This is a genomic window from Pseudomonas sp. XP2, assembly GCF_053557975.1.
Window position 1 is genome coordinate 40,126 of sequence record NZ_JBNRIK010000025.1, and the last position, 47,265, is coordinate 87,390.

Here is a 47,265-nt window from a genome sequence, read left to right on the forward strand (position 1 = left end):
CCAGTGGACGAATACCAGCAAACCATCCGTGCCCTGTCTGACCGCATCGTGGCGGCACAGACCCCGATCCGGGTGCTGGACGCGGTGAAGTGGGACGACAACATTCGTCAGGGCTTCCTCAAGGGCAAGGGCAAGGAGCCGCCGGCCGTCGACCGTGCCTATTACCAGTCGCGCCCGCTGTCGTTCGACTCCGGCGCGGTCAAGGCCGAGTTCCAGGGCATCGAGCGCGACATCATCCGCCAGCTTGGCCAGTTCAACCCGGTCGGGCAGATCATGAAGCGCATGTGCCGCGAATACCGCATGGTGGTGCGTATGCTCGAAGCGCGCGGTACCGAGGACTTTGGCCTTATCTCCCAGGAGCTGTATGGTGCTGCCTCCGATGCCTTCCATGCCGGTGACCCGACCCTGGCCGACCTCGGCCTGATGCTGTCGGACTACCTGAACAACATCGATGGCCGTGGCGACCTGAAGGACGAACCGAAAAACCTCACCGCCAAGGAGGCCGTGGAGATCCTCCAGCACCGGCTGAACAAGGTGTTCGGCGAGGCCGAGGGAACCATCCGCGTGTTCGAGTCCGACGGTATCGTCGCCGATGCGGCGGCCGGGGCCGACTACATCAAGGTGCGCGCCGATGCCATGTTCAACGCGCGCGACGTGCGCGCCCTGGAGGTACACGAAGGGCTGGTGCATGTCGGCACCACGCTCAATGGCCTGAACCAGCCGATCTGCACCTTCCTGGCCAAGGGGCCGCCCTCGTCGACGGTTACCCAGGAAGGCCTGGCCATCCTCATGGAGGTGATTGCCTTTGCTTCCTACCCTAGCCGTCTGCGCAAGCTCACCAACCGCACCCGCGCCATCCACATGGTCGAGGAGGGCGCCGATTTCCTCCAGGTGTTCGATTTCTTCCGTGAGCAAGGCTTCGAGATCGCGCAGAGCTACAGCAATGCCAGCCGGGTGTTCCGCGGTTCGGTGCCCAATGGCCTGCCATTCACCAAGGATTTGTCCTACCTCAAGGGCTTCATCATGGTTTACAACTACATTCAGTTGGCCGTGAAAAAAGGCAAGCTCGAACAGATCCCGTTGCTGTTCTGTGGCAAGACCACCCTGGAAGACATGCGCACCCTGCGCCAACTGGTGGAGGAGGGCCTGGTCGAGCCGCCCAAGTATCTGCCCGAGCAGTTCCGCGACCTTAACGCGCTGTCGGCCTGGATGTGCTTCTCCAACTTCCTCAACCACCTGAGCCTGGACCGTATTGAAGCCGACTACGCGAACATTCTCTGACCGCTGCCGCCTGCTGGCGCTTGGCTTGCTGTTGTTGGGCCTGAGTGGCTGCAGCAGCTTGCTGTTCTACCCCGAGCGCGGTCAGGCGTTCACCCCCGAGCGCGCCAAACTCGCCTACCGCGATGTCACCCTTGTGACGTCGGACGGCCTGCGGTTGCACGGCTGGTGGTTGCCGGCCAAGGCCGGCGTCGAGGTCAAGGGTACGGTGCTGCATTTGCACGGTAACGGCGGCAACCTGCCCGGGCACCTGGGGGGCAGCTACTGGCTGCCGGAGCAGGGTTACCAGGTGCTGATGATCGATTACCGCGGGTACGGCTTGTCGCAGGGCACGCCGAGCCTGCCAGACGTGTACGAAGATATTGCCGCTGCCATGGCCTGGCTGGACCAGGCCCCCGAGGTAAAGGGCAAGCCACTGGTGCTGCTGGGGCAAAGCCTAGGTGGGGCCATGGCCATTCACTACCTGGCGGCCCATCCCGAGCAGCGTCAGCGGTTCAGTGCGCTGGTGTTTGATGGGGTGCCAGCCAGTTACCGTTCAGTCGGGCGTTTTGCCCTCAGCACCTCGTGGATGACCTGGCCGTTACAGGTGCCGCTGTCGTGGCTGGTGCCGGACGGCGACAGCGCAATCCGTTCGATCGAGCAGCTCAGCAGCCCGCCCAAGCTGTTCTTCCACAGCATTGACGATAACCTGGTGCCGATGGACAACGGCATCCGCCTGTACCAGCACGCGCCACCGCCGCGGGTGCTGCAATTGACCCGTGGTGGCCACGTACAGACCTTCGCCGACCCCACGTGGCGCCAGGTGATGCTGCGTTTTCTTGATGACCCCAGCCATTTCAACGGCCTGCGGCGCCTGGCCGAAGTGCCCAATTACCCTGACGAGAACAACAAGCAATGAGTGAAGAACGCAACGCCATCCCGCTGATCCTGACCGGCGTCGGCAGCATCATCGTGACGGTGGGGGCCTTGTGGTACTACGGTTACCTGCATTTTGCCAAACCGGAGGATGCCCTGTTGTTGCAGGACTTCACCATGCTCAAGACGATTCCGGGCGAGGACTACAAGGTTTCGCTGGACCCGGCACCGCAAGTGGCCCAGTGCGTCGATGGCGTGCTGGTATTGTTCGACACCGAGCAGAAAGGCCTGACCGGGGTGCTGGTGGACAACCGCAAGCGTGCGGTGCGCTGCATGGGCGAGGAAACCCCGAAGCAGGTGAAGTGAGTGTTCGGCGCAGCATTTTGGGCGCCTGCGAGATCGAGCGCCGCGCGGGCGGCGCTCGATCTCGCAGGCGCCAGAACGCCATCGGCGGACAAAGAAAAACCCCGCGTCGATCGCGGGGCTTTCTGTTCAGCTAGCCAGCCTTAACGCTGAACCTGGCTCATCGAGCGCGGTGCCACTGGCTGGTTGTCGTTGGAGATGGTCACCTCCACCCGACGGTTTTGCGCGCGGCCCGAATTGCTGCCGTTGTCCGCGACCGGGTACTCCTTGCCATAGCCCTGGGCGACGATGCGCGCCGGGTCTACGCCTGCACGTACCAGTGCCATGCGCACGCTGTTGGCACGGCGCTCGGACAGGCTCTGGTTGTAGTTGGCCGAGCCGACGCTGTCGGTGTAGCCCTCTACGATCACCTTGCGCTCCGGGTTTTCCTGGAGGAACTGGGCCAGCTTGGTGATGTTCGGGTAGGCGTTGCTCTTGAGTTCGGCTTTGTTGAAGTCGAACAGCACGTCGCCGAAGGTCACCAGCGTACCGCGGTCGGTCTGCTTGGCATTCAGGCTGTCCTGAAGCTTGGCGATCTGTGCGTCGCGGGCGTCCAGCTTGGCCTGGGCGCGCTGGGCCGAGGCGTTCTTCAACTCACCTTCGGCAGTACGCAGGGCAATGGTCTGCTTGGCCACTTCGACACGCTGGTTGGTCAGATAGGCCAGTTGGTCGACCTTCTTCTCGTCTTCACGGTCCATGTAAGCCTTGTCGGCTTTGTTCAGCCAATCCTGGGCATCTTTGGTCTCCAGTGCGGCGACTTTGCTTGCTTGCGGGTCGCTCTGCAGCGAGGAGAAGTTGGTACGGGCCGCTTCCAGATTGGCATTCGGGTCGTGCGAGCAGGCAGCAAGACCGACGCTGAGGGCCAGCAGGGCGGGAATCATGACGTGTTTGCGCATAGTGTTCATCCTTTGATCGAGTGCGAAGGCTAAGGTTGGCGGGGCAGGGCTCACTGAGCGCTGCGCAGGCCTTCCTCACGTACGTCCTGAACGCCCTGGCGGGCATCCTGCACGGCCTTCTGGGCCTTGGCCGCCTGGGCCTTGCGTTCGGCGAGGCGTGCGTCCCACTCGGCCTGTTGGGCCAGGCGCTTGGCCTCGTCGTACTTCTTGTCGTGCATGGCGATTTCGGCTTGCTTGAACTTGTCCTGGGCCGCTTTCATTTCCACGGCGGCGAACTCGGTGCCCCCCGCGCTGACGGCAGAGTTCACGGCGGACTGGGTAACGGCATACTGCTCGGTGGGCGGGTTGCCCGCACAGCCGGCCAGGACCAGGCTACTGCCCAGGGCCAGCGCGGCCAGCTTGAACCCGCGCACATGAGTAGATGACAGTTTGCTAGTGCGGGTCTTCATGGTGGTCAGCTCCATTGGATCACTCCTGATAACGACGATGTCCGTAGCAGTCCATCGCTCAATCCCTGACAAAACCGTGCGCTTCAGCTGAACGGTGCACGATGGCAGTGTGCAGGGTTTTAGCGTGATGGCTATTGGCTCCGACTCGAACGTTTTCAGAATGGTTCAGAAAAAAGTGCGCTAAACGAGGAATTATTTCTGACTGATTGGTCAGTGAGGGATGGTGTGAACTTTCGCGGGCTGGAGCGGTATTGCGGGCCTTGGCGAGGCCCGGAACGTTGGGGCAGGTGGTTATTTTTCGCTGTCGTCGCCGTGGGTGCTCAGGCTATGCAGGTGCTGTCGCGAGAGGGACAGAAAACGTGGCGTAGAGCCGATATCTTCGTACAGCGGGTCGCCTTCTTCATCGGTGGCAATGACCTGGCGACCCTGCACGTAGGGGAAGCTTGCTTCAAGCTCTTCAAGGGCGGCCGCCACCAGTTCGCCAAGCAGTTCTTCGGCGGTGCGCTTGGGGTACATGTCGATCAGCGCGGCCAGGCGCGCCTCGGACTCCAGGTCCAGATGCAACACATGGCCCGTGGGGCTGAGCGTACCGGCGGCATTTTGTTCCCAGTGCTGGGCGAGTTCACGGATTTTCATGATGACCTCTGTTGACGCCTTTACAGGCTGCATTGCATGGGAGTGCTGTGCTTTCACTTTAGTTTGCTTTGGCTGATCTCGGCTTGCCATTGCCGCTCGGCTGGGGGCACTCTTCGGTAGAGCTGTATACAGGAGTGCGCCAGTGCCGCGCCAAAGAGAGGGCCAATGACCGATATCGATGTGCGTTTGCGTGAAGATGTCCATGTGTTGGGTGAGCTGCTCGGCGAAACCATTCGCCAGCAGCATGGCGATGCGTTCTTGCAGAAAATCGAGGACATTCGCCACAGCGCCAAGGCCGACCGCCGTGGCCCTGGCGAGCAACTGACCTCTACCCTGGCCGACCTTGCCGAAGACGATCTGCTGCCGGTGGCCAGGGCTTTCAACCAGTTCCTCAACCTGGCCAATATGGCCGAACAGTACCAGTTGATCCGCCGCCGCGACGCCGATCAAGCCGAACCTTTCGAGGCGCGGGTGTTACCCGAGCTGCTGGCACGCCTTAAGCAGGCCGGCCACAGCAACGATGCCCTGGCCCGGCAACTGGCCAAGCTCGACATCCAACTGGTGCTCACCGCGCACCCCACCGAGGTGGCGCGCCGCACCTTGATCCAGAAGTACGACGCCATCGCCGGCCAGCTCGCTGCCCAGGACCACCGCGACCTGACCCCGGACGAACGCCAGCAGGTACGTGAACGCCTGCGCCGGCTGATCGCCGAGGCCTGGCACACCGAAGAAATCCGCCGCACCCGGCCTACCCCGGTAGACGAAGCCAAGTGGGGCTTCGCGGTAATCGAACATTCGCTGTGGCACGCTATCCCCAGCCACCTGCGCAAAGTCGACAAAGCCCTGCTGGAAGCCACCGGCCTGCGCCTGCCGCTGGAAGCCGCGCCGATCCGCTTTGCCTCGTGGATGGGCGGTGACCGTGATGGCAACCCCAATGTGACCGCCGCTGTCACCCGGGAAGTGCTGTTGCTGGCGCGCTGGATGGCTGCTGACCTGTTCCTGCGCGACATCGATGCACTGGCCGCCGAGTTGTCCATGCAGCAGGCCAGCGACGCCTTGCGCGAACGGGTAGGGGACAGTGCCGAACCCTACCGCGCCGTGCTCAAGCAATTGCGCGACCGCCTGCGGGCGACGCGTGCCTGGGCACATTCGGCGTTAACCGGCAGCCAACCGGCCAGCGCTGAAGTACTGGTGGATAACCGCGACCTGATTGCGCCGCTGGAACTCTGCTATCAGTCGCTGCACGCGTGTGGCATGGGCGTTATCGCCGAAGGCCCGTTGCTCGACTGCCTGCGCCGCGCCGTCACCTTCGGGCTTTTCCTCGGCCGCCTGGACGTACGCCAGGACGCTGCCCGCCACCGTGACGCGCTGACCGAAATCACCGACTACCTGGGCCTGGGCCGCTATGCCGACTGGGATGAAGACCGCCGCATCGAATTCCTTCAAGCCGAACTGAAAAACCGCCGGCCGCTGTTGCCCGCGCACTTCAGGCCGCAGGCAGATACCGCCGAGGTGCTGGCAACCTGCCGGGAGGTTGCCGCCGCGCCCGCTGCCTCGCTGGGCTCCTACGTGATTTCCATGGCTGGTGCCGCTTCGGATGTGCTGGCGGTGCAGCTGCTGCTCAAGGAAGCCGGCCTGACCCGCCCCATGCGTGTGGTACCGCTGTTCGAAACCTTGGCCGACCTGGACAATGCCGGCCCGGTAATGCAGCGCCTGCTCGGCCTGCCGGGTTACCGGGCCGGGCTGCGCGGCCCGCAGGAAGTGATGATCGGCTACTCCGACTCGGCCAAGGATGCCGGCACCACGGCGGCGGCCTGGGCGCAGTACCGGGCCCAGGAAAACCTGGTACGCATCTGCGCCGAACACCAGGTCGAACTGCTGCTGTTCCACGGCCGGGGCGGTACGGTAGGGCGCGGCGGTGGCCCGGCCCACGCGGCGATCCTGTCGCAGCCACCGGGTTCGGTGGCGGGGCGGTTCCGCACCACCGAGCAGGGCGAAATGATCCGCTTCAAGTTCGGTTTGCCGGGCATCGCCGAGCAAAACCTGAACCTGTACCTGGCCGCTGTGCTCGAAGCCACGCTGTTGCCACCACCGCCCCCGCAGCCGGCCTGGCGCGAGGTGATGGACCAGCTGGCTGCCGATGGCGTCAAGGCTTACCGCAGCGTAGTGCGCGACAACCCCGATTTCGTCGAGTATTTCCGCCAGTCGACGCCAGAACAGGAACTGGGGCGCCTGCCGCTGGGCAGCCGCCCGGCCAAGCGCCGCGCCGGGGGGATCGAGAGCCTGCGGGCCATCCCGTGGATATTTGGCTGGACCCAGACCCGGTTGATGCTGCCGGCCTGGCTGGGCTGGGAAACCGCGCTGAGCAACGCCTTGGCCCGTGGCCAGGGTGAGTTGCTGGCGCAGATGCGCGAGCAATGGCCGTTCTTCCGCACCCGCATCGACATGCTGGAAATGGTGCTGGCCAAGGCCGATGCGCAAATTGCCGAGGCCTACGACGAACGTCTGGTGCAACCGCACCTGCTTCCTTTAGGTGCGCACCTGCGCGACCTATTGTCGCAGTCTTGCCAGGTGGTGCTGGGCCTGACCGGGCAGCAGGTGCTACTGGCGCACAGCCCCGAGACGCTGGAATTCATCAGCCTGCGCAACACCTATCTGGACCCGCTGCACCGCCTGCAGGCCGAGTTGCTGGCCCGCTCGCGCGGCCGCGAAGCCGCTCTGGACAGCCCGTTGGAGCAGGCCTTGCTGGTGACCGTAGCGGGTATTGCTGCCGGGCTGCGCAATACCGGCTAAGAGGTTATCCAGGCCTGTCGGGGTTAATGGCATGAAGGCCATGCACGGATGAGGCGTGGCTGGTTGCGCCTGGCGCAACCACCTGCCCGGTCGGCCACAAGTGGCGCTTTCCTGCAACTTTGGGACGCTTGTATGGCTGCCGGGCGCTGTGTATCTTGAGCAGCCTTCTGACCGTTTTATGGTCATACCCGATTTTCCGGACTTGGCCCTGGTTGCCGAATCCATTGAATTTCATAAAAAAATTTGAGGAGCACGAGATGCGCGTAATTCTGCTGGGAGCTCCCGGGGCCGGTAAAGGTACTCAGGCAAAGTTCATCACCGAAAAGTTCGGTATTCCACAAATCTCCACCGGTGACATGCTGCGTGCCGCCGTCAAGGCAGGTACCCCACTGGGCCTGGAGCTGAAAAAAGTCATGGATGCCGGCCAGCTGGTCTCCGACGAGCTGATCATCAGCCTGGTCAAGGAGCGCATCGCCCAGCCTGATTGCGCCAATGGCTGCCTGTTCGACGGCTTCCCACGCACCATCCCGCAAGCAGAAGCCATGGTCGCGGCTGGTGTCGACATCGACGCCGTGGTCGAAATCGCCGTAGACGACGAAGAAATCGTCGGCCGCATGGCGGGCCGCCGCGTGCACCTGGCCTCGGGCCGCACCTACCACATTCAGTACAATCCGCCGAAAGTGGAAGGCAAGGACGACGTGACGGGCGAAGACCTGATCCAGCGCGACGACGACAAGGAAGAAACCGTTCGTCATCGCCTGTCGGTCTACCACACCCAGACCAAGCCGCTGGTAGAGTTCTACCAAAAGCTGTCGGCCGCCAATGCCGGCAAGCCGAAGTACAGCCACATCGAAGGTGTCGGTTCGGTCGACGCCATCACCGCCAAGGTCCTGGCAGCCCTGAGCTGATCAGCGCCTGACGCCCCCGACAACGGCCCGCTAGCGGGCCGTTGTCGTTCCAGGGCTGCAACCCACGGGGCCTGGCCCGCTCCTACAGGGATTGCGTCAAGGCCATGTTGTACAGGCCACCTGCAAAGGCCGCACAGCGCCCCCCTCGGGACACAACGCCGCCGCTGCTCTATACTGCCGCTCTTTTCATTCGCACCTGGATACCCGTTCGATGACCACCCTGCTGGCCCTGGATACCGCCACCGAAGCCTGTTCCGTCGCGCTGCTGCATGACGGCAAGGTAACCAGCCATTACGAGGTGATCCCACGTCAGCACGCGCAGAAGTTGCTGCCGATGATCAAGCAGTTGCTGGCCGAATCCGGCGTTGCGCTGAATGCACTGGATGCCATCGCCTTCGGCCGAGGCCCGGGTGCATTCACTGGCGTGCGCATTGCCATTGGTGTGGTCCAGGGCCTGGCCTTCGCGCTGGAGCGCCCGGTGCTGCCGGTGTCCAACCTGGCCGCGCTGGCCCAGGGGGCCTTGCGCGAGCAGGGCGTGCAGCAGGTGGCGGCTGCCATCGATGCGCGCATGGACGAAGTGTACTGGGGCTGCTACCAAGCCACGGCAGGCGAAATGCGCCTGGTCGGCCGCGAAGCGGTGTTGCCGCCCGAGCAGGTAGCGCTGCCGGCCGGCAGCAACGGCGAGTGGTTCGGTGCCGGTACCGGCTGGGGCTACGCCGAGCGCCTGGCGGTAAAGGTGGCGGCCAGTAACCCTGGCGCCTTGCCCAGTGCCCTCGACATTCTCAGCCTGGCCACCTTCGCCTGGGCCCGAGGTGAGGCAATTGCTGCCGAACAGGCGCAACCGGTTTATCTGCGCGATAATGTAGCCACGCCCAAGAAGCACTGAGTGCTGTTCGTCGGTTATCGCCGTTCACTCTAAAACCTTTTGCGCGATCTGTGGTCCAGTTATCACTCAAGCATTAGCGACGGATCTCTGATGCTGCTAAATTGCCATCATTGGTCCTGAGTGCTCATGCCATGCGTATCGACGGTTTCTCATCGCAGTCCTACCCGGTCAAGCGCACCCCGCGCAAGGCACCGGCGCGTGACGAGGCCATCGATGATGCCGAGCTGATAGAAGACAGCCAGCCCGCGCCCGTGGAAGCCACCGCCCGCCGACGCAGCGGTGGCCTGCCAGCCCGCCAGCAAGACATGATCTTCCCCCGCGCCCGTGACCGCCGCACCGCCACCGCATTGGCCAGCTACCTGAGCACCGCCGGTTTCACTGACTGGGACATGGAAGTACTGGGGCTCGACCTGTACATTTAGTGGATGAGTCCACCACCACTGCCTTATTTCCTCGGTTGCCCGTCCTGGAGCGAAAACGCCTGGCGTGAGTACCTGTATCCCGCCGACGCCAGCAGCAATGAAATGCTTGGCTTCTACAGCCAGGTGTTCAATGCCGTCGAGGGCAACACCACGTTCTACGCACGCCCCGCCCCCGGCACCATTGCCCGCTGGGCGCAGGTGATGCCCCAGCATTTCCGCTTCACCGCCAAGTTTCCTCGCGACATCAGCCATGAGGGTGACCTGCGTGATCAGCTTGAGCCTGCCTTCGACTTCACGCGGCTGATGGCCCCGCTGGGCCAGCGCGTATCACCGTACTGGCTGCAATTGCCGGCCCAGTTCGGCCCGGCGCGCTTGGGCGAGCTTTGCCACTTCCTCGACCAAATCGGGCTGCCGGTGGCCGTGGAGGTGCGCAACCAGGCCTTTTTCGCCAAGGGTGAAGAAGAACGCCTGCTCAACCGCCTGCTGCACGAACGCGGCGTGGAGCGTATTTGCCTGGACCCGCGTGCGTTGTTCAGCTGCACCTCGCGCGACCCTGCCGTGCTGCACGCGCAATCCAAGAAGCCCAAGGTACCACCGCGCCCGGCGGCCTTCAGCCAGCACCCACAGGTTCGCTTCATCGGCCATCCGCAGCTGGAGGCCAATCACACCTTCCTCAGCCCCTGGGTAGAGAAAGTCGCCGGCTGGATCGAAGAAGGGCGCAGCCCCTACATTTTCCTGCACACCTCGGACAATCGCCTGGCTGCGGCGTTGGCCCAGCATTTCCATCAACGCCTGATGGCACGCTTGCCAGGTCTTGCACCTTTGCCGGAATTGCCGCGCGCGCCCGAGGTCGAACAACTGGGCTTACTCTGACCTTTCCCTGACTGCCGGAGGTTGAACCATGGATGTGCAAACCCTGCGAGCCGAAGCCTTCAAGGCTTTACACGAGCGCGAAGGCGCGTTCGTCATCCCCAACCCGTGGGATGCCGGCTCCGCCAAGCTGCTTGCCAGCCTGGGTTTCGAGGCGCTGGCCACCACCAGTGCCGGCCTGGCCTTCAGCCTGGGCCGGCCAGACGCCGAAGGCGCCTTGAGCCTGGACGATACCCTGGACAATGCCGGCGAGATCGTCGATGCCACTGCCTTGCCGGTGGCCGCGGACCTTGAGAACGGCTTCGGCGACATGCCTGAAGATTGTGCCCAGACCATCTTGCGTGCTGCCGAAATCGGCCTGGTAGGTGGCTCCATCGAAGATGCCAGTGGCCGCAGTGATGCGCCCATCTATGACCTCGGGCTGGCCGTGGAGCGCGTGCGCGCCGCCGTGCAGGCTGCGCGTAGCCTGCCGTTCCCGTTCACCTTGTGCGCCCGGGCAGAAAACCTGCTGCACGGCCGCATGGACCTGGACGACACCATCCTGCGCCTGCAAGCCTATGCCGAGGCCGGCGCCGATGTGCTGTATGCGCCGGGGCTGCGCACCGTAGAGGAAGTGCGTGCGGTGGTGCAGGCGGTCGCACCGCGGCCGGTGAATGTGCTGATGGGCATGGCGGGGGTGCCGCTGAGCGTGAACCAGTTGCAGGACTTGGGCGTGCGCCGCATCAGCGTCGGCTCGTCGCTGGCCCGTGCTGCGCTGGGGGCGTTCCACCGTGCCGCGCTGGAAATTCGCAACGAGGGTACGTTCGGCTACGGTGAGCAGGCACTGCCGTTTGCCCAGCTCAACGACCTGTTCCGCCGCTGATGCGGGCAATGCTGGCGCTGCTGGCCAGCCTATTGGTGCTGGCCGGTCTGGCCTGGCACTTCGGCTGGCGCCTGCCTGCCGTGTGGAACCCTTGGGCGCCGCTGGACGTACGCCAGCCGCCCAACCTGCTGACGCCGTACAAGCTTTCACGCCTGCGCGATGACCCGGCCTTGTGCCGACAGGCACTGGAAACCAGCCAGCTGCGCTACCGGGCGCAAGCCGACAGCCCGGCTTCGGCCAACTGCCCGTTGCGCAACGTTTGGCGTATCGAGGGCGGCCAGGCACGGCTAAGCAGCAGTTTTCTGGCCAGTTGCCCGCTGGCGGTAGCCTATGCACTGTTCGAAAACCATGGTTTGCAGCCCGTGGCGCAGCGGGTGCTGGGCCAACCCGTTGCGCAGGTCGATCACTTGGGCAGCTTCGCCTGCCGCAATGTCTATCACCGCAAGCAGGGGCGCCTGAGTCAGCACGCGACCGCCAATGCGCTGGACATCAGCGGTTTTCGCATGCAGGACGGCCAGCGTATCGTCCTGGCGCGTGACTGGCAGGCGGGTGGGCAGAAGGCCGAATTTTTACGGCAGGTGCAGCAGGCGGCTTGCGAGAGCTTCAGCACAGTACTGGGGCCGGCCTACAATGCAGCACACCACAATCACTTTCATCTGGACATGGGCCGCTGGCAGGTGTGCCGCTAACCTCAGGCGTGCGCGCGCACGTTGTTCAGCACCACCGGGCGTGCCCAGTGGATGTCGAATTCCAGGTCATTCTGCTGCCTGGCCAAAGTGGCGTCGTCGAACGGCTCCGGGGCCGGGTCCAGCAGGTTGGTCTCGAACTCGGCAATGGGCAGGAACAACGACCGCGGGGCAGGGCCTGGGCCGGGCTCTGGAATCGGTTGGCCCTGGTTCATCACCACCGGGCGCATCCAGCTGTTGCTGGTGTCGAGCTGGCGCTGTTGTTCGATCAGCTCCATGGCACTGAACGGCTCAGGCGCAGGCGGCAGCAGGTTGGCTTCAAGCTCGGCCTTGGGCAGAAACAGCGGCTCGGGCGGTGCTACCTCGGTGTCGTGCACCGGGCAGGCGCGCTGGGCGTCGATCAGCGCCAGTGCTCGAGCGCCGCCGATGGGTTCGCCGCTGTCCTGGTCGTACTGCACGAACGATTGGCTGACGCTGTCTGCGGGCTCTTCCTGCTGCTCGGCCATGGCCCGGGCAAAGAAATCCTGCCACAGGTGGCTGACGCCCCCGAGTGCCTGGGTGTTGTGCTGACTGTAGTTGCCGACAGGCGACAAATAGGTCAAGCCGATAGGAAGAGTATCTGACATGGCAGTCGCGCGCGTTGTGCTCTGGCAGAATAGCGGGATATTGCCTGTATCGGCCGTGGCTGCTGATTCATTAAGGCTTGGTTTGATTTTTTAGGTGTGGACGATGGAAGAGCAAGGCACGGGTATCAGGGTCGAGGCGATGTCGGCTGAGTATGCGGAGCAGGCCAAGGTGTGGGCTGAACGCCTGAGCCTGCCGCTACAGGACGAGAGCGCCGGCTTCGCCGTGCAGGTGGGCGCCGAGGGTTTGCAGATCCAGCAGCTGGGGCCGCAGGCACCGGGGCCGGTGCGGGTGGACTTTGTCGAGGGCCAGGCCGCCCACCGGCGCCAGTTTGGGGGTGGCAACGGGCAGATGATCGCCAAGGCCGTGGGCATTGCCCAAGGCGTGCGGCCACAAGTGCTGGATGCCACGGCAGGCCTTGGCAAAGATGCGTTCGTGCTGGCCAGCCTGGGCTGCCAGATGACCCTGATCGAACGCCAGCCGCTGATTGCTGCGCTGCTGGAAGATGGCCTGGCGCGGGCGCGTTCGGACGACGAAGTGGGCCCGATTGTCGGGCGCATGCGCCTGCTGACCGGCAATGCCATCGAGCGCATGCACACCTGGGAAGGCGAGGCGCCGCAGGTGATTTACCTCGACCCGATGTTCCCGCACCGCGACAAGAGCGCACTGGTGAAAAAGGAAATGCGCGTGTTCCGGCCTTTGGTGGGCGACGACCTGGATGCCCCAGCGCTACTCGAAGCTGCCCTGGCGCTGGCCAGCCACCGGGTGGTGGTGAAGCGCCCGCGCAAGGCACCGATCATCGACGGGCCCAAGCCCAGCCATAGCCTGGAAGGCAAGTCGAGCCGGTATGACATTTACCCGAAGAAAGCCTTGAAGGCCTGATTTTCCCCCAACTGGCCGGCTAGCGCGGTCATTGTGAGAGCAACTGGCTTGCTTGAATATTGAAACGTTGCGCGATTACTGTGGGAGCGGGCTTGTCCCGCGAACACCGGCGAAGCCGGTGCCATGCACCGCGTGGCCCCATTCGCGGGCCAAGCCCGCTCTCACAATGACCACTGTTCTCTGCCTGGCAGCGCTCAGGGTTTGAACGCCCGCAAGAACACCCCCACCACTTCGCGCACATGCGCCTCGGCTTCGTCCCCCTCCAGCGGCGCCGCGCACCCCAGCAGCAAGCGGTAATCCGGCGCCCCCTTGACCAGGCAAAAGAAGTGCTCGGCCGCATGCAGCGGGTTGTCGATGCGCAACAACCCCCGCTCATCTGCACCCCGCAGCAGCGCTTCCATCGCTGCCAGCACGCGCTTGGGCCCGGCTTCGTAAAAGTATTCGCCAAAGCTTGGGTCCAGGCTGCCTTGGGCCATGATCAGGCGGCTGAGCTTCACCGCCTCATCGCTACTGATCAATGCCTGGAAACCACGGGCAATGGTCAGCAGTACCTCCTCCACCGGCGCCCCTTCGGGGTACTCGAACAACAGGTCGGGCAGCTGTAGCTGACAAGTGGCCATGACCGCCGAGCAGAACAGGGTCTGCTTGTCGGTGAAGTGGCTGTACACGGTGAGTTTTGAAACACCTGCCGCCGCAGCGACCGCATCCATGCTGGTGTTGGCATAACCAAGGCTGAGGAACAGCGACTTTGCCGCTTCGAGAATCGCCTCGCGCTTGGCCAGGTCCTTGGGCCGGCCCGGGCCGATGGGTGCGTCGTTGGACATTGTGGTCTGCATCTGGTTGATCAAGCTCCCATCTTACCGGCTGGAGAGGTAGACAGCAGTGATCGTCGCCATCGTTTAAGTGAATTTCTTATCGATGCTGGCTTCTCGGCAGCAGTTCCGTGACTTAATATACCCGTCAGTACACATATTCGAAGTGCCCACCGCGAAAGGATTCATCATGTTGCGCCATGCCTTGTCCATCGCCTTGCCCGCCGTTGCCGCGTTGTTACTGACGGCATGCGGTCAGGAAGCCACCCCGCCTGCCGCGCCGCGCCCGGCGCTGGTGGTGCAGCCGCAGCCGGCCGAAGCCGCTGCCGACAGTTACCCTGGTGAAGTGCGTGCGCGCTTCGAGCCGGAGCTGGCCTTCCGCATTGGCGGCAAGGTCAGCAAGCGCCTGGTGGAGGAGGGGCAGCGGGTCAAGGCCGACCAGCCGCTGGCCGAGCTGGACCCGCAGGACGTGCGTCTGCAGCTTGAAGCCAACCGTGCCCAGCTGGCGGGTGCCGAGGCGAACCTGGCGTTGGTGCGCGCCGAGCGTGATCGCTACCAGAAGCTGCTGGAGCGGCAGATGGTCAGCCACTCGCAGTTCGACAATGCTGAAAACCTCTACCGCGCCGGCCTTGCCCGGCTGAAGCAGGCCAAGGCCGAGTTCGATGTGGCGGGTAACCAGGCCGACTATGCCGTACTGCGTGCGCCCCAGGCCGGGGTGGTGGCCAAGCGTCAGGTTGAAGTAGGCCAGGTGGTTGCCGCCGGGCAAACCGTGTTCACCCTGGCCACGGATGGCGAGCGAGAAGTGCTCATCAGCCTGCCGGAGCAGCAGTTCGCCCGCTTTGCCGTGGGGCAACCGGTCAGTGTGGAGCTGTGGTCACATCCGCAAGCGCGCTTCGAGGGGCGTATCCGCGAGCTGTCACCGGCCGCCGACCCACGCTCGCGCACCTTCGCTGCGCGCATTGCCTTCACCTCGGCCGCCACGCCGGCGGAGCTGGGCCAGAGCGCCCGGGTGTTCATCGCGCATGAGGGCGTGATCCCGTTGGCGGTGCCACTGTCAGCGGTGACTGCGGAAAACGGCCAGGCCTATGTGTGGCGGGTCAACAAGGACAGCCGCCTGGAGCGGGCCGTGGTGCGCCTGGGGGCGTATGGCAGCGACAGTGTGCCCGTACTCGAAGGCCTTGCCCCAGAGGACTGGGTGGTCGCCGCCGGTGGCCATGTACTGCGTGAGGGCCAGGAAATCCGCCCTGTGGACCGCAGCAACCGTGTAGTGAACCTGACGGCCAAGGAGTAAGTCCCGATGGGTTTCAACCTTTCTGCCTGGGCGCTGCGCAACCGCCAGATCGTCCTGTTCCTGATGATCCTGCTGGCGGCCATTGGCGCCATGTCCTACACCAAGCTCGGCCAGAGCGAGGATCCGCCATTCACCTTCAAAGCCATGGTCATCCGTACCCTGTGGCCGGGCGCCAGCGCCGAGGAAGTGTCGCGGCAGGTTACCGAGCGCATCGAAAAGAAGCTGATGGAAACCGGCGAGTACGAGAGGATTGTCTCGTTCTCTCGCCCCGGTGAATCGCAGGTCACCTTCATGGCTCGCGACTCGCTGCATTCCAGGGACATACCTGAATTGTGGTACCAGATCCGCAAGAAGGTCGCGGACATTCGCCACACTCTGCCACCGGAGATCCAGGGCCCGTTCTTCAACGATGAGTTCGGCACCACCTTCGGCAATATCTATGCGCTGACCGGCAAGGGCTTCGATTACGCGGTGCTGAAGGACTACGCCGACCGTATCCAGATCCGGCTGCAGCGGGTCAAGGATGTGGGCAAGGTCGAGCTGGTGGGCCTGCAGGACGAAAAAATCTGGATCGAGCTGTCCAACCTCAAGCTGGCCACCCTTGGCGTACCCCTCGAGGCCGTGCAGCAGGCCCTGCAAGAGCAGAATGCGGTAAGCACCGCCGGCTTCTTCGAGACGCCCAGCGAGCGCCTGCAACTGCGGGTGAGCGGGCGCTTCGACAGTGTCGAGCAGATTCGCCAGTTCCCCATTCGCGTGGGTGACCGCACGTTCCGCATCGGCGATGTGGCCGAAGTGCACCGTGGCTTCAACGACCCACCCGCCCCGCGCATGCGCTTCATGGGCGAAGATGCCATTGGCCTCGCCGTGTCGATGAAGGACGGCGGCGACATCCTGGTCCTGGGCAAAGCCCTGGAAGACGAGTTCGAGCGGGTGGCGCGCACCCTGCCAGCCGGCATGGAGCTGCGCAAGGTCTCGGACCAGCCTGCGGCGGTCAAGGCCGGTGTGGGCGAGTTTGTCCAGGTGCTGGTCGAGGCGCTGGTCATCGTGCTGCTGGTGAGCTTCTTCTCGCTGGGCTTGCGCACCGGCCTGGTGGTGGCGTTGGCCATTCCGCTGGTGCTGGCCATGACCTTCGCTGCCATGCATTACTTCGGCATCGGCTTGCACAAGATTTCCCTTGGGGCCCTGGTGCTGGCGCTGGGCCTGCTGGTGGACGACGCGATCATTGCCGTGGAGATGATGGCGATCAAGATGGAGCAGGGTTATGACCGGCTCAAGGCGGCCAGCTATGCCTGGACTAGCACTGCGTTCCCGATGCTGACCGGTACCCTGATCACTGCGGCAGGCTTTTTACCTATCGCCACTGCGGCCTCCAGTACCGGCGAATACACCCGCTCGATCTTCCAGGTGGTGACCATCGCCCTGCTGACCTCATGGGTGGTGGCCGTGGTGTTCGTGCCCTATCTGGGCGAGCGCCTGCTGCCAGACCTGGCCAAGCTGCATGCTGCGCGCCATGGCAAGGACGGCCACGCACCCGACCCTTACGCCACGCCGTTCTACCAGCGCGTGCGGCGGGTGGTGGAGTGGTGCGTACGGCGACGCAAGACGGTGATCCTGCTGACCATCGCGGCCTTTGTCGGCAGCATCCTGCTGTTCCGCTTCGTGCCCCAGCAGTTCTTCCCGGCCTCCGGGCGCCCAGAGCTGATGGTTGACCTGAAGCTGGCCGAAGGTGCCTCGCTGGCCAATACTGCCGAGCGGGTCAAGCAATTGGAGGCACTGCTCAAGCAGCAGGACGGCATCGATAACTATGTGGCCTATGTGGGCACCGGTTCGCCACGCTTCTACCTGCCGCTGGACCAGCAACTGCCGGCAGCCAGCTTTGCCCAGTTCGTGGTCCTGGCCAAGTCGATGGAGGACCGCGAGCGCCTGCGCAGCTGGCTGATCAGCACTGTAGACCAGCAGTTCCCTGACCTGCGTGCCCGGGTCACGCGCCTGGAAAACGGCCCACCCGTGGGTTACCCGGTGCAGTTCCGGGTCACCGGCGAGCACATCGAGCAGGCCCGTGCGCTGGCCCGCCAAGTGGCCGACAAGGTGCGCGAGAACCCGCATGTGGTGAACGTGCACCTGGATTGGGAAGAGCCCAGCAAGGCCGTGTTCCTCCAAATCGACCAGGACCGCGCCCGCGCCCTGGGCGTGAGCACCGCGCACCTGGCCAGCTTCCTGCAAAGCTCGTTGACCGGTACCACAGTCAGCCAGTACCGCGAGGACAACGAGCTGATCGAGATCCTGCTGCGCGGCACCCAGCAAGAGCGCGGTGATCTGGGTAACCTCGGCAGCCTGGCACTGCCGACCGACAACGGCCAGAGCGTGGCGCTGTCGCAGGTAGCGACCCTGGAGTACGGTTTCGAGGAGGGCATCATCTGGCACCGCAACCGCCTGCCGACGGTGACCGTGCGCGCCGATATCTACGACAAGGAGCAACCGGCCACGCTGGTGAAACAGATCGAGCCGACCCTGCACGAGATACGCGCCAAGCTGCCGGATGGCTACCTGCTGGAAGTGGGCGGTACGGTTGAAGACTCCGAGCGTGGGCAGAAGTCGGTGAACGCTGGCATGCCGCTGTTCGTGGTGGTGGTGCTGAGCCTGCTGATGATCCAGCTGCGCAGCTTCTCGCGCACGGTCATGGTGTTCCTCACCGCACCGCTGGGGCTGATTGGCGTGACCCTGTTCCTGCTGGTGTTCCGCCAGCCGTTTGGCTTTGTCGCCATGCTGGGCACCATTGCCCTGGCGGGCATGATCATGCGCAACTCAGTGATTCTGGTGGACCAGATCGAGCAAGATATTGCAGCGGGGATGGAGCGCTGGCAGGCGATCATCGAAGCCACGGTGCGGCGCTTCCGGCCAATCGTGCTGACTGCGCTGGCGGCGGTGCTGGCGATGATCCCGTTGTCACGCAGCGTGTTCTACGGGCCGATGGCGGTGGCGATCATGGGGGGGTTGATCGTGGCTACGGCGTTGACGCTGTTGTTCCTGCCGGCGTTGTATGCGGCGTGGTTCAGGGTGAAGAAAACGACTGACCTCACCGCCCTGTAGGAGCAGCCTTGTGCTGCGAAGAGGCCGGTACAGCAAGATGAATTTTCATTTGCTGCACCGGCCTCTTCGCAGCACAAGGCTGCGCCTACGAGGGTACTGCGGCCGCGTTGCGGATCAAAGGGCGCCGAAGACCTTCTTGGCCAGGCTGGTAGCGGCCTGCGCCGGGTTCTGGCGAATGCTCTGCTCCTGCTTGCCAATCATCTCGAACAGGCCGTCCAGCGCCTTCTCGGTCACGTAGTTCTCGATGCTGGCGCTCTTGGCGTCGACCACGCCCAGTGCCACCGCCTGCCCGGCGAAGTTGTTGTACTGCTGGGCCAGGCCAACCTTGTCGGTAGCCTGTTTGACGATCGGCAGGAACTTGGCGCGGATCTGCTCGCGGCTGCTCTTGTTCAGGTACTGGGTGGCCGAGTCGTCACCGCCGGCGAGGATGCCTTTGGCATCGGTCACGCTCATGTTCTTCACGGCATCGACCAAAATCGCCTGTGCCTGCGGCACGGCGGCTTCAGCGGCCTTGTTCATGCTGGCTTCCAGGGCATCGACCTGTTCACCTTTGCCGAACATTTTCATGGCCTTGGCCGCCTTGCCCAGCTTGCCCGGCAATTCGATGCGCACGTCCGGGTTGTTGCTGAAGCCACCCGGGGCGCTCAACTGCTTGACGGCGAGCTGCGCGCCCTGGGTCAGGGTATCTTTCAGGCCGCCAGTGGCGTCTTTCTGGCTCAGGTCGCCCAGCGACAGGGCCAGTGCGCTGGCCGATAGCAGCAGGCCGGCGCACAGGGTGGAAAAACGCAGGGAAGTGCGGATCATGAAGCTTTCCTTGTAAACAGATGAATACGGGTGTCAGCGAACCTGGTCGACCTTGATGCGTACAGATTTCGGGTCACTGCCGTCGAGCATGACACCATGGTGTTCGGTATTGATGAACAGCAGCTTGCCCTCCAGCTCGATGCGCGCGCTCACCGCATAGCGGTGGCCGGGTTTGACCTGGGCGGGGTCGTAAATGAGGTGGAATGGCAGCGGTACGTTGCCTTTGACCGGGCCGGCCTGGCGGGCCAGGGTCACGGCGGGGGCGTCCATCAGCGAAACGTCCTGCAGCTCCACGCTCAGGGTAGCGGCAGGCGGCAGGGCGATACGCTGCAGGTAGAAGACTTCACCGTCCAGGCTGGCCTGGTTGGATGGGGTTTGGCTGGAACAGGCTGCAAGCAGGGATGCGCAACACAGCATAAAGAGCTTTTTCATGGAATCTCCGGTGTCCTTGGGGCTGGCTTGTGGCCAACCCCAGGGACTTTAGCGGATTTTCCCCCGTGATGAACCGTCAGAGGGTCGAAGTTTCCAGGCCGTCGTCACGGTGCAGGGCCACCTGGCGGATCGACAGCCGCAGTTCGGCCGACAGCACACGCTTGGCCACGCCCTCGGCCAGCTCGCCGAGCTTGTCGTGATAACCCAGCTTGCCTTGCCCGTCGGCATGCAGCACGCCTTGCTGGAGCAGGGTCTGGATGAAGTGGCGGAACAGCGTCTTGTCGAAAAACTCTGGGGCATTCAGGCCATGCAGGATCGACAGGCGCTGGGCCATCATCACGCACAGGTCTTCCAGCCCTTCGGCGCTGAGGCTGTTCTGTCCGCTGTTGAGCAGCAGCGAGGTGGCCATGTAGAAGCGCTGCAAGGTCTGGGTGATGGTGCGGGCGAGCAGGGTCAGTAGCACGAACTGCCGCGAACTGGGCGCCGGGCGTACGTATACGTCGTTGTCCTGGCGTAGCAGGCCTTGTTCAACCAGCGCGGCCAGCCATTGGTCGATCACCTCGTCCAGTTGCTCTGGCGTCCAGCGCAGGAACAGTTCGGCCTGCAGGTACGGGTACAACGCGTGCACATACTGGCCCAGCAGTTCGCGGCTCATGCGCGAGCTGCTGAGGAAGAAGCTGGCCAGCAGCGCCGGCAGGGCGAAAATGTGCAGCACGTTGTTGCGGTAATAGGTCATCAGTACCGCATTGCCTTCATCCAGGTAGAGGATGCGGCCCAGGGCGTCCTTCTGCTCGGCCACCAGGTTCATGCTGCGCACGTGCTCGATCAGTGCCTGGCCGTCGCCGTCCGGCAGGGTGGTGTGCGGCGAGTACGGCACCTGGCGCAGCAAGGCCAGGTACAGGTCGAGCACACGGGTCAGGGCGCGTTCGTCCAGGGCCAGGCGGCTGGTGGACAGCAGCGCCAGGGCCACCAGGTTGACCGGGTTGATGGCGGCCGCCTCGTTGAGGTGACGGGCCACGGTTTCGCCCAGGCGGGTGGTGGCGTCGTTGAGCCAGGCCGGGCGGTACTGGGGGCCGTGATCCTGTTCACGCCAGCCGGGCTGTTGCTCATCGAGGAACCCGGCCAGGCGGATCGGTTCGCCGAAGTTGACGTAGACCTGGCCAAAGCGCTGCTTGAGCGCGCCAAACACCTTGAAGATGTCGAACACCGACTCCTTCTTTTTGCTGGCACCGCGCAACTCGCCCAGGTAGGTGCGGCCTTCGAGCACGCGCTCGTAGCCGATGTACACCGGCACGAACACCACCGGCGTGCGCGACGAGCGCAGGAAGCTGCGCAAGGTAATGGCCAGCATCCCGGTACGCGGCTGCAGCATGCGCCCGGTACGCGAGCGGCCACCTTCGACGAAGTACTCGACCGGAAAACCTTTGGTGTACAGAGTATGCAGGTACTCGTTGAACACGGCGGTGTACAGCGGGTTGCCCTTGAACGTGCGGCGCATGAAGAAGGCACCGCCACGGCGCAGCAGGTTACCCACCACCGGCATGTTGAGGTTGATGCCTGCCGCCACGTGCGGCGGGGTAAGGCCGTTGCGGAACAGCAGGTACGACAACAGCAGGTAATCGATGTGGCTGCGGTGGCACGGCACGTAGATCACTTCGTGGCCGGGAGCTATGCCCTGAACCTGTTCGATATGGTTGACCTTGATGCCGTCGTAGATCTTGTTCCAGAACCAGCTGAGCACCACTTCGAGAAAGCGGATGACCGTGTAGGTGTAGTCCGAGGCGATCTCGTTGCCATAACGCAGTGCCTGGGCTTCGGCCTTGGCCAACGGCAGGTTCTCGCGTTGGGCCTCGTCGGCGATGGCCTGGCGCACCTGCGGGGCATGGATCAGGCCTTTGACCAGGTTGCGCCGGTGCGAGATGTCCGGGCCGATGACGGCGGTCTTGAGGTTGCGAAAATGCACGCGCATCAGGCGCTGGGCCATGCGCACGGTGCGCTCGTGGCCCTTGTTGTGCTGCACCAGTTCGCGCAGGTGGATGGGGGCGGAGAACTGCACCCGGGTCTTGCGCCCCAGGATCAGCACGGTCAGCAGCCGGCGCAGGCGCCCGGTCACCGCCCAGCTGTCGGCGAACAACAGCTTCCATGGGCTGGATTCGCTGGCCGGGGTCTGCCCCCAGAACACGCTGACCGGAATGATCTGCGCATCTTCTTCGGCATGCTGGCTGACGGCAGCTACCAGGCGCTCAAGTGTGGGCGGGGCGCCGCTTTTGTCCTGGCGGCCGAGCCAGTCAGGGTCGGGGGTCAGGTAGAAGAACCCGGCCGGCTCCTGCAGTTGGCCGACCGCCACCGGCAGCACCGGGCGCGGCAGCCCCGCCTTGGTGCACTCGTGGTCGAGCACGGCCAGGTCGGTGAGCGCGGGCGAGGGCAGCGCATAGAACACCGGCCGGCTGCGGTCGAGGTTGAGGGTCATGGAAGACTGGTTGATGGTCTCGGAGCGCACCCACAGGTACAACAGGCGACGCAGGGCGCCGAAGATCAGGCGGCGCAGGGGGGAACGGGTCATGGGGTGTGTGCCCTGGGTGTGATTTTCAGGTGAGTATCCAGCTATTTAGTCTGCCGTATCGGCGTAAGTTCAGCAAAAATCGGCCAACTGCGGGACCGTCATCAATTTTTTTTGTTCTGTGTCATATACTCGGCCTGCCACTTGCAGGATATTTCAGCAAGCGGCGTTGGCACGGGGCCGTGAGCTCGTGCCTGCAAGGCGATCTTCACAATAAAAATCCGGAGTAGTTCAGATGTCGTCTCGTGAGACTGGGAATGTAAAGTGGTTCAACGATGCCAAGGGTTATGGCTTCATTCAGCGCGAAGGTGGTGCGGATGTGTTCGTCCACTATCGGGCGATCCGCGGTGAGGGGCATCGTACCCTGGTCGAAGGGCAGCGGGTGGAATACGCCTGCGTGCAGGGCCAGAAAGGCCTGCAAGCCGAAGACGTAGTAGGGCTCTGAGCCTCTAGTTTCAAGCCGTGGGAGCGGGCTTGCCCGCGAAGCAGGCGACACGGTGGCTGCCACGGGCATGGCCCGTGTTCGCGGGCAAGCCCACTCCTACAGAAACGAGCAACGCTGTATTTTCATGTTGTGCGCCAGGTGATTTCCTCTTCACCGTCGGCGCTTATGCGCACCCAGCGGTCGGCATCTTCTTCACCGTCTTCCTCTACCCAGCCACCCGGCGCGCAACGCACTTCCACACCCAGTGCGGCAAATGCAGCGCGGGCGCAAGCGACATCATCGGCCCATGGCGTCTGGTCGCTTTCCAGGTACAGGCTGTTCCATTTCCCTACAGCCTTGGGTAACCAGGTGACCGGAATGTTACCGGCCTTGCATTTGAATGTCTGGCCTTTCTGCTGCCAGTCGCTGCATGGGCCAATCGCCTGAGCGAGCCACTGGGCAATCTGCTTGTGGTCGACGTCGGCGTCCTTCAGGTAAATCTCGATATCTGGTTGGCGCATAAGGGCTCCGGGTGTGCTCAGTCTTGGCGCACGAAATAGTCATAACGCATGGAAACCGTAACCTCGAACGGCTCGGGCTGGTCGATCACCCGGGCGCGTTTTTCGGCGCTGGCGCGCCAGCCGTGCGGGGTCATGGCGAGCAGGTCGGCGCGCGCCTTGGGCACGGCCAGGTTCAAGCGGAACTCGAGGGTTTCGCTATGGGCGTGGGCCATGCCTTCGGGGACGAGGGCCAGGTGCTTGTCGTCGGCGTAAGGGCGTACTTCATCGTAGAGCACCTCACGCAACTCCATCAGGTGGCCGCTGGTCGGGCCGACCCGCATCAGGCCGCCGCCGGGGCTGAGCAGGCGCTTGGCTTCGGCCCAGTCCAGCGGGCTGAACACGCTGGCGATGAACTGGCAACTGGCGTCCGCCAGCGGCACCCGGGCCATGCTGGCGACCATCCAGGTGACCTGTGGCGCGCGGCGGCAGGCACGCTTGACCGCCTCGCGGGAGATGTCCAGGGCATAGCCCTCGGCAGCTGGCAGCGCCTGGGCGAGCAGCGCCGTGTAGTAGCCCTCGCCGCAGCCGATGTCCAGCCAGGCGCCGGGCCGGCGCTCGGCGGCAAGCTCGGCCAGCCGGTGGGCGACAGGGGCGTAGTGGCCCGCGTCGAGAAAGTCGCGGCGGGCCTCGACCATGGCCTGGTTGTCACCCGGGTCGCGGCTGTTCTTGTGCTGCACCGGCAGCAGGTTCAGGTAACCTTGGCGCGCTCGGTCGAAGCGGTGACCGGCCGGGCACATCACACTGTTGTCGAGCCGGCTCAGCGGCGCCTGGCAAAGAGGGCAGGCGAGCATCAGGCGAGCAACCGAACCAGGGTCTGGTAGTAGATTTCGGTCAGCAGGTCGAGGTCGCTGGCCAGAATCCGCTCGTCCACCTGGTGAATGGTGGCGTTGACCGGGCCAAGCTCGACCACCTGGGTACCCATGGTGGCGATGAAGCGGCCATCGGAGGTACCCCCGCTGGTAGACGGCTGGGTGTCGCGGCCGGTGACGCCCTTGATGCTGTGTGCCACCGCGTCGAGCAGTTCGCCTGGTTCAGTGAGGAACGGCAGGCCTGAAAGCGCCCAGTCGATCGACCAGTCCAGTTCATGCTTGTCGAGAATCGCCGACACTCGCGCCTGCAGGCCTTCGACGGTCGACTCGGTGGAGAAGCGGAAGTTGAACAGCGCGGTCAGCTCGCCCGGTACCACGTTGGTGGCGCCGGTGCCGGAATTGAGGTTGGAGATCTGGAAGCTGGTCGGCGGGAAGAACGCGTTGCCTTCGTCCCAGTGCTCGGCTGCCAGTTCCGCCAAGGCCGGGGCGGCCAGGTGGATCGGGTTGCGTGCCAGGTGCGGGTAGGCCACGTGGCCCTGCTTGCCGCGCACGGTCAGCTTGGCACCCAGCGAACCACGGCGGCCGTTCTTGACCACGTCACCCAGCAGGGTGGTGCTGGAGGGTTCGCCGACGATGCACCAGTCCAGGCGTTCGTTGCGTGCTTTGAGGCGCTCGACCACTGCCTTGGTGCCGTGGTGGGCCGGGCCTTCCTCGTCGCTGGTGATCAGGAAGGCGACCTTGCCGCGGTGGTTCGGGTAGTCGTGCACGAAGCGCTCGCTGGCGATCACCATGGAGGCCAGGCTGCCTTTCATGTCGGCGGCGCCACGGCCGCAGAGCATGCCGTCAGCGTCGATCAGCGCTTCGAACGGTTCGTGCTGCCATTGCTGCACCGGGCCGGTGGGCACCACGTCGGTGTGGCCGGCAAAGCACAGCACCGGGCCGTCCTGGCTGCCGTGGGTGGCCCAGAAGTTGTCTACGTCTTCAATGCGCATCGGCTCGAGCGCGAAGCCCACGGCGCCCAGGCGCTTCATCATCTGCGCCTGGCAGTCGGCGTCGACAGGGGTGACCGAGGGGCGACGGATCAGGTCGCAGGCCAGTTGAAGGGTAGGCGAGAGCTCGGCAGGGGCCGTCATGGGGGACTCCGGGGCAAGGCAAGGCGGGGAAATCTGAGGGGCGTTATCTTATATCAAACCGATGTGGCAGTGGGGCCGCGTTGCGGCCCATTCGCGGCACAAGGCCGCTCCCACAGGTCATGCACATGCCTGATGGGCTGCGGTCATCCTTGTGGGAGCGGCCTTGTGCCGCGAATGGGCTGCAAAGCAGCCCCGGCAATCTCACGCCTGCTGCGCTTCGGCAGCCTTCTCCACTGGCTTGGGCAGCGAAGACAGCAACGCCATCACCAGCGCTGCCACATAAGGCAACGACTGCACCAGCAACATCGCCACCCAGAAGCGCATGTCCGAACTCGGCAGCCCTTGCACCAGGTAGATACCCAACGCCGCGCCCCACAGCAGCAACATGATGAACAGCTCTTCGCGCGCTTCGGAAAGTGCCACCAACAGCCCATGGCTGTCGGCATTCTTGGGCGTGCGGAAAAACGGCATGCTGCTGGTGAAAAAGCCGTAAAGCACCGCCTTGGCAATGGTATGCGACAGCGCCAGGCCGGCCAGCGCTGCGGCGAAGGCGTCCTTGAGGTTGACCCCCACCGCACGGCGGTAAAGGAAAATGATCTTGCCGACCTTGAAGAAGAACAGCGCCAGCGGCGGGATGGCGAAGATCATCAGCGGCGGGTCGACGCGGTGCGGCACGATGATCATTGCCGCTGACCACAGCAGCGCACCGATGGTAAAGAAGATATTCATGCCGTCGGCGACCCACGGCAGCCAGCCGGCCAGGAAGTGGTAGCGCTGGCCACGGGTCAGCTCGCTGCCCTTGCCGCGCAACAGGGCACTGGCGTGGTGTTTGATGATCTGAATGGCGCCGTAGGCCCAGCGGAAGCGCTGCTTCTTGAAATCGATGAAGGTGTCAGGCATCAGGCCCTTGCCGTAGCTGTTGTGGGCGTAGGCGGCCGACAGGCCTTTCTCGAACACGCGCAGGCCCAGCTCGGCGTCCTCGCAGATGCACCATTCGGCCCAGCCCAGCTCTTCCAGTACCGTGCGCCGGGTCATGGTCATGGTGCCGTGCTGGATGATTGCGTCACGGTCGTTGCGGGTGACCATGCCGATGTGGAAGAAGCCCTTGTACTCGCTGTAGCACAGCTTCTTGAAGGCGCTTTCGTGCTGGTCGCGGTAGTCCTGCGGCGACTGCACCACGGCAATTTTCGGGTCGGCGAAGTGCGGCACCATGTGCTTGAGCCAGTTGCGGTCGACGCAGTAGTCCGAGTCGATCACCGCAATCACCTCAGCGTCCTTGGCCGTGTGCGGGATCAGGTAGTTGAGCGCGCCGCCCTTGAAGCCGGCCAGTGGCGCGACGTGGAAAAACTTGAAGCGCTCGCCGAGCTTCTCGCAGTGAGCCTTCAGCGGCTCCCACACGGCCGGGTCCTTGGTGTTGTTGTCGATCACCAGCACTTCGTAGTCGGGGTAGTCCAGCGCGGCCAGGGCGTCGAGGGTCTGCTTCACCATCTCAGGTGGCTCGTTGTAGCACGGCACATGCACCGATACCTTGGGCCGGTAGGCGCTGTCGGCCTGTACCGGCAGGAACTCGCGTCGGCGCTTGTGTATCCATACGGCCTCGGCCAGTTCATGGGCCTCGGTAAGCAGCACGATGAACACGCCCAGCGCGCCAAGAGCAAGCAGTACGCCCACGGTCAGGCTGAACCAGGTGCTGTACTGCTGGCTGTAGTCGTAGGCAATCCACACCAGTACCGACCCGCACAAAAAGGTGATGAAGGTCAGGAATGTGCGGCCGCGCTGGCGCAGGGCCGAGCCGTCGATGAACAGCACCATCAGCGCAATCATCGCCAGCACCACCGAGGCCACCGCCAGGGCTCGCCACTGCGGGATCGCCACCACGGGCCCATCGAAGTTGAATTTTTGCTGACGCTCGGCGTTGTACACGCCCCAATAGGCGCCTACCGAGCCTTCGTCGCTAGCCTTCCACGGCTGGTCATAGGCTTCGATGACAAAGTAGTTGTAGCCACGGCGGTTGAGGGTATTGACCAAGGTGCGCAGGTAGATGGCCTGGTCGGCCTGGCTGGCATCGGCACCACCGCGCATGCGGCCGTTGCTCGGCCAGCCGACCTCGGACAACAGCAGGGGTTTGCGCGGAAACTGGTGCTTCAGCTCCCGGGCGCGGTCGAGCACGAACTCGACCGAATCCTTCATCGGGACGAATTCCCAGTAGGGCAGGATGTGCGCGGCAATCAGGTCGACGTGCTTGGCGATCTCCGGGTTTTCCTTCCAGATGTGCCATTGTTCACTGGTGGTCACCGGTACCTTGACGGCTGCGCGTACCCGGTCCAGGTATTTGATCAGGTTTTCCGGGGTGACTTCTTCACGGAACAGCGCCTCGTTGCCGACCACTACCCGCACCACGCTGCGCGAGGTGTTGGCCAACTGGATGGCCGTGGCGATTTCGCGCTCGTTGCGTTCCAGGTCCGGGCTGATCCAGATCCCCAGCGTCACCCGCAAGCCAAACTCCTCGGCCAGGCGCGGGATGTCGGCCTGGGTGCCCTCCACGGTATAGATTCGGATGCTGTCGGTCAGTTTGCTCAACTGCTCCAGGTCCTGGCGCATCTCGTCGTCAGTGGGGTACTGGCCCTTCTGCGGGCTTTCACCCAGGCGGAACGGCGAATACGAAAAGCCAGAGATCTGTTCTGGCCAGGCAGGGGCGGAGACCGGGCGGTTGATCAGTGCCCAGAACCCGGTGAACAACGCGGCGATGGCCAGCACCACAACCAGGTTCAGGCCGAATTTACGTGAAGACATTGTCGTCCATTTGTGTCGAAGTGATAGGACATTAAAGCAGGGTTAGTAGTCTCTTTCCTAACGATGCAGGCCATGGGCCCGCTGGCATATAATGCGCGCCGGTTTTTTGGGGTATGAACATGAGCACAGAAGATCCACGCTTCGCCGGCGTTGCCCGGCTGTATGGCGACCAGGGGCTGCAGCGCCTGGGGCAGGCCCATGTGGCTGTGGTCGGTATTGGCGGGGTAGGGTCCTGGGTGGCTGAAGCGCTGGCCCGCAGCGGCGTGGGCGAAATCAGCCTGTTTGACCTGGACGACGTCTGCGTCAGCAACACCAACCGCCAGGCCCATGCCCTGGAAGGCCAGGTGGGGCGGCCCAAGGTCGACGTCATGGCTGAACGCTTGCGTGCGATCAACCCGGCATGCACGGTGCATGCGGTAGCGGACTTCGTTACCCGTGAAACCATGGCCGAGCATATCCACGAGCACCTGGACTGTGTGATCGACTGCATCGACAGCGTCATGGCCAAGGCGGCGTTGATTGCCTGGTGCCGGCGGCGAAAGATTGCCATCGTTACCACGGGTGGCGCTGGTGGGCAGATCGACCCGACCCAGATCCAGATCGCCGACCTGAACAAGACCTTCAACGACCCACTGGCCTCGCGGGTGCGCTCCACCTTGCGCCGCGATTACAACTTCTCGCGCAATGTCAGCCGCAACTATGGTGTGCCGTGCGTGTTCTCCAGCGAACAGCTGCGTTATCCCAAGGGTGATGGCAGCGTTTGCCTGCAAAAAAGCTTTGTAGGGGAGGGGGTAAGGCTGGACTGCTCGGGTGGCTTTGGTGCAGTGATGATGGTGACCGCGACCTTTGGCATGGTGGCGGCGAGCAAGGCGATCGAGAAATTGGTGGCGGGTGCGCGGCGGCCTTCGGAGCGGATCAAGCCTGAGTAATCATTCACAGGCCACCTCGCTCCTTGTAGGAGCGGCCTTGTGCCGCGAAAGGGGCGCGTAGCGGCCCCATTTCAGCCTCTCCACGAAGATGGCTGGGGCCGCTGTGCGGCCCTTTCGCGGCACAAGGCCGCTCCTACAGGGAGCAGCGTATGCCTTGGATTCAGTGGTTGGACGCCAACTCCGCCATTCGCTGCAACACCGCATGCAGCCCATTGCTGCGTGACGGGGACAGCTGGCGCTCTAGCCCCAGTTGGGTGAACCACTCGCGCAGATCAAGCCTGGCCAGCTCTTCACTGGTCAACCCCTGCACCCGCACCAGCAACAACGCCAGCAGCCCGCGCAACAAGCGTGCATCGCTGCTGGCCTTGAACCGCCACTGCCCATCGACGAGTTCGGCCATCAGCCACACCAGGCTTTCGCAGCCATGCACCCGGTTGGCTTCGGTCTTGTCAGTCTCGGCCAGCGGCTCCAGGCGGTCGCCCCACTGCATCAGCAGCCGGGCGCGCTGTTCCCAGCCCTTGCCCTGTTCAAACGCTTCCAGCGCCTGGCGCGCCTGTTCCGGCATGCTCATCGCAGCAACTCCAGGCCCTGATCAAGCGCAGCGAAGAAGCGCTGCAAGTCGTCGCTGTCGTTGTACAAGCCCAGCGATACACGGATTGCGCCCTCCAGCCCCAGCCCTTGCAAGAGCGGCATGGCGCAGTGGTGTCCGGCACGCACGGCTATCCCTTGCTCGGTGAGCAGGTGGGCGATATCTGCGTTGTGCACGCCCTCGATGACGAAGCTGGCCAGCGCCGCCTGCGGTGCCCCCAATACCCGCACGCCCTCACGGTCAGCCAGGCCGCGCAGCAGGCGCTGGTGCAGGCTGGTTTCGTGGGCTTCGACAGCCTGGACGTCGAGGCTGGCCAAATAATCCAGGGTCGCCCCCAGGCCTATCACCCCGGCGATTGGCGGCGTACCCGCCTCGAACCCCAGCGGTGCAGGGCGAAAGCTGGCGCTCTGGTACTCGGCCAGTTGCACCATCTCGCCACCGAACTGCCAATGGCGCAGCAGCTCCAGCGCCCGAGTGTGGCCGTACAGCACGCCAATCCCATCCGGGCCGTACAACTTGTGGCTGGAGAACACATAGAAGTCGCAGCCCAGTTGCTGCACATCGTGGCGACCATGCACCACGCCCTGGGCACCGTCGACCACGGTCAGCGCGCCTTGTGCGCGGGCATGGGAAAGCAGGGCCGGCAGCGGTTGCCAGGTACCCAGTACGTTGGACAGCTGGCTGACGGCGAGCACCCGGGTGCGCGGGCCTATCAGTTGCAGTGCCTGGTTCAGGTCGATGCGGCCAAAGGCATCCAGCGGCAGTATCACCAGGCGCAGGTTGCGCCGGCGTGCCAGCTGTTGCCAGGGCAGCAGGTTGGCATGGTGCTCCAGCGCGCTGATGGCAATTTCGTCACCGGCTTCGAAGCGGTGCTCAAGGCCGTAGGCCAGCAGGTTCAAGGCCGAGGTGGCACCGTGGGTGAACACGATCTGCCGTGAGTCCGCAGCATTCAACCAGGCGGCGACCTTGTCTCGGCTGGTTTCGAAAGCCTGGGTCGCCAGTGCACCGGGCAGGTGCTGGGCACGGTGTACGTTGGCCGCGCCATGGCTGTAGTAATGGCTCAAGGCATCGATCAGGGCTTGCGGCTTTTGGGTGGTAGCGGCGCTGTCCAGGTAGGTCTGGTGCTGCCGTTGCAGGGCGGCGATGGCGGGGAAGTCGGCACGCCAGGGGGAGGGCTGGAACATGTTCACGGGGCCTGGAATGAAAATCGGGTCTGGCGTGGTGCCAGACCCGATCTTAACATTTCAAACGCCAAGCATGCTCAGTTGTGAGCGTGCAGCGCCTCGTTCAGCTCGATGGCCGACTTGTGGGTCTTGCATTCTACCGCGCCATTCAGCGAGTTGCGGCGGAACAGCAGGTCGGTCTGGCCGGCCAGGTCGCGGGCCTTGACCACCTTGACCAGCTCGTTGTTCTCGTCCAGCAGGTTCACCTTGGTGCCAGCGGTGATGTACAGGCCGGCTTCAACGGTGTTGCGGTCGCCCAGCGGAATGCCGATACCAGCGTTGGCGCCGATCAGGCAGCCTTCGCCCACCTTGATGACGATGTTGCCGCCACCGGACAGGGTACCCATGGTCGAGCAACCGCCGCCCAGGTCGGAACCTTTGCCAACGAATACGCCGGCGGACACGCGGCCTTCGATCATGCCCGGGCCTTCGGTGCCCGCGTTAAAGTTGACGAAGCCTTCGTGCATGATGGTGGTGCCTTCGCCGATGTAGGCGCCCAGGCGCACACGGGCGGTATCGGCGATGCGCACGCCGGCCGGGACCACGTAGTCGGTCATCTTCGGGAACTTGTCCACCGAGAACACTTCCAGCAGCTCGCCCTTCAGGCGCGCTTCCAGTTGCAGCTCGGCCAGTTCGGCCAGGTCGACCGCGCCCTGGTTGGTCCAGGCTACGTTCGGCAGCAGCGGGAAGATGCCAGCCAGGCTCAGGCCGTGTGGCTTGACCAGGCGGTGCGACAACAGGTGCAGCTTGAGGTAGGCCTCTGGGGTGGAGGTCAGGGCAGCGTCTTCGGCCAGCAGGGTAGCGACCAGCGGCTTGTGGCTTTCGGCCAGGCGGATCAGCAGGGCGGCCTGGGCCGCATCCACGCCTTTCAGGGCTTCGGCCAATTTCAAGGCCTGGCCGTTGCTGAAGGCGATGGCCTGGTTGCCACCTTCGTAACCGAGAACAGGGGCTACAGCGGCAACCAGCTCGGCGCTCGGGTTGAGCAGCGGTTGCGCGTAGAACACTTCCAGCCAGGCGCCCTGGCGGTTCTGGGAGCCGACACCGAAGGCCAGGCTGAACAGGGTATTGGACATGTGATTACCTCGTGCGAAATAGGGTGGGGGCTCAGGCCAGGGCAGCGGCGTACAGGTCCGGCTTGAAGCCGACCAGGGTGCGCGCGCCAAGGTCCAGCACCGGGCGTTTGATCATCGACGGCTGGGCCAGCATCAGCTCGACGGCCTTGGCCTGGTCGAGGTCTGCCTTGCTGGCGTCGTCCAGCTTGCGGAAGGTGGTGCCGGCACGGTTGAGGATGACTTCCCAGCCGTGTTCGTCGCACCAGCGGTTCAGGCGGTCGCGGTCGATGCCTTGGGTCTTGTAATCGTGAAATTCGTAGGCGATGGCTTTGTCTTCGAGCCAGGTACGCGCTTTTTTCATGGTGTCACAGGCTTTGATGCCGTAGAGCGTGTAGGTCATTGTGTACATTGGGGTTACAAGTCGCCCCAATCTCTCCGTCTTTCGATGTCAGTCGCGGGATTATGCGGGAACGAAACAGTGAGCGCCACGGGTGTACTTGCCTTGAGCCTTGCAGCGCCCATGAGATCGAGCGCCGCGCGGGCGGTGCTCGATCTCATGGGCGCTGCAAGAATCAAGGCCTGCACCTTCTGAAGTATCATCATGTTACATATTCCGCCGTCACCTGCGACTATCGTGCAGCGGCCCCGAACCGTCGGTCGCCGCTAACATATTGTTTCAATGGCGATGGTTCGCCTTGCTACCGTTTCTGGTTCACAAAGGAAGCTTTCCCGGATGCAGTCCGCCTACACCGTCCTCATCCTGCTGACGCTGGTCAGCCTGTCGAAGCTGGTCGGCCGCATGATCCCGCTGCCCTTGCCGCTGGTGCAGATCGCTGCCGGTGCCTTGCTGGCCCTGCCGACACTGGGGCTGCATGTGGCCCTGGACCCCGAGTTGTTCCTGTTCCTGTTCTTGCCGCCCCTGCTCTTTGCCGACGGTTGGCGCATCCCCAAGCGTGAGTTGTGGCGCATTCGCGGGCCAGTGGTGGCGCTGGCCGTAGGGTTGGTGCTGTTCACTGTGGTCGGGGCCGGCTATTTCATTCACTGGCTGCTGCCGAGCATCCCCCTGCCGGTGGCTTTCGCCTTGGCGGCGGTGCTGTCGCCGACCGATGCCGTGGCGGTTTCGGCCATCGCCCAGGACCGCCTGCCCACCCCGCTGATGCACATGCTGCAGGGGGAGGCCCTGATGAACGATGCATCGGGCCTGGTGACCTTCAAGTTCGCCCTTGCGGCGGCGATCACCGGGGTGTTTTCGCTGGCCGATGCCAGCTTCAGCTTTGTGCTGGTCGCGCTTGGCGGTCTGGCGGTGGGGGTGGGCCTGAGCTGGCTGGTCGGCCGCCTGCGCGCCTGGATGATCGCCCGCGGCTGGGACGACCCGGCCACCCACGTGGTGTTCATGCTGCTGCTGCCGTTCGCGGCCTACGTGCTGGCCGAGCGCCTGGGCGTTTCGGGCATCCTTTCGGCGGTAGCGGCCGGCATGATGCAAAGCTGGCTCGACCTGCTGCCACGCCAGACCAGCACCCGCCTGCTTAACCGGAGCGTCTGGTCGTTGCTGGAGTTCGCCTTCAATGGCCTGATCTTCCTGCTGTTGGGCCTGCAGTTGCCAGACATCATCAAGGCGGTGGTCAGCCACGAAGCCACCGTGTGGCCGACCCTGGCCTACCGCTGCCTGGACGTGGTGGCGATCTTTGCTGCACTGATCCTGCTGCGGTTCATCTGGGTGCAGAGCATCTGGCGGTCGATCGGCGTGGTGCGCCGCTGGCGCGGCAAACCGGCGCTGGTGCTGATGCCTACGGCGCGCTCCTGCTGGCTGCTGACCTTGGGCGGTGTGCGCGGGGCGGTGACCCTGGCGGGTGTGATGTCGGTGCCGTTGCTGATGGGGGCGGGCAAGGCCTTCCCTGAGCGTGATTTGCTGATTTTCATTGCCGCCGGGGTGATCCTGCTATCGTTGATCAGCGCCTGCATCGCGCTGCCGATATTGCTGCGCGGGGTGACCAAGAGCCCGGACGAACGCTTGCACCAGGAGGTGCAGGAAGCCTGGCGGCGCACGGCCGAGGCAGCGATTCATGCCCTGGAAGCAGAGGAGGTGATCGACGCCAATGCCCCGCAAGATGCTGCGCAGGCGACCCTGGCGACCGAGCTGAAGGCACGGTTGATGGCTGAGTATCGGGATGAACTGGACAGCTACAACGACAGTGCCGAGGCCAAGGCCCTGGCCGAACAGATGGACTTGCTGGAGCGGCGTTTGCGCTTGCGTGCGCTGAGGGCGCAGCGGCTGGAGCTGTATAACCTGCATCGCCAGCACCAGGTGGGCGATGAGGTGGTGCGGCAGGTGCTTGGGGAGCTGGATATGAGTGAGGCCAACCTGGGGCAGGTCAAGTAGATCTCCTTGTTGCCATTCGCGGGACAAGCCCGCTCCCACAGGTCCTCCATTTGAGGTTGCTGGAGGCCTGTGGGCGCGGGCTTGTCCCGCGAATGGGGCGCACAGCGCCCCCAGCTCAATTAGCGGTTTTGCAGGAAGGCACGAATCCGCTCTGCCGCCTCGATGCACTCGGCCAGCGGTGCAACCAGCGCCATGCGTACGCGCCCGGCGCCTGGGTTCACACCCTCCACTTCACGCGACAGGTACGAGCCTGGTACCACGGTCACATGCTGGGCTTCGAACAGGTCGCGGGTGAATTCGGCATCGCAGCCCGGCACCTTGGCCCACAGGTAGAAGCTGCCATCCGGGCGCTGCACGTCCAGCACCGGCTGCAGGATGTCCAGCACGGCATCGTATTTGGCGCGGTACTGGTCGCGGTTCTCGCGCACATGCGCCTCGTCCTGCCACGCGGCAATGCTGGCCAGCTGGGTTTGCACCGGCATGGCACAGCCGTGGTAGGTGCGGTACAGCAGGAACGGCTTGATGATTTTGGCGTCGCCAGCCACAAAGCCCGAACGCAGGCCCGGCAGGTTGGAGCGCTTGGACAGGCTATGGAACACCACGCAGCGGGCAAAATCACTACGGCCAAGCTCGGCGCAGGCGGTCAGCAGGCCCGGTGGTGGCGCATCTTCGTCGAAGTACAGCTCGCTGTAGCACTCGTCGGCGGCGATCACGAAGTCGTGTTCGTCAGCCAGGGCAATCAGCTTTTTCAGGGTGTCCATCGGCACCAATGCACCGGTGGGGTTGCCCGGCGAGCACAGGAACAGGATCTGGCAGCGCTTCCACACGTCCGCCGTTACGGCATCGAAATCGGGGTTGAAACCGTTGCTTTCCAGGCAGGGCAGGTAGTGCGGTGTTGCCCCGGCCAGCAGTGCTGCGCCTTCGTAGATCTGGTAGAACGGGTTTGGGCTGATTACCAGGCCGTCATCTGCACGGTTGACCACCGCCTGGGTGAAGGCAAACAGCGCTTCACGGGTGCCATTGACCGGCAGGATGTGCTGCTCGGCATCCAGCCAGCCGGCCGGCACACCAAAACGCTGCTCGCACCACTGGCCGATGGCCTGGCGCAGGGCCGGCACGCCGATGGTGCTGGGGTACACCGCCAGCTTGTCAAGGTTGTCGGCCATGGCCTGGGCCACGAACGCCGGCGATTCGTGCTTCGGCTCACCGATCGACAGGGCGATGGCGCGTTTGTCCGCCGCAGGCTTCACGCTGCCCAGCAGGGCGCGGAGCTTTTCGAACGGGTAGGGCTGAAGCTGGGTCAAGGCATGGTTCATCGGCGCAAGGTCTCGTCAATCGTCTAATCGTTAAATGGTCACGCGGGTCGGGCTGGTGTCGCTACCTTGGCCGGCTTGTAGCTGCTGCACGATGGCCTCCTGCAGGCGGCTGCACAGCTGCGGGTCGGACAGCGGCTGGTTGTCGGCATCAGTGATGAAGAACACGTCTTCCACCCGTTCGCCCAGAGTGGCGATCTTGGCGTTCTGCAGCGACAGGTCGAACTCCAGGAAAATGCGCCCCAGCCGGGCCAGCAGGCCCGGGCGGTCGGGTGCGGTGATTTCGAGGATGGTCACTGGCCGCTGGGCATCGTTGAGGATGGTCACCTGCGGCGGGAAGTCGAAGTGCTTGAGCTGGCGCGGCACCCGGCGCTGGATGATGGTCGGGTAGTCTTCGGGGTTGCGCAGCGCTTCGGTCAGGCCATCGCGAATCTGCTTGACCCGCTGCGGGTTGTCGCCGATCGAGCCGCCGTCGTTGTCCAGCACAATGTAGGTGTCGAGGGTGAACTGGCTGCTCGACGTGATGATCCGCGCGTCATGGATGTTCAGGTTCAGCTGCGACATGGCCGCCACCGTCACGGCAAAGAAATCGTGCTGATCGGGGGCGTAGATGAAGATCTGCGTGCCGCCTTCGAACTCCCGCTGGGTGGTTTCCTTGATCAGCACCAGCGGCCCGCCATCAGCCGGTTGCTGCAGGATCGCATCCGTATGCCAGGCTACGTCGGCGGCGGTGTGCTTGAGGAAGTAGTCATCACCCAGTTGCGACCACAGCTGCTCGACGTCGTCCGGGTCGGTACCCTCGCGCACCAGAATATCCAGTGCTGAGGACTGCGTCTGGCGGATCTGCTCTTCGCGGTCCAGCGGGTTTTCCAGGCCGCGGCGCAGGGCGCGCTTGGTCTCGCTGTAGAGCTGGCGCAACAGACTGGCCCGCCACGAGTTCCACAGGCTGGGGTTGGTGGCATTGATGTCGGCCACGGTCAGCACGTACAGGTAGTCCAGGCGCGTCTCGTCGCCCACGTGCAGGGCAAAGTCGTTGATTACCTGCGGGTCGGACAAGTCCTTGCGCTGGGCTGTGGTCGACATCACCAGGTGGTTCTGCACCAGCCAGACGATCAACCGGCTGTCCCAGGCCGGCAACTGGTGTCGCTCGCAGAACTTCTTCGCATCCACCGCGCCCAGCTCGGAATGGTCGCCCTGGCGACCTTTGCCGATGTCGTGGTAAAGGCCGGCAAGGTAGATCAGCTCGGGCTTGGGCAGGCGCCCCATCAGCTTGCTGGCCAGCGGGAATTTCTCGGACACCGGTGTGTACTGCAGCTTGCGCAGGTGCTTGATGAGGTTGAGGGTGTGTGCATCGACCGTATAGATGTGGAACAGGTCATGCTGCATCTGCCCGACGATCAGGCCGAACTCCGGCAGGTAGCGGCCAAGGATGCCGTAGCGGTTCATCCGCCGCAGGTTGCGGTGGATGCCGATTTCGCACTTGAACAGCTCGATGAACAGGCTGGTGTTGCGGATATCGGTGCGGAAAGTGTCGTCGATCAGGTGGCGGTGCTCACGCAGCAGGCGCACCGTATCGGCGCGCACGCCCTTGATTTCCGGGTGCTGGGCCATCAGCACGAAGATTTCCAGCATGGCGAACGGTGTGCGCTTGAACACGTTCGGGTGGGTGGCCTCGATATAGCCGTCGTGCAGGCGAAAGCGTGCATTCAGCGGTTGGGTGGTGCCGCTGTCTTCGTCGGCGAGGATGACCTCTTCGAAGTGCTGGATGATCAGGTCGCACAGCTGGCTGATGCTCATCACCACCCGGTAGTACTGCTGCATGAACTGCTCGATTGCCCGCTTGGGGTTGTCGTCGCTGTACCCAAGCAGCGCGGCGAGGCTGCGCTGGTGGTCGAACAGCAGGCGGTCCTCGGCGCGACCGGCCAGCATGTGCAGGGCGTAACGTACCTTCCACAGAAAATCCTGGGACGAGGCCAGCAGTTCGTTCTCGCTTTCCAGCAAGAAACCCTCGCCGGCCAGCGCGTGCAGGTTCAGGGTGCCGTACTGGCGGCGGGCCACCCACAGTACCGTCTGGATGTCGCGCAGGCCGCCTGGCGAGCCCTTGACGTTAGGTTCGAGGTTGTACTCGGTGTCGTTGTACTTATGGTGACGGGCCTTGAGTTCGGCGCGTTTGGCCAGGAAGAAGTCTTTGCTCGGCCACATGTGCGCGGTGCTGGTCACCTCCAGCATGCGCTGGCGCAGGGCCTCGGGGCCGGCGATGGTACGGCTTTCCATCAGGTTGGTAATCACCGTCAGGTCCGCGCGGGCCTGTTCGGCGCACTCGTCGACGGTGCGCACGCTCTGGCCCACTTCCAGGCCGATGTCCCACAGCAGGGTGAGAAAGCGTTCGATGGCGTCGCGGTATTGTTCGTGCTCGGCGGCGCCCAGCAAAATCAGCAGGTCGATGTCTGAATGCGGGTGCAGCTCACCGCGCCCGTAGCCACCCACCGCGACCAGGGCGATGCCATTCTGGTCGCCCCAGTCGAACTGGTTCCACGCCTGTTGCAGGATATTGTCGACGAGCCAGGCGCGGGCTTCGATCAGTGGACGGATATCGTCGCCACTGCGGAAACGCTTGTCGAGCACCTCGCCGGCCTGGCGGATGGCTTTCTTGAAGGCGGCGATGGGGCTCGCCTTGAGGGCCAGTTCCGCCTGGAACTGGCCGCGGTCGAACAGCTCGGGGTCCACCTGGGGCATCGCGTCACGTTCCTGTCGTCGGGTGGCCTGTGGGAGTGCGGTCAGGCCGAGGTGCGCGGGATGGTGTCGTCCTTGCGCAGGGTGAAGATCTCATAACCGGTCGCGGTCACCACCAGGGTGTGTTCCCACTGGGCCGAGAGCTTGCGGTCCTTGGTGATGGCGGTCCAGCCGTCGCCCAGCACCTTGGTGTCGGCCTTGCCCTGGTTGATCATCGGCTCGATGGTGAAGGTCATGCCTTCTTTAAGCTCCATGCCGGTGCCGGCGCGGCCGTAGTGCAGGATCTGCGGTTCTTCGTGGAACACCTTGCCGATGCCGTGGCCGCAGAACTCGCGTACCACCGAGAAGCCGTTCTTTTCCGCGTGCTTCTGGATCACTTCGCCGATATCGCCCAGGCGGCAGCCCGGCTTGACCAGCTCGATGGCCTTGTACATGCACTCCTGGGTAACCTTGGACAGGCGCTCGGCCCACACCGGCACGTTGCCCACGTGGAACATGCGGCTGGTATCGCCGTGGTAGCCGTCCTTGATCACGGTGACGTCGATGTTGAGCGTGTCACCGTCCTTGAGCGGCTTGTCGTTGGGGATGCCGTGGCAGACCACATGGTTGATCGAGGTGCAGATCGACTTCGGGTAGCCCTTGTAGTTGAGCGGCGCCGGGATGGCCTGCTGGACGTTGACGATATAGTCGTGGCACAAGCGGTCGAGCTCTTCGGTGGTAACACCGGGCTTGACGTGCTCCTCGATCATTTCCAGCACCTCGGCGGCCAGGCGGCCGGCGATGCGCATCTTCTCGATGTCTTCTGCGGTCTTGATGTTGACGGTCATTACAGGCTCTCTACGGCGCCGCACGCGGCGCGAACAAACGGGAAAGGCCGGATTCTAGCAGAGCAGGGCGGCATTCTGTCGGGATAAAGGCGGCCATGCTGCTGTCTACAGGAGGCATTCTGGCCTGTTTGGCGGGGCGCTGCAAAAACCGCTGACAGACGCAACCTCATTCGGGTTTCGTTCGCTGGCGGTCTGTGGTATAACATGCGCCGCTTTCGGGGACGACCCCGTAAGCCTAAACCCACACACGTGTCGACACGATGACCTGGGTGCCCCGGATTCTCGAATTTGCGGGTTGGTCATTGGGACGCGTGGAGGCCCAACCCGACTTACCAAGGAACTATCATGTCCCAAGTCAATATGCGCGATATGCTGAAGGCCGGTGTGCACTTCGGCCACCAGACCCGTTACTGGAATCCGAAAATGGGCAAGTACATTTTCGGCGCGCGTAACAAGATCCACATCATCAACCTGGAAAAAACCCTGCCAATGTTCAACGACGCCCTGGCGTTCGTAGAGCGTCTGGCTCAGGGCAAGAACAAGATCATGTTCGTCGGCACCAAGCGTTCCGCCGGCAAGATCGTCGCCGAGCAAGCTGCTCGTGCCGGTTCGCCATACGTTGACCACCGCTGGTTGGGCGGCATGCTGACCAACTACAAGACCATCCGCGCTTCGATCAAGCGTCTGCGCGACCTGGAAGCCCAGGCCGAAGACGGCACCTTTGCCAAGCTGACCAAGAAAGAAGCCCTGATGCGTTCGCGCGATCTGGAAAAGCTGGACCGCAGCCTGGGTGGTATCAAGGACATGGGCGGTCTGCCTGATGCCCTGTTCGTGATCGACGTTGACCACGAGCGCATTGCTATCACCGAAGCTAACAAGCTGGGCATCCCGGTTATCGGCGTTGTCGATACCAACAGCAGCCCGGAAGGTGTTGACTACATCATCCCAGGCAACGACGACGCCATCCGCGCCATCGAGCTGTACATGACTTCGATGGCTGACGCCATCATCCGCGGCCGCAACAACGTTGCTGGCGGCACCGAAGTCTATGTTGAAGAAGCGGCTGCACCTGCTGCTGAGTAATAGGCGCTAGCGTCTACTTGGCACGCAAAAAGGGGGCTTTGCCCCCTTTTTGCCACCTTGAAATCCTGCTGTCAGCAAGGGCCCCGCATTATGGGTTGGCTGAGATAACAACAGCGGATTCGCAGAATTTAACGCCCGTGACGAACGGGTGGAATGGTTGAAAAACTTTCCAAGAGGATTTTGAAATGGCAGCAATTACTGCAGCGCTGGTAAAAGAACTGCGCGAGCGTACTGGCGAAGGCATGATGGATTGCAAGAAAGCCCTGGAAAAGGCTGGCGGCGACATCGAGAAAGCCATTGACGACATGCGTGCCTCGGGCGCCATCAAGGCCGCCAAAAAGGCTGGCAACGTCGCTGCTGAAGGCGCTATCGCCGTCAAGACCGACGGTAAATCCGCCGTTCTGCTGGAAGTGAACTCGCAGACCGACTTCCTGGCCCTGCAAGACGACTTCAAGAACTTCGTTGCCGAAAGCCTTGAAGAAGCCTTCGCCCAGAAACTGACCGACGCCGCTCCGCTGATCGCCTCGCGTGAAGCAGCTCGTGAAGCCCTGGTTGCCAAGTGTGGCGAGAACGTCAACATCCGTCGCCTGGTGCGCGTTGAAGGTGACGTTGTCGGTGCCTACCTGCACGGCAACAAGATCGGCGCAGTCGTCGTTCTGAAAGGCGGTGACGTCGAGCTGGCGAAGAACATCGCCATGCACGTTGCAGCGTCGAACCCTGAGTTCCTGGATTCGTCGGAAATCTCCGCCGAGGCCATCGAGCGCGAGAAGAATGTCTTCCTGCAGCTGAACGCCGACAAGATTGCCGGCAAGCCGGAAAACATCGTTGAGAACATGATCAACGGCCGTATCACCAAGTTCAAGGCTGAAGCTTCGCTGAAAGAGCAGGCCTTCGTCATGAACCCAGAAGTCAAGGTTGGCGAGCTGGCCAAGAAAGCCGGCGCTGAAATCGTTTCCTTCACCTACTTCAAAGTAGGCGAAGGCATCGAGAAGCCAGTCGACGACTTCGCTGCTGAAGTTGCCGCTCAGGTAGCTGCCGCCAAGCAGTAAGACAGCCCCGTCTGTCGCCCCAAAGAGGCTGCCCGCTCACGCGCGCAGCCTCTTTGTCAAAACGGCGAAGGGTTTATGAAACCCGCCGCCGCTGGCACCAAAGCGGTGCCACGCTACAGTTAGCAGGCTGAAAACAGCCCGCACGAATTTTCTAAAGTACGCCGCAGGAGAGACTCGCAATGGCTCAGCAGGTGAGTGGTCGCCAACCTCGCTATAAACGCATTTTGCTCAAACTTAGCGGCGAGGCCCTGATGGGCTCGGAAGACTTCGGGATCGACCCGAAGGTGCTGGATCGCATGGCCCTTGAAGTTGGCCAGTTGGTAGGGATTGGTGTCCAGGTCGGCCTGGTGATTGGCGGTGGCAACCTGTTCCGTGGCGCTGCACTCAGCGCAGCCGGCATGGACCGCGTCACCGGTGACCACATGGGTATGCTGGCCACCGTGATGAACGGCCTGGCCATGCGCGATGCGCTGGAGCGCTCGAACATCCCGGCCCTGGTCATGTCCGCCATCTCCATGGTCGGCGTGACCGATCATTATGATCGCCGCAAAGCTATTCGCCACCTCAACTCCGGGGATGTGGTAATTTTCTCCGCCGGTACCGGCAACCCGTTCTTCACCACCGACTCCGCCGCTTGCCTGCGCGCCATCGAAATCGATGCCGACGTCGTGCTGAAGGCGACCAAGGTCGATGGTGTGTACACTGCCGATCCATTCAAGGACCCACACGCCGAGAAGTTCGATCACCTGACCTACGATGAGGTCCTGGATCGCAAGCTGGGTGTGATGGACCTGACCGCAATCGTCCTGTGCCGCGACCACGGGATGCCATTGCGGGTATTCAACATGAACAAGCCTGGCGCCCTGCTGAACATCGTGGTGGGTGGCGCTGAAGGTACTCTGATCGAGGAAGGCCAAGCATGATCAACGACATCAAGAAAGACGCGCAGGAGCGCATGACCAAGTCCCTTGAGGCCCTGAGCCGTAACCTGGCGGCGATCCGCACCGGTCGTGCCCACCCAAGCATCCTGGATAGCGTCAAGGTCACTGCCTGGGGCAGCGAAATGCCGCTGAACCAGGTGGCTGCGATCAGCGTCGAAGATGCCCGCACCCTGAAAATTGTCGCTCATGACAAAAACCTCAGCGCTGCCATCGAAAAGGCCATTCTTACCTCTGACCTGGGCCTGAACCCGTCCAGCGCCGGCACTACCATTCGTGTGCCAATGCCGGCCCTGACCGAGGAAACCCGCAAGAACTATACCAAGCAGGCCAGTGGCGTGTGCGAGGATGCCAAGGTTGCCGTGCGCAACGTACGCCGCGACGCCCTTGCCGACCTGAAGAAGCTGACCAAGGACAAGGAAATCAGCGAAGACGAAGAACGTCGCGCCGCTGACGAGATCCAGAAGCTGACCGACAAGTTCGTTGCCGAAGTCGATGCTGCCTTCAAAGCCAAGGAAAAGGACCTGATGGCCGTCTAAGGCCGGGGTTTCTTAATGGAAAAGACCAAGCCAGTGGCGCCGTCCTCGGTGCCGCGTCACGTCGCGATCATCATGGATGGCAACAACCGCTGGGCGAAAAAACGCCTGCTGCCCGGCGTTGCCGGGCACAAGGCGGGTGTAGACGCCGTTCGCGCGGTCATCGAAGTGTGTGCCAAGTCCGGGGTCGAGGTACTGACCCTGTTCGCGTTCTCCAGCGAAAACTGGCAGCGCCCCGCCGAAGAGGTCGGTGCGCTGATGGAGCTGTTCTTCTCGGCCCTGCGCCGCGAGGCGAAGCGCCTCAACGAGAACAACATCAGCTTGCGCATCATCGGTGACCGTTCGCGTTTCCATCCCGAACTGCAAGCTGCCATGCGCGAGGCCGAGGCGCTGACCGCCGGCAACAACCGCTTCATCCTGCAGATTGCGGCCAACTACGGTGGCCAGTGGGACATCGCTCAGGCCGCTCAGCGGCTGGCGCGGGAAGTGCAAGCCGGGCACCTGCGCCCGGAAGACATTACCCCGGGCCTGCTGCAGACCTGCCTGGCAACCGGCGAGCTACCGCTGCCGGACCTGTGCATTCGCACCGGTGGCGAGCACCGCATCAGCAATTTCCTGTTGTGGCAGCTGGCCTACGCCGAGCTGTATTTCTCCGACCTGTACTGGCCGGACTTCAAACACGAGGCCATGCGCAATGCCCTGGCCGATTTCGCTTCGCGCCAGCGCCGCTTCGGTAAGACCAGCGAGCAGGTCGAGGCTGGAGCTCGTGCTTAATGCTTAAACAACGCATCATGACTGCGCTGATCCTGCTGCCGATCGCGCTGGGTGGCTTCTTCCTGCTCAACGGCGGGGATTTCGCCCTGTTCATCGGCTTCGTGGTGACCCTTGGCGCCTGGGAGTGGGCACGTCTGGCCGGGTTGATGGCCCAGCCGCTGCGTATCGCCTATGCCGCGGTGGTCGCCGGAGCGCTGATGTTGCTGTACATCCTTCCGGAGCTGGCGCCCTGGGTGCTGGGTGCTGCAGTGATCTGGTGGGGGCTGGCCACCTGGCTGGTGCTTACCTACCCGCGTAGCAGCGAGCTGTGGGCCAGTGCCGCCTGCCGGTTGCTGATCGGCCTGCTGGTATTGCTGCCTGCCTGGCAGGGGCTGGTGTTGCTCAAGCACTGGCCGCTGGGCAATTGGCTGATCCTGTCGGTCATGGTGCTGGTGTGGGCCGCCGACATTGGCGCTTACTTCTCTGGCAGGGCCTTCGGCAAGCGCAAGCTGGCCCCGCAGGTCAGCCCAGGCAAGAGCTGGGAAGGCGTGTATGGCGGCCTGGCGGTGAGCCTTGCGATTACGTTGGCGGTTGGCATCAGTCGTGACTGGGGTTTCGGTCAGATCCTGCTGGGCCTGCTGGGTGCCGCGCTGCTGGTCATGTCCTCGGTGGTCGGTGACCTGACAGAGAGCATGTTCAAACGCCGCTCCGGTATCAAGGACAGCAGTAATCTGCTGCCCGGCCATGGGGGTGTACTCGACCGCATTGACAGCCTTACTGCGGCGATCCCGATTTTTGCCGTGTTGTTGTGGGCTGCCGAATGGGGTGTGATGTGAGCCGTCCGCAACGTATTACCGTACTCGGGGCCACCGGCTCCATCGGTCTGAGCACGCTGGATGTGATCGCGCGCCACCCCGATCGCTATCAGGTGTTCGCCCTCAGCGGTTATTCGCGCATCGACGAGTTGCTGGCCCTGTGCATGCGCCATCGCCCGGCCTTCGCTGTAGTGCCGAGTGCCGAAGCAGCTGTGCGACTGCGCGAAAACCTGGCGGCTGCCGGCTGCACCACCGAGGTGCTGGAAGGCGAGGCCGGGCTTTGTCAGGTGGCTTCGGCAGCGGAAGTGGATGCGGTGATGGCAGCGATTGTCGGCGCTGCCGGCCTGCGCCCCACCTTGGCTGCCGTCGAGGCGGGCAAGAAGGTGCTGCTGGCCAACAAGGAAGCCTTGGTAATGTCCGGTGCGCTGTTCATCGAGGCCGTGCGGCGCAGCGGTGCCGTGCTGTTGCCGATCGATAGCGAGCACAACGCGATCTTCCAGTGCATGCCCGGCGACTACGCGCGTGGCCTGAGCGCGGTTGGCGTGCGCCGGATACTGCTGACGGCTTCCGGTGGCCCGTTCCGTGAAACGCCGGTCGAAGCTTTGCTGGATGTGACGCCGGAGCAGGCCTGTGCGCATCCCAACTGGTCGATGGGGCGCAAGATTTCCGTGGATTCGGCCAGCATGATGAACAAGGGGCTCGAGCTGATCGAGGCCTGCTGGTTGTTCGATGCCCCACCGGCCAAGGTCGAGGTGGTGGTGCACCCACAGAGTGTCATTCACTCCCTGGTCGATTATGTGGACGGTTCGGTGCTGGCGCAGCTGGGTAATCCGGACATGCGTACGCCGATCGCCAATGCCCTGGCGTGGCCTGAACGTATCGATTCCGGGGTGGCCCCGCTCGACCTGTTCGCCATCGCCCGTCTGGATTTCCATGCGCCCGACGAACAGCGCTTCCCTTGCCTGCGCCTGGCGCGGCAGGCTGCCGAGGCGGGCAACAGCGCACCCGCCGTACTCAATGCAGCCAATGAGGTGGCGGTCGAAGCATTTCTTGAGCGGCGTATCCGCTTTCCGGAGATCGCGGGTATGATCGAACAGGTGCTCGATCAGGAGCCCGTCGTGCCGCTGCCGTCGCTGGACGCGGTGTTCGCCGCCGACCAGCGTGCCCGGGAGCTTTCCCGTGAGTGGCTGAGGCGTCACGGTCGCTGATGCAAACCCACCCAGGTTTCTGAGGGGGCTGGCATACAGCCGGCCCGCTGAACATCATTCGGAGATGGACATGACAGCGCTCTACATGATTATCGGCACCCTTGTGGCTTTGGGTGTGCTGGTCACCTTCCACGAATTCGGCCACTTCTGGGTGGCGCGCCGCTGCGGCGTCAAGGTGCTGCGCTTCTCGGTGGGCTTCGGCACACCGCTGTTGCGCTGGCACGACCGCCATGGCACCGAGTTTGTGGTCGCCGCCATCCCGCTGGGTGGCTACGTGAAGATGCTCGACGAGCGCGAGGGGGATGTACCGCCAGCGCTGGCTGATCAGTCGTTCAACCGAAAGCCCGTGGGCCAGCGTATCGCGATCGTCGCGGCGGGTCCGATCGCCAACTTCCTGCTGGCCATCCTGTTCTTCTGGGTGCTGGCAATGATGGGTACCCAGCAAGTGCGGCCGGTGATCGGTGCAGTCGATGCTGGCAGCCTGGCTGCATCGGCCGGGCTGACCGCAGGTCAGGAAATCGTCTCTATCGACGGCAAGCCGACCAGCGGTTGGTCGGCGGTCAATTTGCAGCTTGTTCGTCGCCTTGGCGAGAGCGGCACCTTGCAGGTTGGGGTGCGCGACGAAGGCGCGTCTGCCGAGCGCCAGCTGCCGGTCAAGCTGGACAGCTGGCTAAAGGGCGCTGACGAGCCGGACCCTATCCAGTCCCTGGGGCTGCACCCTTGGCGCCCGGCGATTGAGCCGGTGCTGGCCGAGATCGATCCGAAGGGGCCGGCTGCCGCTGCGGGCCTCAGGACGGGTGACAAGCTGCTGAGCATCGACGGTGTTGCCGTGACGCAATGGCAGCAGGTGGTCGACAGTGTGCGTGCCCGCCCGGCTGCCAATGTGGTTGTGCGTGTCGAGCGTGACGGTGCGGCCCTGGACGTGCGGGTAACCCTGGCGCGCAAGGGGGAGGGCAAGGCTGCCGGTGGTTATCTGGGTGCCGGAGTAAAAGGTGGCGAATGGCCTGCCAGCATGCTCCGCGAAATCAGCTACGGCCCGCTTGAAGCGGTGGGTGAGGGCTTGTCACGCACCTGGAGCATGAGCGTGCTGACCCTCGAATCGCTGAAGAAAATGCTGTTCGGGGAGCTCTCGGTAAAAAACTTGAGTGGACCGATAACCATTGCTAAAGTGGCGGGCGCTTCAGCCCAGTCCGGCGTGGGGGATTTCCTGAATTTCCTGGCCTACCTGAGCATAAGCCTGGGGGTTCTTAACTTGCTGCCCATCCCGGTACTGGATGGGGGGCATTTGCTGTTTTACCTGGTCGAGTGGGCGCGCGGTCGTCCGCTGTCGGATCGGGTGCAAGGTTGGGGGGTCCAGATCGGTATCAGTTTGGTCATAGGGGTGATGTTGCTCGCCCTGATCAACGATCTGGGTCGACTATAAAGCTTCGCTCAATTGCGAACCTGCCGCTTTTTCGCGGCAGGTTGTTTATTGCCAGTTGGAATAAAAGGACTTCATGAAACGTCTGCTGCTAACTGCGGTCATGTCCGCACTGATGATCGCTGAAGTTCACGCCGAGTCCTTCACCATCTCCGATATTCGCGTCAACGGCCTGCAGCGGGTGTCCGCTGGCAGTGTTTTCGGTGCCTTGCCGCTGAACGTCGGCGACCAGGCCGATGATCGCCGCCTGGTGGACTCGA

At 63.5% G+C, this 47,265-nt stretch carries 43 protein-coding genes and 1 pseudogene; 25 read left to right on the plus strand and 19 right to left on the minus strand.

Annotated features, from left to right (window positions below; genetic code table 11):
• The first annotated feature begins 3 nt into the window (after positions 1 to 3).
• From ACK1VC_RS22565 to ACK1VC_RS22575, 3 genes are read left to right on the plus strand one after another with little or no spacing between them, the layout of a single operon-like run.
• Positions 4 to 1,281, plus strand: coding sequence for a flavohemoglobin expression-modulating QEGLA motif protein (locus ACK1VC_RS22565; protein ID WP_016485173.1), 1,278 nt, complete (start codon positions 4 to 6; stop codon positions 1,279 to 1,281).
• Positions 1,253 to 2,176 (plus strand): alpha/beta hydrolase, encoded by a 924-nt coding sequence (locus ACK1VC_RS22570; protein ID WP_060517548.1) that lies wholly within the window; start codon positions 1,253 to 1,255, stop codon positions 2,174 to 2,176. Before ACK1VC_RS22565 ends, ACK1VC_RS22570 begins: the two co-directional genes overlap by 29 nt.
• Complete coding sequence (locus tag ACK1VC_RS22575; RefSeq protein WP_016485175.1) at positions 2,173 to 2,499, plus strand: hypothetical protein; 327 nt, start codon at positions 2,173 to 2,175, stop codon at positions 2,497 to 2,499. The genes ACK1VC_RS22570 and ACK1VC_RS22575 overlap by 4 nt, the downstream gene beginning before the upstream one ends.
• Before the next feature lie 140 nt (positions 2,500 to 2,639).
• On the opposite strand, the gene ACK1VC_RS22580 is transcribed toward ACK1VC_RS22575, so the two are convergent.
• The 3 genes from ACK1VC_RS22580 to ACK1VC_RS22590 form a co-directional block, all read right to left on the minus strand.
• Positions 2,640 to 3,431 (minus strand): OmpA family protein, encoded by a 792-nt coding sequence (locus tag ACK1VC_RS22580; RefSeq protein WP_016485176.1) that lies wholly within the window; start codon positions 3,429 to 3,431, stop codon positions 2,640 to 2,642.
• Between the two features lie 50 nt (positions 3,432 to 3,481).
• Positions 3,482 to 3,895, minus strand: a complete 414-nt coding sequence (locus ACK1VC_RS22585; RefSeq protein WP_014592166.1) for a DUF4398 domain-containing protein — start codon at positions 3,893 to 3,895, stop codon at positions 3,482 to 3,484.
• A gap of 276 nt (positions 3,896 to 4,171) precedes the next feature.
• Positions 4,172 to 4,516: a type 1 pili tip component gene (locus ACK1VC_RS22590; protein ID WP_016485177.1), complete on the minus strand. Its 345-nt coding sequence runs from the start codon at positions 4,514 to 4,516 to the stop codon at positions 4,172 to 4,174.
• A 165-nt stretch (positions 4,517 to 4,681) separates the two neighbouring features.
• On the opposite strand from ACK1VC_RS22590, the gene ppc reads away from it, so the two are divergent.
• The 7 genes from ppc to ACK1VC_RS22625 all read left to right on the plus strand — a co-directional run bounded on the left by ppc (position 4,682) and on the right by ACK1VC_RS22625 (position 11,946).
• Positions 4,682 to 7,309: a phosphoenolpyruvate carboxylase gene (gene ppc, locus ACK1VC_RS22595; RefSeq protein ID WP_191087329.1), complete on the plus strand. Its 2,628-nt coding sequence runs from the start codon at positions 4,682 to 4,684 to the stop codon at positions 7,307 to 7,309.
• 257 nt (positions 7,310 to 7,566) lie between these two features.
• Positions 7,567 to 8,217 carry an adenylate kinase gene (gene adk, locus ACK1VC_RS22600; protein ID WP_016485179.1) on the plus strand — a complete coding sequence of 217 codons (651 nt, stop codon included), beginning with the start codon at positions 7,567 to 7,569 and terminating at the stop codon, positions 8,215 to 8,217.
• Between the two features lie 211 nt (positions 8,218 to 8,428).
• On the plus strand, positions 8,429 to 9,103 hold the full coding sequence (gene tsaB, locus ACK1VC_RS22605; protein ID WP_060517544.1) for a tRNA (adenosine(37)-N6)-threonylcarbamoyltransferase complex dimerization subunit type 1 TsaB: 675 nt from the start codon (positions 8,429 to 8,431) through the stop codon (positions 9,101 to 9,103).
• 131 nt (positions 9,104 to 9,234) lie between these two features.
• Positions 9,235 to 9,525, plus strand: coding sequence for a hypothetical protein (locus ACK1VC_RS22610; RefSeq protein WP_016485181.1), 291 nt, complete (start codon positions 9,235 to 9,237; stop codon positions 9,523 to 9,525).
• 3 nt (positions 9,526 to 9,528) lie between these two features.
• Positions 9,529 to 10,398 carry a DUF72 domain-containing protein gene (locus ACK1VC_RS22615; protein ID WP_023049120.1) on the plus strand — a complete coding sequence of 290 codons (870 nt, stop codon included), beginning with the start codon at positions 9,529 to 9,531 and terminating at the stop codon, positions 10,396 to 10,398.
• A 28-nt stretch (positions 10,399 to 10,426) separates the two neighbouring features.
• Entirely contained in the window at positions 10,427 to 11,257 is an 831-nt protein-coding gene (locus tag ACK1VC_RS22620) for an isocitrate lyase/PEP mutase family protein (protein ID WP_016485183.1), read from the plus strand.
• On the plus strand, positions 11,257 to 11,946 hold the full coding sequence (locus ACK1VC_RS22625) for an extensin-like domain-containing protein (protein ID WP_016485184.1): 690 nt from the start codon (positions 11,257 to 11,259) through the stop codon (positions 11,944 to 11,946). Before ACK1VC_RS22620 ends, ACK1VC_RS22625 begins: the two co-directional genes overlap by 1 nt.
• A gap of 2 nt (positions 11,947 to 11,948) precedes the next feature.
• Here the strand turns inward: ACK1VC_RS22625 and ACK1VC_RS22630 are convergent, their stop codons facing one another.
• Entirely contained in the window at positions 11,949 to 12,569 is a 621-nt protein-coding gene (locus tag ACK1VC_RS22630) for a hypothetical protein (RefSeq protein WP_016485185.1), read from the minus strand.
• A 103-nt stretch (positions 12,570 to 12,672) separates the two neighbouring features.
• On the opposite strand from ACK1VC_RS22630, the gene ACK1VC_RS22635 reads away from it, so the two are divergent.
• Positions 12,673 to 13,449: a class I SAM-dependent methyltransferase gene (locus ACK1VC_RS22635; protein ID WP_016485186.1), complete on the plus strand. Its 777-nt coding sequence runs from the start codon at positions 12,673 to 12,675 to the stop codon at positions 13,447 to 13,449.
• A 194-nt stretch (positions 13,450 to 13,643) separates the two neighbouring features.
• Here ACK1VC_RS22635 and ACK1VC_RS22640 read toward each other — a convergent pair whose 3' ends face one another.
• Positions 13,644 to 14,285, minus strand: coding sequence for a TetR/AcrR family transcriptional regulator (locus tag ACK1VC_RS22640; protein ID WP_024717681.1), 642 nt, complete (start codon positions 14,283 to 14,285; stop codon positions 13,644 to 13,646).
• Between the two features lie 166 nt (positions 14,286 to 14,451).
• On the opposite strand from ACK1VC_RS22640, the gene ACK1VC_RS22645 reads away from it, so the two are divergent.
• Together ACK1VC_RS22645 and ACK1VC_RS22650 are read left to right on the plus strand one after the other, a co-directional pair.
• Entirely contained in the window at positions 14,452 to 15,552 is a 1,101-nt protein-coding gene (locus ACK1VC_RS22645; protein ID WP_016485188.1) for an efflux RND transporter periplasmic adaptor subunit, read from the plus strand.
• Between the two features lie 6 nt (positions 15,553 to 15,558).
• On the plus strand, positions 15,559 to 18,642 hold the full coding sequence (locus ACK1VC_RS22650; RefSeq protein WP_191087330.1) for an efflux RND transporter permease subunit: 3,084 nt from the start codon (positions 15,559 to 15,561) through the stop codon (positions 18,640 to 18,642).
• A 114-nt stretch (positions 18,643 to 18,756) separates the two neighbouring features.
• On the opposite strand, the gene ACK1VC_RS22655 is transcribed toward ACK1VC_RS22650, so the two are convergent.
• The 3 genes from ACK1VC_RS22655 to plsB form a co-directional block, all read right to left on the minus strand.
• Positions 18,757 to 19,446: a DUF4197 domain-containing protein gene (locus ACK1VC_RS22655; protein ID WP_016485190.1), complete on the minus strand. Its 690-nt coding sequence runs from the start codon at positions 19,444 to 19,446 to the stop codon at positions 18,757 to 18,759.
• Between the two features lie 33 nt (positions 19,447 to 19,479).
• Positions 19,480 to 19,878 (minus strand): YbaY family lipoprotein, encoded by a 399-nt coding sequence (locus ACK1VC_RS22660; RefSeq protein WP_016485191.1) that lies wholly within the window; start codon positions 19,876 to 19,878, stop codon positions 19,480 to 19,482.
• Between the two features lie 76 nt (positions 19,879 to 19,954).
• Entirely contained in the window at positions 19,955 to 22,441 is a 2,487-nt protein-coding gene (gene plsB, locus ACK1VC_RS22665) for a glycerol-3-phosphate 1-O-acyltransferase PlsB (protein WP_016485192.1), read from the minus strand.
• A 232-nt stretch (positions 22,442 to 22,673) separates the two neighbouring features.
• Here plsB and ACK1VC_RS22670 point away from each other — a divergent pair, with 232 nt between their 5' ends.
• Positions 22,674 to 22,883 carry a cold-shock protein gene (locus tag ACK1VC_RS22670; protein WP_003252255.1) on the plus strand — a complete coding sequence of 70 codons (210 nt, stop codon included), beginning with the start codon at positions 22,674 to 22,676 and terminating at the stop codon, positions 22,881 to 22,883.
• Between the two features lie 122 nt (positions 22,884 to 23,005).
• Here ACK1VC_RS22670 and ACK1VC_RS22675 read toward each other — a convergent pair whose 3' ends face one another.
• From ACK1VC_RS22675 to ACK1VC_RS22690, 4 genes are all read right to left on the minus strand, one after another.
• Positions 23,006 to 23,383 (minus strand): hypothetical protein, encoded by a 378-nt coding sequence (locus tag ACK1VC_RS22675; protein WP_016485193.1) that lies wholly within the window; start codon positions 23,381 to 23,383, stop codon positions 23,006 to 23,008.
• A 17-nt stretch (positions 23,384 to 23,400) separates the two neighbouring features.
• A complete protein-coding gene (locus ACK1VC_RS22680; RefSeq protein ID WP_016485194.1) occupies positions 23,401 to 24,213 on the minus strand; it encodes a putative RNA methyltransferase in 813 nt (270 codons plus the stop codon).
• Entirely contained in the window at positions 24,213 to 25,364 is a 1,152-nt protein-coding gene (dapE, locus tag ACK1VC_RS22685) for a succinyl-diaminopimelate desuccinylase (protein ID WP_016485195.1), read from the minus strand. Before dapE ends, ACK1VC_RS22680 begins: the two co-directional genes overlap by 1 nt.
• Before the next feature lie 201 nt (positions 25,365 to 25,565).
• Positions 25,566 to 28,157 carry a glycosyltransferase gene (locus ACK1VC_RS22690; RefSeq protein WP_060517537.1) on the minus strand — a complete coding sequence of 864 codons (2,592 nt, stop codon included), beginning with the start codon at positions 28,155 to 28,157 and terminating at the stop codon, positions 25,566 to 25,568.
• Positions 28,158 to 28,276: 119 nt separating this feature from the next.
• Between ACK1VC_RS22690 and tcdA the strand changes: the two genes are divergently transcribed.
• A complete protein-coding gene (tcdA, locus tag ACK1VC_RS22695) occupies positions 28,277 to 29,086 on the plus strand; it encodes a tRNA cyclic N6-threonylcarbamoyladenosine(37) synthase TcdA (protein ID WP_161775553.1) in 810 nt (269 codons plus the stop codon).
• Positions 29,087 to 29,246: 160 nt separating this feature from the next.
• Here tcdA and ACK1VC_RS22700 read toward each other — a convergent pair whose 3' ends face one another.
• The 4 genes from ACK1VC_RS22700 to ACK1VC_RS22715 all read right to left on the minus strand — a co-directional run bounded on the left by ACK1VC_RS22700 (position 29,247) and on the right by ACK1VC_RS22715 (position 32,350).
• Positions 29,247 to 29,657, minus strand: coding sequence for a SufE family protein (locus ACK1VC_RS22700; RefSeq protein WP_016485198.1), 411 nt, complete (start codon positions 29,655 to 29,657; stop codon positions 29,247 to 29,249).
• Positions 29,654 to 30,859, minus strand: coding sequence for a cysteine desulfurase (locus ACK1VC_RS22705; RefSeq protein WP_191087331.1), 1,206 nt, complete (start codon positions 30,857 to 30,859; stop codon positions 29,654 to 29,656). The genes ACK1VC_RS22700 and ACK1VC_RS22705 overlap by 4 nt, the downstream gene beginning before the upstream one ends.
• Before the next feature lie 77 nt (positions 30,860 to 30,936).
• The gene (gene dapD / locus ACK1VC_RS22710; protein WP_191087332.1) at positions 30,937 to 31,971 is read right to left on the minus strand and encodes a 2,3,4,5-tetrahydropyridine-2,6-dicarboxylate N-succinyltransferase; all 1,035 of its coding nucleotides are present in this window, start codon (positions 31,969 to 31,971) and stop codon (positions 30,937 to 30,939) included.
• 31 nt (positions 31,972 to 32,002) lie between these two features.
• Entirely contained in the window at positions 32,003 to 32,350 is a 348-nt protein-coding gene (locus ACK1VC_RS22715; protein ID WP_031311924.1) for an ArsC family reductase, read from the minus strand.
• A gap of 333 nt (positions 32,351 to 32,683) precedes the next feature.
• Between ACK1VC_RS22715 and ACK1VC_RS22720 the strand changes: the two genes are divergently transcribed.
• Positions 32,684 to 34,330 (plus strand): Na+/H+ antiporter, encoded by a 1,647-nt coding sequence (locus tag ACK1VC_RS22720; protein ID WP_023047678.1) that lies wholly within the window; start codon positions 32,684 to 32,686, stop codon positions 34,328 to 34,330.
• Positions 34,331 to 34,449: 119 nt separating this feature from the next.
• Here the strand turns inward: ACK1VC_RS22720 and dapC are convergent, their stop codons facing one another.
• Genes dapC through map form a run of 3 tightly spaced genes read right to left on the minus strand, consistent with a single transcriptional unit; the run spans position 34,450 to position 39,203 of the window.
• Positions 34,450 to 35,646, minus strand: coding sequence for a succinyldiaminopimelate transaminase (gene dapC / locus ACK1VC_RS22725; RefSeq protein WP_016485204.1), 1,197 nt, complete (start codon positions 35,644 to 35,646; stop codon positions 34,450 to 34,452).
• 30 nt (positions 35,647 to 35,676) lie between these two features.
• Positions 35,677 to 38,379 carry a [protein-PII] uridylyltransferase gene (locus tag ACK1VC_RS22730; protein ID WP_016485205.1) on the minus strand — a complete coding sequence of 901 codons (2,703 nt, stop codon included), beginning with the start codon at positions 38,377 to 38,379 and terminating at the stop codon, positions 35,677 to 35,679.
• A gap of 41 nt (positions 38,380 to 38,420) precedes the next feature.
• On the minus strand, positions 38,421 to 39,203 hold the full coding sequence (map, locus tag ACK1VC_RS22735) for a type I methionyl aminopeptidase (RefSeq protein ID WP_016485206.1): 783 nt from the start codon (positions 39,201 to 39,203) through the stop codon (positions 38,421 to 38,423).
• Between the two features lie 345 nt (positions 39,204 to 39,548).
• Here map and rpsB point away from each other — a divergent pair, with 345 nt between their 5' ends.
• From rpsB to ACK1VC_RS22780, 9 genes and pseudogenes are all read left to right on the plus strand, one after another.
• Complete coding sequence (gene rpsB, locus ACK1VC_RS22740; RefSeq protein WP_016485207.1) at positions 39,549 to 40,286, plus strand: 30S ribosomal protein S2; 738 nt, start codon at positions 39,549 to 39,551, stop codon at positions 40,284 to 40,286.
• A gap of 185 nt (positions 40,287 to 40,471) precedes the next feature.
• The gene (tsf, locus tag ACK1VC_RS22745; RefSeq protein ID WP_016485208.1) at positions 40,472 to 41,335 is read left to right on the plus strand and encodes a translation elongation factor Ts; all 864 of its coding nucleotides are present in this window, start codon (positions 40,472 to 40,474) and stop codon (positions 41,333 to 41,335) included.
• A gap of 179 nt (positions 41,336 to 41,514) precedes the next feature.
• Positions 41,515 to 42,258, plus strand: coding sequence for a UMP kinase (gene pyrH / locus ACK1VC_RS22750; protein WP_012270836.1), 744 nt, complete (start codon positions 41,515 to 41,517; stop codon positions 42,256 to 42,258).
• Complete coding sequence (gene frr, locus ACK1VC_RS22755) at positions 42,255 to 42,812, plus strand: ribosome recycling factor (protein WP_060517531.1); 558 nt, start codon at positions 42,255 to 42,257, stop codon at positions 42,810 to 42,812. Before pyrH ends, frr begins: the two co-directional genes overlap by 4 nt.
• A 15-nt stretch (positions 42,813 to 42,827) precedes the next feature.
• Entirely contained in the window at positions 42,828 to 43,583 is a 756-nt protein-coding gene (gene uppS / locus ACK1VC_RS22760) for a polyprenyl diphosphate synthase (RefSeq protein ID WP_016485210.1), read from the plus strand.
• A complete protein-coding gene (locus tag ACK1VC_RS22765) occupies positions 43,583 to 44,398 on the plus strand; it encodes a phosphatidate cytidylyltransferase (RefSeq protein WP_016485211.1) in 816 nt (271 codons plus the stop codon). Before uppS ends, ACK1VC_RS22765 begins: the two co-directional genes overlap by 1 nt.
• Positions 44,395 to 45,585, plus strand: a complete 1,191-nt coding sequence (gene ispC, locus ACK1VC_RS22770) for a 1-deoxy-D-xylulose-5-phosphate reductoisomerase (RefSeq protein WP_060517529.1) — start codon at positions 44,395 to 44,397, stop codon at positions 45,583 to 45,585. Before ACK1VC_RS22765 ends, ispC begins: the two co-directional genes overlap by 4 nt.
• Before the next feature lie 70 nt (positions 45,586 to 45,655).
• Entirely contained in the window at positions 45,656 to 47,008 is a 1,353-nt protein-coding gene (gene rseP, locus ACK1VC_RS22775; protein ID WP_016485213.1) for an RIP metalloprotease RseP, read from the plus strand.
• Between the two features lie 73 nt (positions 47,009 to 47,081).
• Positions 47,082 to 47,265, plus strand: a pseudogene (locus ACK1VC_RS22780) (POTRA domain-containing protein); the annotation flags it as partial.

What these genes read in the sequence shown, in the direction of transcription:
- ACK1VC_RS22575 (WP_016485175.1), top strand. Translation starts at nt 2,173, where the DNA reads ATGAGTGAAGAACGCAACGCCATCCCGCTGATCCTGACCGGCGTCGGC.
- ACK1VC_RS22580 (WP_016485176.1), bottom strand. Translation starts at nt 3,431, where the DNA reads ATGCGCAAACACGTCATGATTCCCGCCCTGCTGGCCCTCAGCGTCGGT.
- ACK1VC_RS22585 (WP_014592166.1), bottom strand. Translation starts at nt 3,895, where the DNA reads ATGGAGCTGACCACCATGAAGACCCGCACTAGCAAACTGTCATCTACT.
- ACK1VC_RS22590 (WP_016485177.1), bottom strand. Translation starts at nt 4,516, where the DNA reads ATGAAAATCCGTGAACTCGCCCAGCACTGGGAACAAAATGCCGCCGGT.
- ppc (WP_191087329.1), top strand. Translation starts at nt 4,682, where the DNA reads ATGACCGATATCGATGTGCGTTTGCGTGAAGATGTCCATGTGTTGGGT.
- adk (WP_016485179.1), top strand. Translation starts at nt 7,567, where the DNA reads ATGCGCGTAATTCTGCTGGGAGCTCCCGGGGCCGGTAAAGGTACTCAG.
- tsaB (WP_060517544.1), top strand. Translation starts at nt 8,429, where the DNA reads ATGACCACCCTGCTGGCCCTGGATACCGCCACCGAAGCCTGTTCCGTC.
- ACK1VC_RS22610 (WP_016485181.1), top strand. Translation starts at nt 9,235, where the DNA reads ATGCGTATCGACGGTTTCTCATCGCAGTCCTACCCGGTCAAGCGCACC.
- ACK1VC_RS22615 (WP_023049120.1), top strand. Translation starts at nt 9,529, where the DNA reads ATGAGTCCACCACCACTGCCTTATTTCCTCGGTTGCCCGTCCTGGAGC.
- ACK1VC_RS22620 (WP_016485183.1), top strand. Translation starts at nt 10,427, where the DNA reads ATGGATGTGCAAACCCTGCGAGCCGAAGCCTTCAAGGCTTTACACGAG.
- ACK1VC_RS22625 (WP_016485184.1), top strand. Translation starts at nt 11,257, where the DNA reads ATGCGGGCAATGCTGGCGCTGCTGGCCAGCCTATTGGTGCTGGCCGGT.
- ACK1VC_RS22630 (WP_016485185.1), bottom strand. Translation starts at nt 12,569, where the DNA reads ATGTCAGATACTCTTCCTATCGGCTTGACCTATTTGTCGCCTGTCGGC.
- ACK1VC_RS22635 (WP_016485186.1), top strand. Translation starts at nt 12,673, where the DNA reads ATGGAAGAGCAAGGCACGGGTATCAGGGTCGAGGCGATGTCGGCTGAG.
- ACK1VC_RS22640 (WP_024717681.1), bottom strand. Translation starts at nt 14,285, where the DNA reads ATGCAGACCACAATGTCCAACGACGCACCCATCGGCCCGGGCCGGCCC.
- ACK1VC_RS22645 (WP_016485188.1), top strand. Translation starts at nt 14,452, where the DNA reads ATGTTGCGCCATGCCTTGTCCATCGCCTTGCCCGCCGTTGCCGCGTTG.
- ACK1VC_RS22650 (WP_191087330.1), top strand. Translation starts at nt 15,559, where the DNA reads ATGGGTTTCAACCTTTCTGCCTGGGCGCTGCGCAACCGCCAGATCGTC.
- ACK1VC_RS22655 (WP_016485190.1), bottom strand. Translation starts at nt 19,446, where the DNA reads ATGATCCGCACTTCCCTGCGTTTTTCCACCCTGTGCGCCGGCCTGCTG.
- ACK1VC_RS22660 (WP_016485191.1), bottom strand. Translation starts at nt 19,878, where the DNA reads ATGAAAAAGCTCTTTATGCTGTGTTGCGCATCCCTGCTTGCAGCCTGT.
- plsB (WP_016485192.1), bottom strand. Translation starts at nt 22,441, where the DNA reads ATGACCCGTTCCCCCCTGCGCCGCCTGATCTTCGGCGCCCTGCGTCGC.
- ACK1VC_RS22670 (WP_003252255.1), top strand. Translation starts at nt 22,674, where the DNA reads ATGTCGTCTCGTGAGACTGGGAATGTAAAGTGGTTCAACGATGCCAAG.
- ACK1VC_RS22675 (WP_016485193.1), bottom strand. Translation starts at nt 23,383, where the DNA reads ATGCGCCAACCAGATATCGAGATTTACCTGAAGGACGCCGACGTCGAC.
- ACK1VC_RS22680 (WP_016485194.1), bottom strand. Translation starts at nt 24,213, where the DNA reads ATGCTCGCCTGCCCTCTTTGCCAGGCGCCGCTGAGCCGGCTCGACAAC.
- dapE (WP_016485195.1), bottom strand. Translation starts at nt 25,364, where the DNA reads ATGACGGCCCCTGCCGAGCTCTCGCCTACCCTTCAACTGGCCTGCGAC.
- ACK1VC_RS22690 (WP_060517537.1), bottom strand. Translation starts at nt 28,157, where the DNA reads ATGTCTTCACGTAAATTCGGCCTGAACCTGGTTGTGGTGCTGGCCATC.
- tcdA (WP_161775553.1), top strand. Translation starts at nt 28,277, where the DNA reads ATGAGCACAGAAGATCCACGCTTCGCCGGCGTTGCCCGGCTGTATGGC.
- ACK1VC_RS22700 (WP_016485198.1), bottom strand. Translation starts at nt 29,657, where the DNA reads ATGAGCATGCCGGAACAGGCGCGCCAGGCGCTGGAAGCGTTTGAACAG.
- ACK1VC_RS22705 (WP_191087331.1), bottom strand. Translation starts at nt 30,859, where the DNA reads ATGTTCCAGCCCTCCCCCTGGCGTGCCGACTTCCCCGCCATCGCCGCC.
- dapD (WP_191087332.1), bottom strand. Translation starts at nt 31,971, where the DNA reads ATGTCCAATACCCTGTTCAGCCTGGCCTTCGGTGTCGGCTCCCAGAAC.
- ACK1VC_RS22715 (WP_031311924.1), bottom strand. Translation starts at nt 32,350, where the DNA reads ATGACCTACACGCTCTACGGCATCAAAGCCTGTGACACCATGAAAAAA.
- ACK1VC_RS22720 (WP_023047678.1), top strand. Translation starts at nt 32,684, where the DNA reads ATGCAGTCCGCCTACACCGTCCTCATCCTGCTGACGCTGGTCAGCCTG.
- dapC (WP_016485204.1), bottom strand. Translation starts at nt 35,646, where the DNA reads ATGAACCATGCCTTGACCCAGCTTCAGCCCTACCCGTTCGAAAAGCTC.
- ACK1VC_RS22730 (WP_016485205.1), bottom strand. Translation starts at nt 38,379, where the DNA reads ATGCCCCAGGTGGACCCCGAGCTGTTCGACCGCGGCCAGTTCCAGGCG.
- map (WP_016485206.1), bottom strand. Translation starts at nt 39,203, where the DNA reads ATGACCGTCAACATCAAGACCGCAGAAGACATCGAGAAGATGCGCATC.
- rpsB (WP_016485207.1), top strand. Translation starts at nt 39,549, where the DNA reads ATGTCCCAAGTCAATATGCGCGATATGCTGAAGGCCGGTGTGCACTTC.
- tsf (WP_016485208.1), top strand. Translation starts at nt 40,472, where the DNA reads ATGGCAGCAATTACTGCAGCGCTGGTAAAAGAACTGCGCGAGCGTACT.
- pyrH (WP_012270836.1), top strand. Translation starts at nt 41,515, where the DNA reads ATGGCTCAGCAGGTGAGTGGTCGCCAACCTCGCTATAAACGCATTTTG.
- frr (WP_060517531.1), top strand. Translation starts at nt 42,255, where the DNA reads ATGATCAACGACATCAAGAAAGACGCGCAGGAGCGCATGACCAAGTCC.
- uppS (WP_016485210.1), top strand. Translation starts at nt 42,828, where the DNA reads ATGGAAAAGACCAAGCCAGTGGCGCCGTCCTCGGTGCCGCGTCACGTC.
- ACK1VC_RS22765 (WP_016485211.1), top strand. Translation starts at nt 43,583, where the DNA reads ATGCTTAAACAACGCATCATGACTGCGCTGATCCTGCTGCCGATCGCG.
- rseP (WP_016485213.1), top strand. Translation starts at nt 45,656, where the DNA reads ATGACAGCGCTCTACATGATTATCGGCACCCTTGTGGCTTTGGGTGTG.